This is a genomic window from Aquabacterium sp. A3 (assembly GCF_038069945.1).
In the GTDB taxonomy this organism is placed as follows: Bacteria; Pseudomonadota; Gammaproteobacteria; order Burkholderiales; family Burkholderiaceae_C; genus Aquabacterium.
Genome location: NZ_JBBPEV010000001.1, coordinates 1,877,261 through 1,934,931, shown reverse-complemented (window position 1 = coordinate 1,934,931; position 57,671 = coordinate 1,877,261). Strand labels below are relative to the sequence as shown.

The window sequence follows — 57,671 nt, the reverse complement described above, 5'->3', positions numbered from 1 at the left end:
ATGGCCATGCGCCCGTGGAACGTGTTCCTAGCGCAGATTCTGCAGTTCCAGTGCCAGCTCAGCCGCGGCCTGGGCGGCGATGTGGACCTGGGCGCGCCGGTGGACCCTTGCGACGACTTGCGCGAGGCCCTGGAGCGCACGCGCCGCGAGATCCGTGCGCTCAACAAGCACTACGCCGACAGCGCACGGGCCATGGCCGAGCGCCTGGGCGGGCGCGTCACCAAATCGGACGCCACCTGGATGGTGAACGAGGCCAAGGCCTCGGCCGCCAACCTGCAGGCCATCGAGTCGGCCCTGTCGAAGTTGAACCTCAACAGCGGCCAGCAAACCCCGGCGCGCTGGCTGCTGGCCAAGGGCTTTGGCGACTTGCCGCCGGCGGGCTACCTGCCGATTGCGGCCACCCAGTCGGTGCCTGAGCAACTGGCCCGCTGGTTTGGCGAAGGTGTGCGCGTGCACCTGCGCGCCGCGCCGTTCGATGCCCTGCCGCACCTGCTGGAAGAAGCCCAGCACATGAACCGCATCTCGCTGACCAAGGGCATCGAGAACCCGCAGGCGCTGGAAGAGGTGGAGGTGTTCGTGCCCGATGGCGCCGTGGGCTCGGTGGCCGCAGCGCCGCAAGGCACCTGGTGGCAGACCCAGCTCAACGTGCCCATGGCCGGCGTGCTGGTGCTGGCCGCGGCGGCCAAGGGCAAGGGCGATGATGAGGCCCCGGTCGCCGAAGAGATCAACACCGTGGAGGTGGCGGCAGACAGCACGGGCACGCCCTCACAGCCCGCCCCCACGGCGATGCGCATGATGCGCGCCGAGCAGCCCATGAACATGGTGGTCGGCACCACGCTGGGTGGCACCATGAAGGGCGCTGCCCCGGAGGGCTTGAGCCGCACCGACCTGGACCCGACCGCCGGACACCGGCTGACCGTGGTGCTGGGCGGACGCAACGAGGACGATGCCCCCGTGGAAGAAGCTTCCGTGGATGAGGCCTCCGCAGAGGAGACCCCCTTGAGGGAGACCAGTGGCACCCACACCGCCAAGCTCAGCACCACCGGCCGCACTGGCCGCAACGGTGTGGAGGCCGCCTACCTGGCCGGCGATGTGCGCGACGACCCCTTGAGCCTCACCGTGGGCCAGAGCACCCCCATCGCCATGGAGGTGGCCCTGTTGATCGCCGCCAAGGCCGGCGTGCTGATGGCGCTGAAGTCGCAAGGCACGGTCACGGTGCTCAGCCGCAGCACGCAGGCGCAACGCACCGTGGCCCGCGTGCAGCTCGACCTCGACCAGCAGTCGGTGGTGGTGGCGGCCGGGCAGTCCCAAACCAAGCGCAGCACCATGCGCCGCACCCTCACCCTGAGCCGCCGGGGCACGGCGCGCGAGGGCCTGCTGCAGATCGACGATGCCGCGCAAAACCCCAAGACCCCGCCCATCGACGTGGTGTGGGACGACCTGCCCCGCCAGGCCGTCGTGGGCATGGACTGGCAAAGCCTGGTCGACCAGGCCGCCGACGAGGCCACCGCCCAGGCCATCGCCGCCGCCATGGGCCGCCTGGATGCCACCCCGGCCGACGGGCGCCTGGAGTTGGCCACGCTCAATGCCTTGTCGGGCATGCCCGCAGCATCGTCGGGCCTGGCCACGCGGGCGCTCAACGCCATCACGCAATTGTCAGAGGCCATGGACGACGCGGCCTTCTTCCACCGCGCCCGCCAACGCCTGTTGCCCACCGCGCAGGCCAGCGACACCGTCGCCGTCAAGGCCGTGCACGACTGGGTGATGTTCCGCCGGGCCCGTCCGCATTTCTGCGACCCAGTGTGCACCGCACCCGTGCCCGAGTCGCTGACGGAGGCCTTCCAGGTCTGGCACCTGCGTTTGAAGTCGGTCGATCAGATGATCGCGTTCAAGGAGGCGGTGAAGACCGCGGGCGATGCGGTGTGGACGCAGTTCGCGCCCAAGCGCGTGGGCGTGCTGCGCTACCTGGACGACAACACCACGCCTGAAGAAACCGCAGGCGATGTGCGCGCCATGTGGGCCGCCTCCAACCCGGGCAACACGGTGGTGCTGGGCCGTGCGTGGGAGCGCACGCCCCAAACCGGCCAGGGCTGGCAAAACCGGGCCCGCCTCAACGACATGGTGCGCACCCTGCAGGGCATGGTGCAGCTGCCTGCTGCGGGCGGCAGCGTGCTGGGCACCCTGAACAAGGCGCCGACCGCGCTGGACGACGCCAGCCTGGACGGCGGCATGCTGCTCGTGACGCTGGACGTGATGGAGGTGGCCTCCATCACTCATCGCCTTGTGGTGCTTGATGAAAAAAGCCATTTGAGCGTGACACAGGCCCTGCGCCGCAGTCCGCAGGAAGGATGGCAAAGGATGGAGCGCTTGCTCGCCCAGGCCGAAGAAGCCCGCGCTGCAGGGCGTGACCCCGGTGTGCCAGACCATGTGTTCACGGTGCAGGGCGAGGCGCTGTCCACCGGAGCGCTGGCCGAGCTTCAGACCCTGGCGCAGCGGGCCCTGAGCTCGACGGCGGAGGGTCCCCTGCGTGCCAGCGCCGTGTGGTTGCAGTCTGCGTCGGCCGGTGATTTGGCGCAGGCCACCAGGCAGGTCGAGCAGTTGCGCGCGCCCTTTGCTGCCACCCTGGAGGGCACCTACCAGGTTGGTGTGAGCAACTTCGGCCGTGCTGCGCAACACCTGGTGGTGGTGGGCGTTGCACCGGTGCGCCCTGCCTGATTGACGATCGTACGTCCATGGCCACGTCGTCGTCCACCAAGCCTGACACCGCCAAAAGTGGCGGTCGTCAGGCTGCAACACCTGCAAAATCGCAGGGCGATAAGGCCACGTCTGCGGCCGGGGCCCAGGACGCCAGCAAGGACGCTTCGACAGCGAAGGGCGCCGCCAAGGATAAGGATGTCGGCAAAGCGTCCAGCGCCGGCCCGGGCACCCAGGCCAACAAGGACGCCTTTGCGCGCCTGGCGGCTCGTCCCAAGCTGGCCGTCACGCAACCGGGCGATGCGGTGGAGCGTCAAGCCGATGCCATGGCCGATGCCGTCATGCGTCAGCCTGCGGCCGCACCGGCCACCCCAGTGGCATCCGGCGCGCCGAAGGCGGGTGCGTCGAACGCGGCAGGGCCCACGGGCCAGCCACCGGTGCAACGCAAGGCCACGGGCCCTGAGGCCCCAGCGCCTGATCGCGCCGACCCCTCGGGCTCCAAGCAACCCGACAGCCCCGAGGCCCTCAAGGGCCGTCTGGGGCCCGGCGAGCCCATGGACGCTCAGGCACGGGCTTTCTTCGAGCCCCGATTCGGGCGCGATCTGTCGCACGTGCGCGTGCACAACGACGCGGCGGCGGCCGACGCAGCCCGCAGCCTGCACGCCCGCGCCTTCACCTTCGGGCAGCACATCGTGTTCGCGGCGGGCGAGCACCAACCTGGCAGCGAGCAAGGGCGCGCGCTCATGGCGCACGAGTTGGCCCACGTCATGCAAAACGACGACATGGACCTGGGGGCCGTGGTGGCGCGCAAGCCCAAGCCGCCGGCCGCGCCCGACCCGGCCTACGCCAACCCCAACGACGTCAGCCAGTCGGCCATCGACCCCGCCAAAGACAAGAAGGCCCGCAAGGACCTCGAAACCCTGAACCTGCCCGACCTCAAGGCCCGGCACTTCCATCTCTACAAGAAACGCGCGGGCAAGTCGCTCAAGCGCCCGGCGGGCTACAACCGCAAAGACCCCACGTTCGCCACCGACCAGATCAAGAAGTGGGACGAGAAGGTGGACCTCACGGCCCACTACGACAAGATCGGTTTTGACCCGGCGGCTGGCAGCCAGACGCTGCAGTTCCGTGGGGCGCCGCCCAAGCCGCTCACGGGCACGCCCGCTGTGCTGCGCGACCAGCTCAAGCGCCCACAGTGGACGCCGGATGGCGCCTGGCAAAGCGGTGCCTTGCAGGTGGACCACATCGTCGAGGCGCAGGTGGGCGGCGAAGACGCCTTCGAGAACTACGAGCTCTACACGGGCAAGCACAACATCACCGCCGGCCCCTTGCTGCAAACGTCCATCAACAAGAACGTCAGCGCCTACCTGGCGGCGGTGGACAAAAACGCCACCAAGAAGTTGGTCGGTGACTACCTGCAGGCCAACGACATCAACTTCAAGGATGTGAAGGGTGGCGGGGGCAGCGCCAAGAACCCCGAGAAAACCTCGCAGTTCTGGTCGCGCGACGAGATCGTCAAGGGCAAGCACCTGGCCTGGCTGATGCCCGACCCGGCCGAGAAGCCGTCGGATGGCACCGATGCCAAGCGCTTTGCGCTGTACTCGGGCACCGGGGCCGGTTACATCGACTCCTTCGCCTACAACAAGTCCAAGAAAACGGTGTCGGTGGCCAACAATGGCCGCCTGGCGGGCATCGACCTCACGGCCATCAAGATCACGGCCGATCTGGGCAAGGCCGGCCTGAGCGGCGACATCGGCACGCTGGAAGGCACCTGGAGCCTGCCCAAGTCCGTGAAGGTCAACGCGGGCAAGAAGTTTTCGGTGGGGCTCAAGGCCGTGGCGGGCAAGCCCTATGCGGGGGCGATGGACAACCTGCCCGCGCCCGAGATGGACGTGCCCGGCGCCAGCCCCGTGGCCTTCGAGCAGATCAGTGTGTTGCGCGGCCAGGTGTTTGCCGATGGCACGCTCACCGCCAGCCATGAGTTGTTTCAGGGGTTGAAGATCCCGGTGCGCTGGCGCGGTGATGAACTGGCCTTCGAGCACACCCTCACCGCCACCGACCTCAGCGACAAGTTCAAGCTCCCAGGCATCACCATTGACGAGGCCAGCCTCACGCTGATGTTCGGCACCAAGGGCCTGGGCGCCGAGGGCAACCTCAACTTCAGCATCAAGGGCTTCGGCGCCGGCTACCTCACGGTGGGCATGCGCAGCGGCAAAGAGTCGCCCATCCTGTACGCCAAGGGCGCGCTCATCGCCGACCGCAAGCTGTTCGATCTGGCCCAGGTGGAGCTGGGCTACAGCACGGGCGAGGGCTTCAGTGGCAAGGGCACGCTGGGCATCACCAACCCCGACAAGGTCAAGGGCATCAAGTCGGCCTCGCTCAGTGTGTCGTATGCCAACTCGGTGTTCACCGCCACGGGCGACGTCTCGCCCGACATCCCTGGCCTGGCGTCGGCCTCCTTGAGCGTCACCTACGCCAAAGAGCAGTTGCAGATCACAGGCAAGCTGGCGCTGGACGAGAAGGTGCCCATGGTCGAGGCGGCCGACATCACCGTGTCGGTCACGCAGACGGGCGACCAATGGAAGGTGGCCGCCAATGGCGAAGTCACGCCCAAGATCCCGGGCCTCACGGGCGCCAAGCTGGCCTTCGATTACAACGATGGCACCGTGCTGCTGGAAGGCAGCTTCAAGTTCGAGAAGGGGCCCTTGAGCGGCACCGTGAAGGCCGGGGTCACCAATGCGGCGGTGGATGACAAGGGCCAGCGCTCCGAGAAGGGCGAGGGCGGCACCTTCAAGGCCTTCGGCGCCGCCGACATCGACGCCAAGCTGATTCCCGACAAGCTCACCGGCACGCTCAAGCTGCGCCTGGCGCCCGATGGCACGGTGCGTGTGGGCGGAGGCCTCAAGGTCGAAGAGGTGCAGCTCTTCCCGAAGGTGCCCAAGGGCGATGCCAACTTCATCGACAAGAAGTTCGATTCGCCATCGATCCCCGTGCCCGGCCTGGGCTTCTCGGTGGGCTCGGTCTCCGTGGGCGTCACCTTGTCGGCCACGGCCACGCTCAAGGCCCATGCCTACATCGGCCCGGGCACGCTCAAGGGCGTGAACATCGAAGTCGAAGAGTTCGACCCGGCGGCGATCGACATCAACCAGCTCAAGTTCAAGGGCGGCGGCCGCTTCGAGGTGCCGGGCGATGCCGGGGTCAAGGTGGGCGCCAAGCTCAACCTGGAGTTCAGTGCCGCCGTGGCCAGCCTGGTGGGCAGCGTGGGCCTGGAGGCGGGCGTCAACATCCCTGAAGAGAAGCAGCCCATCCTGGGCGCCACCACCAAGTTCACCTACAGCGTGAACGATGGCCTGGACCTGTCCAACACCCTCAGCCTGAACATCAACCCCGCGCTCACCTTCCGCGTGTTCGGTGAGGTCTCGGCCAAGCTCAACCTGCTGCTCAAGAAGGTCACGGTGTGGAGCAAGGACTTCACCCTGGCCCAGGCCAGCTACCAGTTGCCCGTGGGCATCAACGCCACGGGCACGGTGGGCTACAACTCCAAGACGGGAAAGATCACGCCCGAGAAGATTTCGGACGCCTTCAGCATCAAGCAACCCACGCTGGATTCGAACACGCTCAGCGAGATCGCACGCGGCAAGTCTGGCCCCCCGGTGGTCGAGACCACCGACGATCAGGGCAAGGTGGTGGACGACACCGAGCTGATGAGCAGCGAGCCGGTGTGCAGCGTGATGCCCGACGAGCCCAACGCCTCATACGACCCCGGGCAGTCGCTCATGCCCGATGCCTTGCCCGAGCCCGAGCCCCATCAATCGGTGATGCCGCAGCGGGCCGAAGGCACGCCGCAGACCGGCGCGCCGCCGCCCACGGAGGTGGACGACGGCCTGCTGCAGCGTCTGGGTGCGGGCCAGTCGCTGGACCTCCGCACACGCGTGCGCATGGAGCAGCAACTGGGGGCTGATTTTTCGCAGGTGCGGGTGCACACCTCGCCCGTGGCCGAACGCGAGGCCGAGCGATTGCAGGCACGCGCCTTCACCGTGGGGCAAGACATCGCCTTTGCGCCGGGTGAGTACCAGCCCGACAGCCTCGAAGGTCAGCGCCTGCTGGCGCACGAGTTGGCGCACGTGTTGCAGCAACAGCGTGGTGTGGCCCGCCAGGTGATGCGGCTGGGTGAGGGTGAGACCGAGCCTGATGCCTCACCAGGGGCCTCACCAGCGGCATCTCCGACCGCCACGGACACCGCCGCCCCTGAGGCCACCGATGCGGCCGACGCCACCGAACCCGCCTTGGGCGACATCACCCTGCCGCAACTCAAGCTGCCTTCGTTGAAGTACACCGAGACCGACGACAACCGGCACCGACACGCGGCCTACCGGCGCGCCTTGACCGCCGGGGTGAGGCGCCCGGCGGGTTACCGTCGCGCCGACCTGGATTCGCGCCAGCAAAGCCTGTGGCGCCGGGCCACGCCGCCCGGCGCCTTGCGCACGGCCTTGCAGACCGTGGTCAGCGGCCTGGAGACCGACAAGGTCTATGTGGCTGTGCCCCGGCAGCGCACCCTGGCCAATGCAGGCAATCACGTGATGGTGGGCCGTGTCAATGATCTGGCCTTGGCCCTGCGCCAGCCCCGCTGGACCCGCGACGGCGAGCCCCAAGACCACCCCTTCGAGGTGGACCACATCGTCGAGCTGCAGATCGGCGGCATCGGCTACGACCGCATCGACAACCTCGAACTGCTGGAGCGCAGCGCCAATGGCGCCTCGGGCCGCGCCATCGACCGCTACATGGACGAGGCCTTTGCCGCTTATGCCCGCTCGGACGCGGCGGCCACCTTGCCGGCCGAGCAGCGCCAGGCCGAGGTGCTCAAGCGCCGTTTCAACGTGCGTTACGGGGGCTTTCTGGCCGAGGGTGATCCCAGCACCGGCCACCGCTACACGCTGGACAACGTCCTGGCCGCGCAACCGGCCGAAGGCTTGCGCATCCACGACCCCAGCAACCTCACGGGTACGCCCAGCGACGGCCATGCCGTGCAGCCCTGGCCCGCGGGCGTGGACGCCGCACGCTACACCGGCTCACCCAATCTGCTGGTGCTCTACCCCACCAGGCGCGGCGGCCAGCCCAAGGAAGTGCCTTTGCGCGAGGGGCAACCCGTCGATGCCGACCGCGTGTTGCGCGACTGGGTGCCCGGCCTCACCACCACCGGCCTGAGCCTCACGCTGAGCGAATCCGCCACCGGCCCCATGGGGCATGTGCGCGGCAGCCTGGTGCACGCCCAACTGGCCGAAGGCGCGCGCGCCGACGTGGACATCGCCATCCAGCGCCTGCCGCGCCTCACCAACGCCGGCGTGCTGGACACCGACGCGCTTGAAGATCGCTTCCGGGGCATCCTGCGCGCAGCGGGCGTCACCGCGCTCAGCCCCGTGGTGCTCAGCGACATCGACATCGTGCCCGGCATCGGCCTGACGGTGCACGGCCATGTTGAGCCCAGCATCGCCTTGCTGCGTGGCACGCGGCTCGATTTCCGCATCCTGGGCGACGACCTGCAGGTTTACAAAACCTTCAGCGGCGGCGAACTGGCCCTGGGCGGGCCCTTCCGCATCGATGGGTGTGATCTCACCGTGGCCCTGGGCACGCGCAGCGGCCTCACCGTCGATGGCGGCGTGGCCTACAGCGTCAGCCGCCTGGGCCAGGGCAACCTGCGCGGGGCCGCCAGCCGCGAGGGCTTCCGCCTCACGGGCGATTTCCAGTTCGACCGCACCTTGTTCGATGGCGAAGCCAGCGTGCGCCTGGCCTACGAGCGCACGCCCGACGCGCCCGAGGGCAAGCTCTCGGGCGGCGGGCGCCTGGCCATCGGCCCTGGCAAGGTGCGCGGCATCCAACGTGCCTCGGTGGACGCCAGCTTCGACGGTGAGCAGCGCAGCATCCAGGGCACGGCCGACCTGTCCATCCCCGGTGTCGAGTCGGCCACCCTGGGCGTGACCTTCGACCCCGAGCGTGGCACGGTGATCGGCGGCGCGGCGCGCTTCCGCGATCGGCCCGGCCTGCGCAACGGCCGCATCGAGGCCTCGCTCAGCCAGGCCAGTGGTGCTGATGAGTGGTCGCTGGCGGCCACCGGCTCGGCCGAGGCCACGTTCGCGGGCATCACCGCCACGCTGGAGGCCAGCTACCGCAACGGCCTGTTCATGTTCGCGGCCGATGCCCCCTTCGAGGTGGGTGAGCGGGTGCGCGGTCGCGTGCGCGTGGGCCTGACCAACGGCGATGTGGACGACGAAGGCCGCCTGCTGGACGCGCCGCCCGCCGAGGGCACCGCCGGCGGTGGGGGCGAGTTGCGCCCCTTTGGCAACGGCACCGTCACCGTGCGCCTGACCGACTGGCTGGAAGGCGGCGTGGGCCTGAAAGTGCGCCCCAGCGGCGAGCTGCTCATCAGCGGGCGCATCGGCATCCCCGAGCCCATCACGGTGTTCGATCAATACCCCTCGCCCGAACGCGCCCGCCGCGAGCTGTTCCGCATGCCCACCGTGTCGGTGCCGCTGGTGGGGTTGTCGGTGGGCGGCACGGTGGTGGGGGTGGCGCTCACCATCAACGGGCGCGTCACGGGCCATGCCCACGTGGGCCCGGGGCGGCTGACCCGCACCGAGGTCGAGGTGCACGACTTCAACCCCGCCCAGCCCGACAGCCTGCACGTCACCGGCGGGGCCACCTTCGACCTGCCGGCCGAGGCCGGCGTGGCCGCCTCGCTGGACGCCGGTGTGTCGCTGGGCGCGGCCGTCATCCGCGCCACCGCCGGCCTGAGCGTCAGCGCCGAGGCCGCGCTCACCGCCCGCGTGACCCCGGCCGTGGACATCGACTGGCGCCCCAACACGGGCCTGCACCTGCACGCCGGGCTGGACGCCTCGCTCACGCCCCGCCTGGCCTTCAACCTCAATGGCTACGCCGAGGTGGTGGCCGATGCCTTCGTGACCAGCTTCACCCTGTGGCGCAAAGACTGGAACCTGGCCCGCCGCGAAATTGGCAGCAACCTGGCCCTGCGCCTGGCCGTGCCGGTGGACTATTACAGCGATGGCCGTGGCGTGGTGTTCGACCCGCAGGCCGTGCGCTTTGACGTGCCCAGCCTGAATGGCGACACGCTGGACCAGCTGCTCAATGCGCCTGATTCTGGGGCAGAACGCACGGAGCGCCGAGACGACCGCGGGGCAGGGGAGCGTGCAGCGAGGGGCTGATCGCGCTACCATGGCTCCATCGGGTGCATGACGTTTGAAAGCGCGGGCGATGGGATTCGAGCAAGTGTTGGCGGTGCTGGTGGCGGCGGTGTGCGTGGCCTTGCTGGTGCGCCTGGCTGTGGGCCCGCAACGGCGAGCCCGCCTGGACCGCGTTTTTTGGCGGGTCTGGGGCCGCGTCGAGGCCCATGCCAAGCAGTTGTGGCAACAATTGCGCTACGGACGCTCGTCACGCCGACAAGCCCAGCAGATGTTCGATGAACTGCGCCAGCGCAGCCGCGATGGTGCTGCCACCCCGCCACGCGCCGGGGTCAAACGCGAGGGCAATGTCTACACGCCAGAGCGGTTCAAGGGTTCTGCCAAGTCACCCGACAAAAATTGATTTTTACGTCAAGATATTTCTCATCTGTGGGAATTCTTGATATAAATGTCAAATGCAAACCCTCCAAGAACTGGGTGAAGCCGTTGCCGAGCGCCGCAAGGCGCTGAACCTGCGTCAGCAGGTGGTGGCCAAACAGGCGGGCATCACCCCTGAATCCCTGTCTCGCTTCGAGCGCGGGCGCGGTGCCGAGTTCGGCGCCCGCAAGCTGCTGGCCGTGCTGGCTGTGCTGGACATGGAGTTGGACATCGTGCCCACGCAGCCCGGCGGGATGCTGGATGATTTGCGTCGTGAGCGGAGCCAGGCATGACGCCTTCGGTTGGTAACGTAATTTGAACGAGCCGTATGGTGGCTACAGGCACAAATCGGAGGGGAAAGTGGCGACAGCGACGATCAAGCTATTTTTGGTTCATGGCGATCCAAAGCGCCTACGAACGGCAGAGCTTTCTAATTGGACAGGAAAAGCAGTATCCGGGCCACGTACCGAGTTTGAAGGGCTGCTGTCCCGAGATGAATCCGAAAAATCGGGCATCTATTTGCTCACTGGCGATGACCCAGAAACGGGTCGACCTGCGATCTACATTGGTGAAGCCGAGTGCATCCGAGACAGGATCAAGCATCACAACGACAAAGACTTCTGGAATCAGGTTACCTTTTTTGTCAGCAAAGATGAAAACCTGACCAAGGCTCATATTCGCTACTTGGAAGGCAAGTTGCTTGAGGCCGCCAAAGTAGCAGGTCGAGCAGTCGTGACAAATAGCCAAAGCAGCGGCTCAAAGCTGCCCGAGTCAGATCGATGGGAAATGGAAGTTTTCCTAGAGAAGGTCAACCAACTCCTGCCGGTGCTGGGCATCGACCTGCTTGTTCCGGTGACGGGGGCGACAACGCCTGATGCCGCTGTAAGCCCGCCACTATTTTGCGAGATCAAAGGTGTCAAAGCCACCGGCCAAAGAACAGCTGCGGGGTTTTTGGTGAAAAAGGGCTCTGAGGCTGTGCTAACCGAGCGCCCCTCTTCAGAGAAGTGGCCTTGGACCCGAAATCTTCGCCAGAAACTCAAAGACGAAGGTGCGCTGATTGAGAGCTCCGATCACTTGGCCTTTGTCAAGGACGTCGAGTTCGCCAGTCCGAGTGCTGCAGCGGCAGTCATTCATGGAGGTCATGCCAACGGACTTACCGCATGGAAAGACGCCAACGGAACGACTCTCAAAGAGTTAGAGGCTGTTACCTGACAGACGGCCCGTTTGATGACTTCTCCCCTTCGTACACCTCAGTGCGCCAGGAGAAGATCCCAAAGCCACAAGAGATGAGCATGCGCGCTGTTGAAATCGAAATGAAGGGCAGCGGCATCGCGCCCCTGGCCTTTTTGAGTCGAGCACTACTGGCGGTCCTTAGTCTGGGAGGATACTGGCATGTCTGGTGATTTGACTCCGGTGCCAGGCGAGTTTCTGCTCTACGAGTCCGAGGACGGCCGAACCCGCGTGGAATGCCGGCTCGTGGATGACACTCTCTGGCTGTCTCAAGCCGGCATGGCTGAGTTGTTCCAGACGACGCCACAGAACATCACGCTGCATCTCAAGGCGCTTTATGCCGAGGGCGAGATCACGGTGGAGGCAACCTGTAAGGATGGCTTACAGGTTCGATCTGAGGGCGGCAGGCAAGTGCGGCGCCTGGTCAAGTGCTACAACCTCGACGCCATCCTGGCCGTGGGCTACCGCGTCCGCTCCTCACGCGGCACCCAGTTCCGCCGCTGGGCCACCGAGCGCCTGCGCGAATACCTGGTGAAGGGCTTCACGCTGGATGACGAGCGCCTGAAGAATCCTCCTGTGGCGGGCTCGGCTGTGCCGGATCGGTTCGACGAACTGTTGGAGCGCATCCGCGACATCCGCGCCAGCGAGCGCCGGATGTACCTGCGCGTGCGCGAGATCTTTGCGATGGCGGCCGACTACTCGCCGTCGCTGCCTGAGACCACCCAATTCTTCCAGGTCATCCAGAACAAGCTGCATTTCACCGTCACAGGCAAGACCGCTGCAGAGCTGATTGCGCAGCGTGCCAACAGCGCATCACCCAACATGGGGCTGACCACCTGGAAGTCGGGCAGCGTGCAGAAGGCCGACGTGACGGTGGCCAAGAACTATTTGAACGAGCACGAGGTGAGCGAGCTCAATCGCATCGTGACGATGTGGCTGGACTTTGCAGAAGACCAGGCGCGCCGTCGCAAAGAGGTGTTCTTGAAAGACTGGGCTGACAAGCTCGATGCATTCTTGAAGTTCAACGAACGCGATGTGCTGGAGGGTGCAGGCAAGGTGTCCAAGAAGCAGGCCGATGCCCACGCTGAAGCGCAATACGAAGAGTTCGCGGCCCAACGCAGGGCGCTGTTGGAGGCCGAAGGCGAAGCGTCAAGCATGCGGGCGTTGGAAGAGGCCGCGAAGGCCTTGCCCAAGCCCAAGCGGCGTTGAACGACGGGTACTTGTCGCGCTCATGCCGTCTTGGCTTTGGGCGCGCTGGCCATGCTCACGCGGCCGCCCACCCACGTCGCCGACAAGATCGCCAACACCAGCGCCCCCGCCGCGCCGCCAAAGATCCACGCCGGCTGGCCATGGTCCATCCAGTGTCCGAACATGGGGGCTGACACGGCAAAGCCCAGGTCCAGCCCCGAATACACCAGGCCATAGACGCGGCCCGTGGCGCCGGCGGGTGTGGCGCGTTTGATGAGCATGTCGCGCGAGGGGCCGGCCAGGCCGGTGCCAAAACCCGCCAGGGCCACGCCGGCGGCGGCCAGCAGCGGGGGCAGGGCGCCCGTGGCGGTCAGCACCATCACCCCGGCCGAGGCCGCCATGGCCGCGCCGATGGTGCGCTCCAGCCGCTGCACCCTCGCCACCAGAAAGCCGCCCAGCACCATGCCGGCCGCGCCGGCCAGCATGAAGCCGGTCACCACAAAGGCCGTCAGCCCGGCGGGCAGGCCATAGAGCTGCTGCAGCGCGGGGCTGGCAAAGCTTTGCACCGCGCTCAAGGCGGCGGTGGACCAGAAGAAAAACGAGAAGCACAGCCACACCGTGGGCATGGCCAGCAGGGCGCCCAGGCGCAAGGGGGGCTGGCCGGTGGCGTGGTCGGGCTGGCCGCGGTGGGTGGCTTGCGGTGCCGTGGCCGCTTCGGCGCGGTCGTCCAGCGCAGCGCGCCGCGACCACAGCACAGCCATCACCACCAGCGTCATCCCGGCGGCGGCCAGGCAGGCCACGCGCCAGCTGCCCGTCAGGCCTTGCAGCCCGATCAGGAATACCGGTGCCAGCGCCCAGCCCAGGTTGCCGCTGATGCCGTGGATGGAAAACGCATGCCCCAGCCGGGGCAAGGACACACGGTGGTTCAGGATGGTGAAATCCACCGGGTGGAAGGGCGCATTGCCCACCCCGGCCAGCACGGCCGCCAGCACCAGGCCGGCGTAAGGGCTGCCGATCAGCCCGGCACTGGCCGTGCACACGCCAGCGGCCACGAAGCACGCCAGGGCGGCAAACAGCACAGGCCGCGCGCCCAGCCGGTCCACCACAAAACCGGACACGGTCTGGCCGATGCCCGAGACGGCAAAAAACACCGTCATCAGCAGGCCCAGTTCGGCAAAGCTCAGCCCGAACTCGTGGGCAAACACCGGGAACAGCGTGGGCAGCAGCAGGTGGTGAAAGTGCGAGATCCCGTGCGCCAGGCCCACCAGGCCAATGGTCTGGGCATCGCCAGGCGAGGGGGCGTCGTGGGGCGCGGGGGCCGCAGTGGCCTGGTTCACGGGGGACATCCCCCGATGTTACAATGCCGGGTTCCGTCCGGCAGGACGGCCGGCCTGACAGCACCGCTTTCATTCCTGCGTGACCCCATGGTGCTGGGCCCCACTGGAGAGACCATGGCGAAGGAAGAACTCATTGAAATGCAAGGCGTGGTGGACGAAGTCCTGCCGGACTCGCGGTTCCGCGTCACGCTCGAAAACGGCCACCAGCTCGTGGCCTACACCTCGGGCAAGATGAAAAAGCACCACATCCGCATCCTGGCGGGTGACAAGGTGTCGCTGGAGATGTCGCCCTACGACCTGAGCAAGGGCCGCATCACCTTCCGTCACCTCGAGCGCACCGGCTACACCCCGCCGCCGCGCCGCAACTGACGCCCATCCTGCGGCGTCATTCGCTGTGCAGCCAGGCGTCCATGAACGCCTGCGCGAACGCGTCGGTGCCCGTCACCGACAGGCTCAGGGTGTGCCATGCGCCCTCGGTCTGCCAATGCAGGTCTTCGTCCCAGGGGTGGCCGTCCTCCAGCGGCCCGGGCCCCTGCGCAAACGCCATGCGGCACCACCGCCGCACCACCTCGGCTTCGGCCGCCAGGGCCATCCGCTGATCCGCCTGCACCGACGCCAGCGCGTCGAAGGTGTGCACGCCATCGGTGCCCTCACTGACGTCGAACACCAGGAACTGCAGGGGCGCGGGCTGTGCGGCGGGCGATGGTGGGCTCATGCCCCCGATTGTCGCTGGCCGATGGCACAGTGTTTGCACTATCCTGGGTCATGAGCACACCGACCCCTCACCGCACCGGCGGTCTGAACCGCCCCCCTGTCGTCCTGTTGCCCTCGTGCCAGCGCGAGCTGGAGCGCCTGCCCTTTCAGGTGGTCAGCCGCAAGTACGTGGAGGCTGTGCGCCTGGCCGGCGCCGTGCCGCTGGTGGTGCCTGCTGCCTTGGTGGACGAACTGGGCACCCTGCTGGACGTGGCCGATGGCGTGCTGCTGACGGGCTCGCCCTCCAACGTGCACCCCAGTCACTTTGGCGAAGGCGTGCACGACCCCTCGCTGCCGCTGGACCCCGACCGCGACGCCTGGACCCTGCCCCTGATCCGCGAGGCGCTGGCGCGAGGCATTCCCCTGATGGGCATTTGCCGGGGGTTCCAGGAGGTGAACGTGGCCCTGGGGGGCTCGCTGCACCAGGCGGTGCACGAGCAGCCTGGCCTGATGGACCACCGCAGCGATGAGACCTTGCCGGTGGACGAAGAGTTTGGCCTGGCGCACCCCGTCACGCCGGTGCCCGGGGGCCTGTTGGCGCAGATCCTGGAGGGGCTGCCGCCCGAGGTGCTGGACGCCGGGCGTGGCTGTGGCGGGGTGATGGTCAACAGCCTGCATGGCCAGGGGGTGCGCGATCTGGCCCCGGGCCTGCGTGTGGAGGCCCGCGCCCCGGACGGCGTGGTGGAGGCCTTCACCGCGCCCGACGCCCCGGGCTTCAACCTGTGCGTGCAGTGGCATCCCGAGTGGCGTGCCGAGCACAACCCGGTGTCGCGTCGCCTGTTTGAGGCCTTTGGGCGCGCCTGCGTCAGCCACCGGGCCAGCCGACGCTGACATCCGCCTGGCCGTCTCCACCCTCAAGCAGGTGATGGCCCGGGTGCCCATCCGGGGCCTGGCTGGCTTACAGTGTCGGGCCACGAGCATTGGCACTGAACACAAAGCAGAGAGGTTTCCGTCGTGCGATCGATCCCCCGTCGCCGCTTCACGCGCCTGGGCCTGGGCTTCGGCCTGCTGGCCTGCCTGTGGAGTGCGCTGCCATCCCTGGCGCAGGCCGAAGAAGAGAAGGTGCTGCACATCTACAACTGGTCGAACTACATCGCGCCAGACACGATCGCCAACTTCGAACGCGAGACCGGCATCAAGGTTCGCTACGACAACTTCGACAGCAACGAAATCGTGCACGCCAAGATGGTGGCGGGCAAAACGGGTTATGACATCGTGGTGCCCACGTCCTATTGGGCGCGCATGCAGCTCGATGGCGGCCTGCTGCAAAAGATCGACAAGGCCAAGCTGCCCAACCTGAGGCACCTTGACCCGGCCGTGCAGGCCCAGATGGCCGAGCTCGACCCGGGCAACCAGTACATGGTGAACTGGCTGTGGGGCTACACCACCATCGGCATCAACGTGGACAAGGTCAAGGCCGCGCTGGGTGATCTGCCCATGCCCGACAACGCCTGGGACCTGCTGTTCAAACCCGAGTACATCAGCCGCCTGCGCCGTTGCGGCGTGTCGGTGCTCGACTCGGCCACCGAGGTGGTGCCCGCGGCCCTGCATTACCTGGGCAAGCCCGCCTTCAGCCGGCAGATGGCCGACTACCAGGCCGTGCCCGAGCTGCTCAAGACCATCCGGCCCTACGTGACCGTGTTCAGCTCGTCAGGCTACATCAACGACCTGGCCAATGGCTCGCTGTGCATGGCCTTTGGCTATTCGGGCGATTTCAACATCGCGCGTTTTCGCGCCGAGCAGGGCAAAACCGGGCAGCGCATCGAAACCCTCATTCCCCGCAATGGTGGCGTGCTGTTCATGGACGTCATGGTCATCCCGGCCGATGCGGCGCACCCGAACAACGCCCACCGATGGATCAACTACATCCTGCGGCCCGATGTGCACGCCTCGCTGACCAACAAGGTGTTTTTTGCGAACCCCAATGTGGCCGCGCGCGCGCTGGTGCGGCCCGAGGTGATCAGCGACCCCACGGTGTACCCGCCCGAGGAAGTCATGCAAAAGATGGCGCGCCCCGTGGTGGTCAACAACGACATTCGCCGCCGCATGACACGCATCTTCACCACCTTCAAGACCGGCATGTGAGATGTCTGAGCTCGCGCCGCCATACCTGAGCATCGAGGGCCTGACGCGGCGTTTGCCGGGGCCTGAGGGGGCGTCGGTGACGGTGGTCGACGATGTCTCGCTGCGCTTGCGCCAGGGCGAAGTCTTTGCCTTGCTGGGGCCATCGGGCTGTGGCAAGACCTCGCTGCTGCGCCTGTTGGCGGGTCTGGACGCCCCCGACGCTGGCCGCGTGGTGCTGGGTGGGCAAGACCTCGCCGGTCTGGCGCCCCATGAGCGACCGGTCAACATGATGTTCCAGTCGTATGCGCTGTTTCCGCACCTGACGGTGTGGGACAACATCGCCTTTGGTTTGCGCCGCGCCGGCCAGCCCCGGGCCGAGGTGGCCGAGCGCGTGAGCAGTTTGTTGCGTCTGGTGCAGCTGGAGCCCCTGGCGCGGCGCAAACCTTCGCAGTTGTCTGGCGGGCAGCAACAGCGGGTGGCCCTGGCCCGCAGCCTGGCGCGCGAGCCCCGGCTGTTGCTGCTGGACGAGCCCCTGGGCGCCCTGGACCGCCCCCTGCGCGAGGCCACCCAGGCCGAGTTGCTGGCCATCATCCGCGCGGTGGGGGTGACTTGTTTGATGGTCACCCACGATCAGCAAGAGGCCATGGCCATGGCCGATCGCGTCGGCGTGATGCACCAGGGCCGATTGCTGCAGGTGGGCAGCCCGCGCGAGGTCTACGAGCGCCCCACCTCGCGTTTCGTGGCCGGTTTCATCGGTGAGGTCAACCTCATGGAAGGGCGCGTGCGCGCAGACGAGTCGGGCGCGTTGGCGGTGGATTGCGGGGTGCTGCAGCACCGCCTGGACGCCTCGGCGGGCTCGCCACCCGGCGTGGCGCTGACGCCGGGGGCGCGGGTGGATGTGCTGGTCAGGCCCGAGCACATCCACCTGGCCCGACAGGTGCCTGCCGCCTGCGCCGAGGCCCAGGTCTACCGGGTGCACGGCACGGTGCGAGAGAGTGTCTACATGGGGCGCAGCACCCGCTATGTGCTGGCCCTGGACGATGGCCGTCAGCTGCAGATCCGGCAGGGGGCGAGTCTGGCCGCCGGCCAGGAGGCGCTGCAACCGGGTGAGCCGGCCCATGCCTGGTGGCCGGTGCTCGCCTCCACCGTGCTGCCGCAGGCCTGAGGGGGGGCACGCATGTTGCGCCTGTTCGTCCGCTTGCCCCTGTTGTGGTTGGTGATCTTCGGCCTGCTGCCCTTGCTCATCCTGGCGCGCATCAGCCTGTCGTCTGTCGAGGCGGGCTTGCCGGGGTGGGATGCGATCGGCGCCTGGCAATGGCGGCACTACACCACCTTGTGGCAAGACCCGCTGTACCTTCGCACGCTGTGGCACAGCCTGTGTTACGCGGCGCTCACCACCTTGGTGTGCCTGGTGCTGGCTTACCCCTGTGCCTGGGGCATGGCGCGCACCGACCGCCGGTGGCAGCCCTTGCTGGTGATGACCGTGCTGGCCCCGTTCTGGACCTCGGTGCTGCTGCGCGTGTACGCCTGGAAGGGGCTGCTCAACGATGGGGGTTGGCTGGCCCAGGCCCTCAACGCGTGGCGGGTGGACGAGGCCATGCTCTGGCTGGGCTGGATCCCCATGCCCGGGCAGTACCTGTACACGCCGTTCTCGCTGGTGCTGGGGCTGGTCTACACCTACCTGCCGTTCATGGTGCTGCCCCTGTATGCCAGCCTCGTGCGTCAGGAGCGTCGGCTGCTGGAGGCCGCGGCCGACCTGGGGGCCACGCCCTGGCAGGCCTTCATGCTGGTCACCTGGCCGCTGTCGCGCCCGGGTGTGCTGGCCGGCGGCGTCCTGGTGTTCGTGCCCTGTGTGGGCGAGTTCGTCATCCCCAGCCTGCTGGGCGGCCCTGAAACCCACCTCATTGGCCGCCTGTTGTGGGATGACTTCTTTGCCAACAACGACTGGCCGATGGCCGCCAGTGCCGCCATGGCCTTGCTGGCCCTGGCGCTGGTGCCGCTGGCGTGGTTCAGTCGCCGCGGGCTGGTCAGCGTGCTGACCGGATGGCGACACGCGCGGAGGTGGGCATGAGCATGCCGTGGGGCGTACGCCTGTGGATGGCCTTGGTGCTGGCCTTTCTGTACCTGCCGGTGGCCGCCCTGGTGCTGGCCGCCGTCAATGACACCACCTTGCCCGGGCAGTGGGGCGGCTTCACCTGGCGCTGGTTCAAGCTGCTGGCCCACGACCACGAACTGCTGGGGGCGCTGGTGGTGTCACTGGGCATCGCCTTGTGCACCGCCACCGGGGCCACGCTGCTGGGCACCCTGGCGGCCCTGGCCCTGGTGCGCCATCCTCAACTGGCTGGCCACACCCTGCTGTTGGGCTTGCTGAGCGCGCCGCTGATGCTGCCCCGCCTGGTGTTGGGCCTGTCGATGCTGTTGATGCTGGTGTCGGTGCAGCACCTGAGCGGCTGGCCCGAACGTGGCTGGATGACGATCTGGCTGGGGCACCTGCTGGTGGGCATGGCCTACGCCACGGTGCTCATCCAGGCCCGCCTGCGCACGCTGGACCCCGGCCTGGAAGAAGCCGCGCTGGACCTCGGTGCCAGGCCCTGGCAGGCGTTCCGGCTGGTGACCTTGCCCCAGTTGTGGCCCTCGGTGTTGTCATCCTGGCTGCTGACCTTCACCCTGTCCATGGACGATGTCGTGCTGGCCGCCTTCCTGGCCGGTCCCGGCGCCACCACCTTGCCGCTGGTGGTGTTTGCACGCGCACGCCAGGGCCTGGACCCCAGCGTCAATGCCCTGGCCACCGTGGTGCTGGCCGTGGTGGCGGTGGGTGTGGTGCTGGCGGCGTACTGGCTGGCACGACAAGACGCTCGACGGAGGCCTGTTTGATCCCCACGACCCCCATCCTTCCCGCCTTGCGCGCCCTGGCCTGTGCGGCCGCCCTGTGCGCATGCGCGGCACCCACGGCCTCCGCGGCCGGCGCGGCCCCGCCAGATGCCTCGTCAGATGCCCCACAAGAGGGCGTGCAGCCGCAGGCCCTCTTGCATGAGTTGCGCGCGCTCAAGGCCCGGGTGGCCGAGCTGGAGCGCTTGCTTGAAGCCCAGCTCCAGCGCGAGGCCGACGCCCAGCGCGAGTTCAACCGCATCGCCGTCAAGACCGAGGCCCTGGAAGACACCCGCGAAATGATGGGCTTTCGGGGGCTGAAGGTCAGTGGCTGGGCCGACCCCACCTGGATCGCCAACCAGCGCCGCCATCAGGCCGGTTTTCTCTTCCTGGACCCGGTCTCGGCCAGCGGCTACACCTACGACGATTCCTACCTGGGCATGGCCGCCCTGGAGATCCACAAAGAGATGGACAGCGGCACCCGCTGGCGCCTGACCCTGGCGCCTCAGCGCAGCCTCATGGCCGTGGCCGAAGGCAGCAGCTCACCCGTGCACGAGGCCTGGGTGTCGCTGCCCATCACCGACTTGCAGACCCGCCTCATCGCGGGCATGGTGCCCGACTGGTCGGGCTACGAGTACCTGCAGCCCCACCTCAACAAGCTCATCACCCACAACCTGCTGTTCGACCTGACCTTGCCCACCTATTACACCGGCGTGGGGCTGGACATCACCCGGGGCAAGTGGTGGTCGAGGGCGATGCTGGCCAACATGAACGCCAGCCGACGCGGCGATGGCGAGCAGGCCCCGGTGCTGGCCTACCGCGTGGACTATGCCCGGGGCGAGTTCCAGGGCTTTGGCCTGGCCGGCGTGCACGGCATGGCCGTCAACCCGCACCCCGACGCCCAGGGTGACAGCCGCGTCGACCTGTTTGAAGTGGACGCGTACTTCATCCGTGGCGATTGGGCCCTGCAAGGGCAGTTCAGCATCGGCCGCCAGAAAGACGCCGCCATCGGCGGCAGCGCCGGCGACCTGCGCGACGCCTACTGGCAGGGCCTGTCGGCCTTGCTGGCCCACAAATTCACCCCCCGGCTGGAAGGTGTGGTGCGGCTGGACCACCTCTGGAACCGCAAAAACGGGGGTGGCCTGCTGGGCTATGCCGAGCAAGACCCCTTCAACGGCATTGGCCGGCCCGCCCTGGCTTACCTCTTGAACGATGGCGCTTATGAGGTGGCGGCGCCGCTGCCCGGGACGCGTGGCCAGCGCGGTGTCAACCGCACGGCCCTGTCACTGGGCCTGAACTTCGGCTGGGACCTCAACACCCTCATCAAGCTGGAGTACCGGCTGGACTGGGCCACCGACCCCATCTTCGTGGACACCCGCACGGGTCAGGGCCACGACCGCAATCAGGTGCTGGGCACCGCCGTGGTCGTGAGCTTCTGACCCCCCTCAATCCAAGGTCAAACGGGCGACACACCAGGGCGGGCTTGGCCTAACATCAGACCATGGGGCGTGCGCCGTGCGGGCCTCTTCACCCAAGGTAGTCCAACATGCTGGAGGGCATCTCCAAAGCAGACATCGAGTCGCTGCTGCGCCACCGGCGTTGGCTGGAGCCTGTGCCGGGCGCGCTGCGGGCGCACCACGCGGCCCAGCGCGAACGCGAATTTGCCCGGCTGGTGCTGGTGTGGTGGCCAGCACTGCTCATGGCCTTCGCGGGCTTCATTTCTTTCACTTGGTGGAACTACCACGCTGCCTTCACGCCCCATGACGCGTGGGTGTTCTGGCTGACCGAACTGGTGTGCTTCGGCCTGTGTATGTTGGGCTTGCGTTGGGGCTTTCGGCCCAGCGGACAGGCCCACTTCGAGCGCTGGGTGTTGTCCTTGTTTGGCTGCATCTTGGCGGCACGGCTGGGCAGTAGCCTGTTGATGCATCACGAGGCGCTCGCTGTCAATGCGGTGCACATGGCCCTGCTGGTGTGTGTGGTGGGTTCGCTGGGCCTGCACCTGGGCCTGCGCGCGGCCACCTGGGGCTGCGCGCTGGGGTGTCTGGCGTTGGTGGTGCTGCCCTGGGCCGTGCGGCCGCAGGATGCCTTGCTGGTGACGGGTCACTACCTCCTGACGGTGGTGGTGTGCCTGTTCGTGGCAGCCATCCGGCAAGACAAGGACCGCATGGCCTTCTACCAGTCGGTGCTGCTGGAGCTGGAGCGCCAGGAAGTGCAGCGCCTGAATGAGGCCTTGGCCGACCAGGCCCGCCGCGACAGCCTCACCGGCCTGGCCAACCGCCGGGCCTTCGACGAAGCGCTGGCCCGCGAATGGGACCGCGCTCGCCGCACCCAGGCGACGGTGGCCCTGCTGATGATCGACGTGGACCACTTCAAGGCCTACAACGACCACCTGGGGCACCCGGCAGGCGATGCCTGCCTGGCCCGCCTGGCCGGTGCGCTGGCCAGTGTGGTGCGCCGTCCCGCCGACCTCGTGGCCCGCTACGGCGGCGAAGAGTTCGTGATGCTGTTGCCCGACACCGACGAGCCAGGCGCACGGGCCATGGCCGCCCGCATGCTCCAGGCCGTGGACGACCTGACCATGCCGCACCCGGCCTCGAACGTCGCGGCCCATGTCACCGTGAGCATCGGTGTGGCCGTGTGCCGCCCCGATGGCCACCTGGCCCGTCGCACCTTGCTGGACCAGGCCGACGCCGCCTTGTACGAAGCCAAGCGCGGTGGACGCCATCGCGTGCACCTGGGCGCCTCTCCGTGCGGACTGCTGCGGGTGGTGTGAGCCTCAGGCGTCCAGCCAGGCCGTGTTCGCGGCCTCGTTCTTGGCTCAGCGGTCCGGGTCTTGCGCGGCTTGGGCCTCGGCATTGACGGGTGTCAGCACCACCGCCCGGATGTCGCGCACCGAGACGCCCAATTCGAGCTTGGCCACGGTCAGGCCCATGGCCGACACCGCGTCATCGGGCAGCACGGCGGCTTCAGGCGGCACACTGATCGCCAAGGTGCCATCGGCCAGCACCGCCACCTGCAAGGTCGCCGACAGGCCATTGCCCACCGGGATGGTGGACTGTCCAGACCTGGTCACTGCCTGGCTCATGTCCGGCCGCATGGGGGAGGCGCTGCCTGCGGGGGCCAGCACCAGACTGTCGCCGGCGTCGGTCACCAGGTATTGCCCCACGCTTTGCACGTTGGCGCCACTGGCGCCACTGCTGCGGAACACCGGCATCGGGCTGGAGACGGGTGGCTGGCTGGCCTGACCCACGAGCGTCAGGCTGACGGTGCCTTGGCTGCTGAGCACCGAGCCCAGGTCCAGTGCCATGGCGGTGCTGGTGCCGCGGCCGCCCTCCAGGCCGGTGGAGGCACCGCCCCCTGGCTGTGTGGTGCTGCCGGTGCCCGCCCCGGCGCTGGCCACCTCGATGGGCAGTGCGCTGGACTGGGTGGTGCCACGGACCGCATTGCCGGCCTCATTGCCACCCGCGCCGCCGGTGGACGGCGTGGTGGCTGTGCCATTGGAGCCACTGGCGTCGCTGGTCAAGGCGGTCACACCCGGTGAGTTGGGGGCCGCGTTGATGTCTGCACGCCCGTCGGCGCTGGCACTGGCCAAGGCGTAGTTGTTGGCATCCACGCCCGAGAGGGTGATGCTGCTGACCAGCACCAGCTTGTCACGCCCCACGGTGAGGTTGGCGAACTCGCCTTGCCCGCCAGCCTGGACGGTGTCGCCCTCGACCACGCCGTCCAGACCGATGCCCGTGACCTGCGCTGAGCGCGTGCCGTCAAAGGTCTTGCTGGCGATGGTGGTGCTGCCGACGGTCAGCGTCTTGCGGCCGATGTCGGCCTGGCCGGTGCTCAAGGTGGTCGACAGGGTGTAGTTGCCTGCATCGCCACCGGTGAGCGTGACACCGCTGACGGTGACGGTCTTGCCCGTGCCGGCGTTTTTGTTGTCGAACGTACCGCTGGCGCTGGTGCCCACGTCGTCGCCGCTGACCACCCCGGTCAGGGCCACGCCGGTGACGCTAGCCGTGGTGTTGCCGTCGTAGACCTTGTTGGCCACGGTGGCGCCGCCCACGGTGAGGTTCTTGGGCGTGATGTTGGCTGTGCCGCTGGACGAGGCGGTGGACACGGTGTAGTTGCCCGCATCGCCCCCGGTGAGGGTGACACCACTGACGGTGACGGTCTTGCCCGTGCCCACGTTCTTGGTGTCGAACGTGCCGCTGGCGCTGGTGCCCACGTCGTCGCCGCTGACCACCCCGGTCAGGTCCACGCCGGTGACGCTGGCCGTGGTGTTGCCGTCGTAGACCTTGTTGGCCACGGTGGCGCCGCCCACCGTCAGTTGCTTGGGCGTGATGTTGGCCGTGCCACTGGAGGAGGTGGTGGACACGGTGTAGTTGCCGGCATCGCCCCCCGTGAGCGTGACACCGCTGACGCTGACGGTCTTGCCCGTACCGGCGTTTTTGTTGTCGAAGGTGCCGCTGGCAGTGGTGCCCACGTCGTCGCCGCCGACCACGCCGGTCAAGGCCACGCCGCTGACGCTGGCGGTGGTGTTGCCGTCGTAGACCTTGTTGGCCACGGTGGCGCTGCCCACCGTCAGTTGCTTGGGCGTGATGTTGGCGCTGAGGGTGCCGCTGGTGGCTGCGAGTTCGTAGTTGCCGGCGTCGCCACCGGCCAGGCTCAGACTCGTCACGGTGACGGTCTTGCCCGTGCCCACATGCTTGGTGTCGAACTGCCCGCTGCCAGACAGCGTGACGGTGTCGCTGCCCAGGACGGCGTTGCCCAGACCCAGGCTGGCCGTGGTGTTGCCGTCATAGACCTTGTTGCTCGCGCTCAGATCACCCACGGCGATGCTGCGCCGGGTGATGCTGCCAATGGCCCCATTGGCGCTGGTGCTGGCCAGCTGGTAGCCATACACGGTGGTGGCGCCATTGCTGGCGGCGTCCAGGGCCAGGCCGGTGGCCGTGACGGTTTTGCCCGTGCCCACGTTCTTGGTGTCGTAGGTGGCACCCATGCCGGCCAGGTCGAGGTCCACCGTGTCGCCGTCGATGGCGCCGCTGAGAGTGAAATTGCCGGCCACCAGGCTGGCGGTGGTGGTGGCGTCGTAGGTCTTGCTGGTGCTGCCGGTCAGGCCTGCCGTCAGCGTGGGCGCCACGCTGTAGAGCATGCCGTCACCCGTGCCCAGCACGGTGCTGGCCGTGGTCGCGTTGTACTGCTTGAAGTCGGCCACGAGGCCGCCTCGCGTGTCAGATGTCGGGGAGGTCGAGTAGACGCGCCAGGCCCCGTTGCTGCTTTGAACGCCGGTGCTGCCCGCGTTGTTGATGAAGTGGCGGCTGCTGGCCAGCAGCGCGCCCACTTCGGCCTGGCTGCTGTTGCCGGCGCTCACCGCCTGGTTGAGGGTGATGTCGCTGCTGGCGCCGCTGGTGCGCACATCCACCGTGTCGGTGGCCACCACGCCCTGCAGGCTGTCGACCGTGTCCACCGTGAGTGCGCGGCCATTGCGCAGGCTCAAACTGCCCACTTGGGCGGCCAGGGTGCTCACCTGGTGGGTGCTGTCATCCAGATCGGCGGTGCCGCTGGTGCGCAGGGCCACCTGGTTGGCGGTCAGGGTGCCACTGCCCGAGATGCCGCTGCCGTCGCCCTCGGTCAGGATCAGGGTGCCCGCAGCGGTCACGTTGGCATTCAGGGCCAAACCACCCGTGGCGGCCTCGACCTTCATCGAGCCGGCCGTGGTGGCCAGGGTGTTGCTGCCACTGATGCCGGTCACGGTCTGGCCTTGCAGCGTGAGGCGGTTGCCCACCGCCACGCTGACGTTGCCCACCACCTCCAGGGCGCGGCTGGTGTCGCCCACGATGATCTGGCTCACGTTGTTGAAGCGGGCCAGCGAGGCTTGCTGGATGGCCCCGGCGGTGCCGCCCACCGTGAGGGTGCCGACGCTGGCGCGGTCCAGGGTCACGGTGGCCAGCGCCTGGTTGCTGACCGTGGCGCTGGCGGCCGCGATGGTGTTGGCCCGCAGGTTCAGCGTGGTGGCCGTGTTGTTGAAGTTGATCGGCGCGTTCAGCGTCAGGGTGTCGCTGGCCGTCAGGGTGGCAGCGCCGGTGGCACCGCTTTGGCGCGTCAGGCCCGATACGCCATCCACCGTGCCCAGCCCCCAGCTGGCGCTGCTGCTGGTGATGCTGCTGTCGGTGCTGCCGCCCAGGCTGGCCGCCAGGGTGGTGAAGTCGAAGGCGCTGTCGCTGATGGTGGCCCCGCCGCCGGCGGTCACCGCCAGGTTGGCGGCCGAGACCCCGCCATTGACCCCCTCCACCCGCTGACCGCTCAGCAGGTGCACCGAGGTGGCCGTGGTGGTGATGTCGCTGTCAAAGACCAGGTTGCCGCCATCGGCTCGGCCAACGGCCAGGGTGGAGGCGTTGATCTGCCCGACCGAGCTGTTGCTCAGGCCGCTGCCCAGGCGCAATTCGTTGGCGGCGGTTTGCTGCCGCAACGTGACCTTGCCGGCCCCCCCATTGGCCGTCACGGCCTGCACCACGTTGATGTTGTCGCTGGTGATGGTGATGTTACCCGTGGTGTTGACCAGGGTGGCCGCGCTGTTGCCCACCGTGCCGATGGTCACGGTGTTGTTCACCAGCTCCAGCGTGCCGCTGGCGTCGAAAGAGAAGCCGCCGGTGGGCACGGAGATCGTGCCGGTGCCGTCGGTGCGGCCGATGGTCAGGTTGAGGATGCCGGGCAGCGCGGCCAGCGTGCTGGCCGAGGCAAAGCCGCTGGCATCACCCAGCACCATGTTCACGCTGGCATCTGCCGGCTCCAGCCGGATGGAGGCCGTGCTCAGGTTCTGCAGCGTGGCGCCCGTGAAGTCGATGGACGAGCCGCGCAAGGTGAGCACGCCCGCCCCCGTGTTGAGGTTGACGGTGCTGGACAGGCGAATGACGCCGTCGGTCAGGATGCTGGCCCCGGCGTTCATCTGGAAGTTGGTGTCCACATCCACATCGCCGCTGGCGCGAAGCGTGCCGCCCAGAACCTTGGTGCCCGAGGTGTGGCTGCCATCGGCACGGAAGAAGATGCGGCCGGTGCCCAGCGTCATGTCGCTGTTGAGGTTGACCGGGCTGGTGCCGGTGGACAGGTACAGGTTGCCGCCATTGGTGATGATGGGCGATGACAGCGTCAAGCCACCGCCGCTGGCGTTGTCGGAGTCGCCCCACAGGCGCACATAGCCCCCGTTGGTGGTGATGGCGCCACCGATCGTCAGGCCATCTGCGCCGAAGAGCGTCACCGAGCCAGCCCCTGGTGTACCGCTGCCCACCGAGGTGACGTTGTGGGTGGGCAAGGTGCCTGGGTTGGTGCCGCTGCCGTGGGCGATCAGGTTGGCCACGTTGTTGATCTGGCCGCTGCCCGTGCTGCCGGCCACCATCATGATGCTGCCGGTGCCGAACACCTCGATGGTGTTGTTGATGTTCTGAAAGTTGATGCTGCCGCTGCCGGACGTGCCTGCCTCCACGCGCAGGCTGACGTTGTTGGCCATGCTCAGCCGTCCATCACCTCCATTGAGCGACAGGTCGCCAAACGTGATGGTGCCTGTGGCCTGCAGCAGCACGTTGGCGTTCTGTGCCTCCAGGTCGGCCACGGTCACCGTGTCGCCCGAGATGTCGCCGGTGGCGCTGCCCACCTGGATGGAGATGGTGGCCGGGTCCAGCAGCAGATCACCCGTGCGGCCCTGCGCCGCCGTGGCGTCGGTGCGCCCCTGGTAAGACAGGTGCTTCAGGCCCGACACCTCGGCCAGGCCCCCGTTGCCGCCCTGGTCGCCGCCACGGATGTCGATCTGGCCGGCAAAGCGTGTGCGGTCGTCCGACCAGAACACCACCTGGCCGCCGTCACCCACGCCTGTGGCCCGGGCATCGGCCCGCACCCCAGCGGCCACGTCCACCGTGGTGGCGTTGGCGTAGCGGGCGTCGCGCCCCTGGTAGCCACCGCCCACATGGATCTGTCCGCCGCCATCACGCCCCGAGGCGTTCAAGACCGTGCCATCCCCCTCCAGACGGATGTGTCGACCCGTGATGGCGATGTCGCCGCCCACGCCCTGGGCGGCCGATGCGTCCAATCGGCCGCTGACGCGCACTATGCCCTCCTCGGGCCCACCGTCCAGCACAATGCGCCCGCCGTGGGCGCTCAGCCCCCGGGCCTCGATCACGCCGCTGGTGTTGATGACCTCGTTCATCAGGGCCTGCGCCCCGCGTGCACTCAAGGTGACCACACCGCCATCGGCCAGGATGCTGCCGCTGTGCTGCACCAGGGCGTTCACGGCGGCCTGGTCCACCCGCACGCCGATCAGGTCATCGGCGCCCAGGCTCAGGGTGATGCCGTTGCCGGCGGCCAGGGCGGTGTGGCCCTGGGGGGTCTGGATGGTGCCCGTGTTGTGCACCTGGGTGCCCAGCAAGGCGATGTAGCCGCCATCGGCCGTCAGGCGGCCGTGGTTTTCGACGCGACCGCTCGTGGCGCCACTGAACTGGTGACGCCCAGCCAGGAAGTCAGCGTTGCTCAGCGAGAGGGTGGAGGCCACCAGCCCGCCCACATCCACCTGGGCGCTGTGCCCGAACACGATGCCCGCCGGGTTCAGCAGCCACACCTGTCCGTTGCCGCTGAGCTGGCCCAGGATGGTCGAAACCCCGCCGCCCGTGACCCGGTTCAAGGCCACGCTGTCGCGGCCCGGTTGCACGAACTGCACCCGCGCATCCGCGCCGATGTTGAAGCTGCCCCAGTTGATCAGCAGGCGCGAGCTGTCTTGCCGGATGGTGGTTTGCTGAGCCCCGGACTGGATCTGGCCTTGTCCGCCCACGATCTGGCCCTGGGTGGGCAAGGCGCCTGCGGGCGGGGCCTGCTGGGCGTGGGCACCCGCCAACGCACCCAGGCTCAGCACCACGGCGGCCACCGCCCCGCGTCGGCTGCGCTTGCCGCGGCCCCGGGTGTGCTCGCTCACGGCCACAAAGGATTGGGACACCTCATTCCACACGAGGCGATAGACGTGGTTCAGGGAAGCAGCGGTCATGTCTGTACTCGCAGAAAATAAGGCTCAATCGAAAACGCGGGAGGCTTGCAGCCAGGCGCGGACATCGCTGTCACGGCCATCGGCGTTTTGCCCATCCAGCGAGCGACCGGGGTTGTCGCCCAGGGTGGCGGCCACGGCGCTTTGCACGGCCCATTTGTCCTTGGACAGGTTCAGGCCCACGCCCCAGCCCTTGAGGCTGTAGCGGTTGCTGCCGGTGGCGGTGTTGACCGCGCCCACCCAGGGTTCGTTGTTCAGCTTGATGTGCCCGAAGTCGACGAACAGCAGCACTTGCGCTTGATCGACCCACGGCATGGGCAGCTTGCGGCGCAGCTCCAGCGTGGCCAGGAAGCCGCTGTCGCCGGCGGCCTCGCCCACCGGGTAGGCGCGCACGCCATTGGGGCCGCCCAGGATGAACTTCTCGGCCGAGTCCAGGTTGCCGCTGCTCCACTGGCCCGACAGGCCGAGGAAGGCGATCCAGTCCTCGCTGATACCCAGGTTCTGGAAGCGGTTCAGGTTGACGGCCAGCTTGCTGAAGCTGCCCTGGGTGCGGGCGCTGTTGGTGTCGCCGAGCTGGTTGGCCGCGTTGCCGTCCAGATTGACGTGTCCGATGGTCAAGGCGGTGCTGCCCGTGCTGACACCGCCGCCCAGCACGTCGTCCGAGACGTTGCCACTCAGTCCCACGCTGGCGTTGGAGAGCCGACGGTCACGGATGTTTTGCCCCAGCGCGTCATCGAGCAGTTGTTTGTGCTCCAGCAACCCTTGCACATACAGGTTGCGTTCGCGGCTGCGCACGATCGGATAACTCAAGCCCAGAGCCGCAGTGGTGGCGCTGCCTTCGAGTTTCAGGGGCTCCAGGGCGCCGCCCACCTCATACACCAGGTGCGTGGCCGACACCATCGCCTGCAGGCCCTGTGGCGTGAGGGGCAGGCTGTAGGCCGCCGCCAGCGTTTGCGCGCCTTCGCTCAGCGTGGTGGAGAAGGTCAGCGTGTCGCCGCGCCCGCTGGGGTCCAGCAGCCGCAGTGTGCCGGTGACCCGCTCGGTGCCGGTGCTGCGACCACCAAAGTTGTCCAGGCCCATGGTCACCTGCGTCACGGGTGCCTGGGTGGCGCTGATGGCCACCCGGCTGCTGCCAGGTTCAGCGCCTCGCTCGATCACGGCGCGCGCGCGCACCCCGGGCTGGTCATTGAGCAGCAGCATGGCACGCTCCAGATCGGCCTGACGCAGGGCTTGCTGAGCTGGCAGCGCGTGCTCGGCTATGGCCCGCAAGCGCTGTGGGTCCATGCGCGTCTCGGCTTTCAAGACGATGCGTTCGGGCCCCGACTGCAGGCGCCCATCCAGCACCTCGATCGTGAGCACGCCGTCGCTCAGGTCCTGGCGTGGCAGGAAGGCCCGTGCCACCACCCAGCCCGCTTGACGCAGCCGCTCGGTCACCTGCTGGGCCAGTTGCTGGAGCTGCGCATGGCTGTGTTCGCGGTTGAGCGCGGGCTGCACCACCGCTTGCAACTCCGAGGGCGGCAGCAGATGGTCTGCGCCGACAAAGCGCACCTCGCGGATCATGGCGCTCAAGGTGCTGGCCGCGGTGGCCCCGGTCTGCGCGTCGCCATGGCGCTGGTCATCGACCGCTGGCGCCGATTCGGTCGCCGGCGCCAGTGGTGTGCTGCCCGCGCGTTGTTGCTGGTTCAGCAATTGCCCGGCATTGGGCACCGCTGGATCGGCCTGTGCCATGTGGGGCAGGGTGGCCAGCAGGCAGCCCAAGGTGGCCAGATGACGGGCCAGGGGCTGCAAACGAAGGGAGTGGGGCGAAGGCATGGGGACGCGATCCTGTGTTCGAACAACACAGAATCTAGAGACCCCGGATCACGCAAAACTCGCAAATCCTCGCAGAAAATGGAAGTGCTGCACGACTTGCCCGCTTATCCGACGATGCCTGCGCCGCGGCGTGATCGAGTTCACAAGTAGAACAAGCGCACTGCGTCAAAAAGACGTCAGTCCGGCGGCCGATTCAGGCGATGCTGAGCTTCAGCAGCAGTTGGTAGCCTCGCCCCCACAGCACCTTGATGCAGGGGGCGTCACCTGCCAAGGGCGTGAGTTTGTGGCGCAGGCGGCTGATGGAGGACTCCAGGCCGCGCTTGCTGCTGATGTCCAGGCGCTCGATTTCAGCCGAGTCCAGCACGCGCTCGGGCGCCATGGCCATGGCCTGTAGCAGGGCCACCTCGCCCCCGGTGAGGGACACGCTCTGGCCCTGTGGGTTGCGAAGCACCTGGCGCTCCACATCCAGGTGCCAGCTGGCGTCTTCATGGCGCGGCAGCCGCCGCCCCAGGCTCTGGATGGCCGCCGACAGTTCGTCGGGCGAGGCCGGCTTGGCCAGGTAGATGTCCACCCCGTCCGCATAGGCCTCGGCTTTTTGCTCGCTGCGGATGCGCCCTGACAGCGCGATGATGCCCAGATCGGGCAGGGCGGCCCGCAGCCGTCGCGCCACAGACAGGCCATCCTCGAAAGGCAGGTTCAGGTCCAGCACCACCAATTCAATGGGTTCGTGGACGATCAGCCGGTCGATTTCCAGGGGCGATTCCAGCCCGATCACGGTGTGCCCGCCGGCCCGCAGGTGCTCGACCAGTTCTTCACGCAGTGGCGCATGGTCTTCCACGACCAGCACGTTCAGCCGACGAGTCACGGAGGTGTCGTCAAGGGCAGGCACAGTTTGAACTCCACATGGTCATTCACCGTTTGCACGCTGAGCGTGCCGCCCAGGCGTTGCGCCAGATTGTGCCCCAGCCACAGGCCCAGGCCAGCCCCCGGCCGCCCTTTGACCTCCTCGGCGCGGTGGTACTTGCGGAACACCTGCTCGGGGTCGGGCGCGCCAGCGCTGCCCACGGCGTTGCGCACCTGCAGGCACCACTGGCGCGCATGGAGGGACACCCGGGCCGTGACCGGGCTGTGGGGCGGCGAGTACTTGCATGCGTTGTCCAGCAGGTTGCTCACGATGACCCGCAAGAGCTCAGCGTCGGTTTGCACGCGCAGGTCCATGGCGCCATGGCAGCGCAAGCGATCGGGCTCGGCCATGGCGGCATGGGCAACCCTCACCACATCACCCACCACCAGGCTCTGAAGATTCAGCGGCAGGGTGGTGTCACCCAGCCGATTGGCCTCCATCACCCGCTCCAGCACCTGCTCCATGCTGGCGGCTGAGGCGTCGATGCGCTGCAGCCGCTGGGCGATCTGGGGGTCGGCCTCCGGTTGCAGTCGTTGCAGTGCGTGCTGGGCCAGACGGATGGTCATCAGGGGGGTCTTGAGCTCGTGGCCCAGCATGTCCAGGAACTGCTGCTGGTCGGCCTGCTGTTGTTGCACCAGTTGCAGGCGCTGAGACACCATGTCCAGGTGCAAGCGGTCGCGACGCGCCACGTGACGCACGCGCCGCGAGCGCAGCATCAGCACCACCAGCATCAGCATGGCACTGCTCATGCCGAAGAACAGCGAGGCCTGAAGGTTGAGGTGTGTCGCTGATCGCCAGCCCAGCAGCGGCAGCAAGGCCAGCACCGTCAAGGCCAACTGGGCCAGGGAAACCGCCCACCAGATGCGACGACTCAGCAGGCCATTCTGTGCGGACGAGGCCACCATCCACAGCAGCAAGGGCATGGCGATCACGGTGGCCACCAGGGCGTTGCTCTCAACGGCAAGACGGGTGTCACCCAGCAGGATGAGCGCCAGCTGCACGGGGCACAGCGCCATGGCCCAGGACACCACACGGCGAGACCACACCGACGGCTGGTTTTCGGCCAGGGCCGCCCGGTAGAAGCCCAGGTGCAGCATGGTGGACAGGCAGACCGTCACGCTGGTGAGATCGTGGCCCACGGCGGACAGCCCCGAGGGCAGCAGCACGGCCATGTAGCCCAGCACCGACAGGGCAAACAACACGGCGTTGGTCTGGGTGGCCATGAACCACCAGTTCAGCGGGTGAGGTTGCTGGACGTGGTCAAAGAGGCCCCACAGGCCCATCGCCAGCATCACGCTGAGGTAGGTGATCAGGAAGAGATCCAGTTGGTGATCCAGGCGCTGGGCATCGCGTGGACTCAACACCTGGACGGCGATCATCTGCGAACTGGTCGTGCGCACCTGCAGGTACACCGTCTGCAGGCCCGCCTGGCCAGGTTGCCAGACCACGGCCAGCGCCGCCGAGGCCCGGTCACGGGTGTCGGCAGGCAGGGTGTCTCCTGTCTCACGCGCCAGCCATGCCCCAGGGCGAGCCGGATCCGGCAGGTACACCGTCACCCGATCCAGGAAGCTGGGACGCACACGCACCACCAGGGCATCGCCCGCGCGGGGCACCATCACCTGCAGTCTCAGCCACAAGGTGTCATCGGTGTAGCCACGTGAGAGGATGTCGGGCGCGCTTTGCCAGCCGTCCACGCGCCCTGACACCTGTGCCACCGTTTGCTGCCGCGTGGCGTCGACCAGCCAGGCCCGCTCGGTGACCAGATCGCCCGCCCAGACCAAGGCGGGCATGAGCATGGCCACCAGCCACACCAGACCCCAGCTCAGCCTGGGCACGGGCTCAGGCGTCCAGCCAGGCCGTGATCGCGGCCCATTGGGTCAGATCCTTCTCGACCCGCCCCGTTGGCACATCCCACAGGCTCAGGCCATGAGCAGCCAGGTGGGCGTAGTTCTGGGTGTCGCGCAGCATGGCCAGCGTGGGCACGCCCAGGGTTTGCAGAAACTGCCCCAGGTGCTCGGTGGCGCGGGTGTGGTCTTTCACGCGGTTGCCCACCACGGCCACGTCGGTCTTGCCGGCGCGCTTGTGCTGCAGCAACTGGTCCACAAAGGCCTTGGCCGGGTAGATGTCGAACACACTGGCCTGGATGGGGATCAACACCTTGTCGGCCAGTTTCATCACGGCCTCCAGCCCCTTGCCATGCAGGCCCGCGGGCGTGTCCAGCACCACGTGGGTGGTGCCCTTGGGCGGCCGCGCCAGCTGGTCCTTGCTGATGTCCCAGCTCTGGATCGGGGGCAGCTCGGCCGGGCGCAACGCCAGCCACAGCCGCGAGGACTGCTGGCGGTCGATGTCACCCAGCATCACCTGGTGCCCCCGGCTGGCGAAGTAGCCCGCGATGTTGCTCGACAGCGTGGACTTGCCCACGCCTCCCTTGGGGTTGGCGACCACGATCACCGGCATGCTGTGCTCCTCAGGGTGTGAAGACAGCCGACATTGTGGACCATGGGCGTGACAGCCCTCCAGGCGTTGGGAGAAGGCTCAACCCAAGGCCGTCAGTGGCTCGTCAAGCGGCAGGGGGGCGTCTGCCGGGTGAGCACGTTCAGGGCTGCGCGAGCATGGGCGGATCGGTCGGGCGTAAGCGAACGCTCTTGAGCAGCGCATCGAGCCGCGCCTTGCTCTCCTCGAACGGCGGTGGATCGGTCTTGAGCTTCTCGATCGGCGACTGCGCGGTTTCTGCCTGGGTGAAGCTGCGCATGTCCACGGCGACGAAGGGCAGGATGTGGGAATCCATCCAACCCATGTAGCCGGTGTAGACGCTGTAGTTGTCGAACTGGCGATCGCCATCCGTCAGACGCACCACCGCACCACCTTGCTCGGCGGCCAGCTCGCCAATGTGGGCACGACGTGGGCCGATGCGTTGCTTGATCAGCTTGGCCACCTCCTCGTTGGCGAAGCCCGCCAGCAGCCCTACTGAAGCGCGTGAAGTGGCGATGAACAAGGTGTTGTCCACCGGTGCTTGGCCGACCACTTGGGTGTTGATCACATACAGCACGTTGGGCCGGTCGTTGTAGCGAAAGCCCGCCACCGTGTGAAAGGGCACCGTGCCGTTATCGGGAAAGAAGCCGTAAGGCACGCACACGCCGCGCTCCTTGGGCACCTCGTAGAGCTTGCGGGGCCTGAAGCGCTTCATGACATCGATGAACCAGGCTTTGCGTTCGGCATCGCTGCGGGTGTCCCGCGAATCATTGATCATTGCAAAGCGGTAATAGACGCCGTCGCTCCAGATGAATCCAAGGAAGCTGCGCTTTCCGCCGAGTCCCTTTCTGTCGGGCAGGCCAAAGTCCATCACGTCGCTCCCCTTTTGGGCGTCAGCAAGCCGTCGTTTGAGTGAGGCAATGTCTTCGGCGCGCACGGCTGCCGCATGCCTGTAATCTTCTGGAGTTAGGCGAGGATCTGGGTTCGTACGTGCTCTTTCTTTCGCTTTTACGGCGAGTCTTTCTTCAAGCTCAATCTGTTCAGCAAGCTTCTTTGCAACGCCAATATGGGCATCCGCCTTCTCCTGGTACTCCTCCTCCATTTGCTCACGTGTGGCGCCGGGGTAGATCAGGATGGTCAGGTCACGGTTGCCGCCATAGTCCAGTGCCTCGTCGCCGCTGCGGATTTCCCACGACAGAACTGGAACATTTCCCTTATGGTCCTGTCGTGTGTTGGCACTCAACGCCCAGGTCATCAGTCCATCGACGTTGAAGACCAGGCGACCGAGGCATTCCAGATGACTTGAGGGTGACGGGCGATAGGCAGTGTTCAGCGCCTGGGCCAAGTCTTTGGCGGAAGGGTGGGGCCTGGGGGGGGCATCGTCAGCGTTGGACGTTTTGCATGCGCTCAGAAGGAGCGCCACCGAGGCGCCCAGCCCGATCAAGATACTGCGAGCCCTCATGCGGTGCTGCTTTCTGCGTTGCTTGGATGGTTGGTGGCCACCGCTTCATCCGAGGCGGTGGTTTGCCCCACCATGGTGGGAGGCGACACCTTGTCTTCAAAGGCGATCACGGTCAGGTTGAAGCCTGCGATGTTGCTCAACAGCATGGACTTGCCCACGCCTCCCCTGGGGTTGGCGACCACGATCACCGGCATGCTGTGCTCCTCAGGGTGTGAAGACAGCCGACACTGTGGACCAGCGGTGTTCAGCCTGTCGCCAGCATCGCGTCATGGGCTGGCAAGGCAGGCTCTGCCCGTGTCAGCCGCCAGTGGCTGGCGCCGGTGTAAACGCGCCTGAAGCGCAGGTAGCCGGCGCCCAACTCGAATGGCTCGCGTCCGGTGGTTTTCATCGACGGTATCTTGCCGGTTTGCTTGTACGCCCTGACCCACTCGATCTGATCCTTGCTCAATGGCGTGGGCACGTAGCCGCCTGCCAAACCCAGCGCCACGGGGTCTTTCTGAATGGCGATGTGGTTGTCGTACAGCCTCACCCATTGCTTGAGTTCCTTCTCGACATCACCTGCCTCGGTGGAGCCAGGCATGAGCTTGAACCAGGCACGCGAGTCGTGCACGAAGTGTTCGAGCAGGCGTGCGACGGCGGCGGGCATCTCTGCGTCATGCCAGAAGGCCGCGATGTCCTTCCATTCCGGCAGGCGCTCCGGGTCGATGCCAGGCAGGTTGCTGATCGTTGCCTCCATGTCGATGCAGATGCCCATTTCGGGCTTGGGGCAAGCGAGCACCGGCTTGGTGTACGTGGGCTCTTTCCTCCAGGCCTCGAAGGCGGCGATCTCTGCGACAAACTCCTGATCGGCGCTGTGGATGTCGTTTTGATCTGCGGGTGCGGCGCGCCGAACGCTGGCCGTGCTGGCCATCTTGCCGGCCAGACCTTTGCGCCACAAGATGCTCCATCGCATCTGGTCACGCATGATGGCGCGGAAGCTGCCGGTTCGCACCTTGCACGCCTCGATGTAGGCGTTGAGCGCATGGATGACGTCGGGGTGCACCGCGAAACGCTGCTTGGACACGGGCGCCGCTTTCTCCAGTTTCAAGGGTGCGCCAGACAACCGGGCTTCTCGGTACATCAAGGCCAATGCCACACGAGACAGCATGTCTGAGCCTTGCGGGTCCACGCTGCGCCCCTGCTCGCCAGGGGCATACCCGCCGCCTACGTCTGAATGCACCCCTGGCATGATGATCTCGCGGTGTCCGGCCGCCAGGGCCCCGCGCACCGAGATCGCGTCCAGCGGGAAGCACCGGCGCACCTCGTGGGCTGAGACGATGTGCAGGCATTTGACCTCGGCCGGCACACGCAATGAGCGCTCGGGATCAGCCCAAGCCCCGTGCCCGGTGCCGAGGCGGTTGGGCGCAATGCCCGCCGTACCCACAGAGGCCACCGTGTCGAACACACCCAGAAAGTCAAAGGTCACAGGGAATCCGCCCAAGGTGTAACCCGTTTGCCCGGTGAGCTGGGCATCCAGCTCGCACAGGGCCAGCAGCCAATTGGTGTAAGCGCGGGCTGCCGTCGCACCTCGCGAGAAGCCAAAGGCACTGACGTAAATGTGTTTGACGATTCCCGGATCGATCTTGGGCGGTTTGCCGGTGACCCTCTCGGGCATGTGGGCGCGAATGGCTTGGTGCCAAGATTCCAGCAGACGCTGGAGAAAGTCCTTGGCTTTGGGACCATAGAACAACACCTGCCATCGACTGGGCTGGTGTCTGAGTTGCTCGCCATCCAGTTGGATCTGATCGGCCAGCAACAGCACTTGCTGAGGTTTGACAAAGGTCTCTTTGGTCAGGTAGAGGTGCACCGCATTGATGGCTTGGCACAAGGCCCACACCAGGCGGCGCTCACCCCAACGCGCGGTGGCCGCGCCCATGGTGGCATCAAGGCCCTCGCCGGAGTCTTTGATCTCTTCGAACGGTGTGCCGACGCCAGGGGTGTAGATGCGGAGGTAGTTGGAGAACATGCCCGCATTTGGCCATGGCTCTGCCGACGCTTTTACGGTCTTTGGCGCAATGATTTCGCCAGGGAACGCGTCGAATAGTCGAGCAACGTTGGAGAACGTGTTGTTCTTGGCTTTGAAGCTGGTGGCGTAGTTGTTGCGCGTGCCGTCAAAGAAGAATCCCAGGAACAGGTTGTTCTCGCAGGACTTGCCGGGTTGGCAGAGGGGGACGGTTTCTCTAGGCTTCTGGAATTTGTCCTTTAGTACTTCTCGCTCGGCCTGGGAGAAAAAGCGCTCAAAGCTCGTCGGATCAGAGTTTGACTGCACGTCCAACGTAGAAATCAATGCTGTTTGCATGCTCATGGCTTGTGCATTTCCATTTCTGCCAACTGCTGCCGAAGCGAGATTGCGCCGTCTTTGCCTCGCTCGATCAGCATCTCTCTGAACTTGGGGTCATTTGCACCTGTAAAGCCTCCCAACTTTTCACTCTGCCGTTCTGCCATGACCTTCCAAGCATCAATCAGTTGTTGCTCACTGGGTCCCTTGGCTAGGCTGTCGTAATAAGGCAGCAAAGACGCCTCTTGGTCATAGTCCTCTTGCCAGACCTTGCGGCGGTATTCCAGCGTGGGGGTCGGGCCACCATTGATCTTTCCCGGCCACTTCTCGTGTCCGGGAGCGAAGTCGCTGGAAACGACTTCGACGCTGCCATCTTGGTAAAACAAGGCCCATAGCGTGCCAACCTGGCCATCAGGGTAGGGCGGCACCTCGAACTCTTTGGTGATGTACTGACGGGGCTTGTCGGCGCCCTGCCACCAGTCGTACTCCAGTTGAACTTTGATGCCTGGGTGCCACTTTGCGGGCAGGCTGAAGCAGCACATCTGTCCTGCTCCTTGAAACGGTCTGACTGGAACACCGCCAGCTACCTTTGTCTCGTCGCCAGGTTGTTCAAAGATGAAGCCGTTGAGCTCCTGATCGGTGTAATTGATGGCAGACACAGAAACGCCGACCGTGTCACCGGTGCGCGCGCATGCCGATGGCAGCAGCGAGGCCAGCACGATGCACAGTGAGGTGCTGGCTGCACGCGCCCAATGGCAGGCTGTCAAATGTGAGAGCGGTGGCATGTCAAACCTCTTCGTCCAGCATGTTGCGCTCAAGTGCGCTTGTCGGCCAATCGGCCTGCTGCGTCAATCTTGTCAAACGTGTCTTGGGATCACCTGACCGCACCCAGGCGTACAGGCGGGCAACGTTGGAATGCGTGAACTGTCCTGACTCTTCCGACAGCGCGTAGTTGTTGCGCGTGCCATCAAAGAAGAATCCAAGAAACAGGTTGTTCTCGCAGGACTTGCCGGGTTGGCAGAGGGGGACGGTTTCTCTAGGCTTCTGGAATTTGTCCTTTAGTACTTCTCGCTCGGCCTGGGAGAAAAAGCGCTCAAAGCTCGTCGGATCAGAGTTTGACTGCACGTCCAACGTAGAAATCAATGCTGTTTGCATGCTCATGGCTTGTGCATTTCCATTTCTGCCAACTGCTGCCGAAGCGAGATTGCGCCGTCTTTGCCTCGCTCGATCAGCATCTCTCTGAACTTGGGGTCATTTGCACCTGTAAAGCCTCCCAACTTTTCACTCTGCCGTTCTGCCATGACCTTCCAAGCATCAATCAGTTGTTGCTCACTGGGTCCCTTGGCTAGGCTGTCGTAATAAGGCAGCAAAGACGCCTCTTGGTCATAGTCCTCTTGCCAGACCTTGCGGCGGTATTCCAGCGTGGGGGTCGGGCCACCATTGATCTTTCCCGGCCACTTCTCGTGTCCGGGAGCGAAGTCGCTGGAAACGACTTCGACGCTGCCATCTTGGTAAAACAAGGCCCACAGCGTGCCAACCTGGCCATCAGGGTAGGGCGGCACCTCGAACTCTTTGTTGATGTACTGACGGGGCTTGTCTTGCCCTTGCCACCAGTCATAACGCAGGACAACTTTGATGCCCGGCTGCCATGTCGTGGGCAGGCTGATGCAGCACATCACGCCACCGCCTCCAAAGGGCCGTACCGGCTCGCCACCCGCCACTTGTTTTTTCTCGCCATCTGGTGACATGAACAGGTAGGCATTGAGCTCCTGATCGGTGTAATTGATGGCAGACACAGAAACGCCGACCGTGTCACCGGTGCGCGCGCATGCCGATGGCAGCAGCGAGGCCAGCACGATGCACAGTGAGGTGCTGGCAACACGCGCCCAGTGGCGGGCTGTCAAATGCGAGAGCAGTGGCATATCAAACCCCTTCGCGCAGCAAGTCATCCTCAAGGGCACTGGTTGGCCATTCGGCCTGCTGCATCAATGTCGTCAAACGTGTCTTTGGATCACCTGACAGCACCCAGGCGCACAGGCGCGTTCGCTCGGGCATGTCGGCGATGTTCAAGCGGTCTGCGTGGGCCAGCGCGCATGCAGTCCATTCATGGACTTGCGAGGGCAATGCGGTGGTGCGGGCAGGCGCGTCGTCTGGCAGATCCTGCCACACGGCGGCCAGCTGTTCATCGGGCTCGCTGTCGGCTAACAGGGCTGCAAACTGGGTGTCTGTCAGTTCAGGGTCTCCCCAATCGTCTGCCGCCTTGGGGTGTGTGGCGTTTGAAGGAGGGATAGTGGGCAGGTGATGCCAGCGGCCATCTCGCCCAATGTACGACCACGCATCTTCCTCAAACAGGGCGTGGCGTTGTTGGTCGGTCATGACGCCATGGATGCCAGGCAAGCGGCGTGTGTCGGGGTAGCGAAAATTGAAGTGCATGCCGTCGCAGTTCACCACCGTCCAGCGCTTCAGTCGGGCCAGCAATGTGGCGATGTTTGATGGTGAGCGAATCAGGGTGACCGCCGGCAGCCGGTCGCAGGCGGTCAGCAGTTGGCTCACCGCCGAGTCCTGGTCTGCGCAGGGTAAGAGCCAGGGTGATGCCGCCAGCGTTTCGGCGTTTCCATTGGCCCGATCGCTGAACAGTGCGTGCTGGTCCGTGATCGATGACGACCAGCCGGCCAACAAGGGCTGGATGGCCGGCAAGAAGACGCCGTCGATCAGCAGGTAGCTGGGGTGTGCCGATTCAGACACCATGCGCTGCAGTTGCTGGAGGCATTCGGGTGCAAACGGGTCGATCACGAGCTCACTCCAAACGGGTGAATGCTGGCGCCGCTTGCAATGACTTGCGCAAACACTCGACGCAGATCGTCTTGGGCATGGCTGGGAAGCTCACGGATTGGGTCGCGCCACCCACCATCGACTTCTTCCCGGCCTTGATGGTGAGCGTGCCAGGACACTGCACCGTGAGTTGCCCACCTTCGATGATGATGCTGGCGCCACCGCTGACGGCCAGCACCACCTTCTTGGCCGCCGCCAGGTTGACCACCCCGCTGGCCGTCTTCAACTCCAGCCGCTGCTTGGCCGCGATCTGCGCGGGCCCAGCCTGGGCCTGCAGGTCGATGGGGCCACCGGCGGCGACCATCGTCAGCCCCTTGCCTGCGGCCTCATTGCCCGCCTGCATGGCCCCGGCCAGCACGCCAATGGCCTGCCCCGTGTGGATGCGCGCCTGCCCGCCGATGGCCCAGTGGGTGTCTTCGCCCGTGGCCAGGGTGGAGGCATCACCGCTGCTGAGGTGGATGTCTTGCCCGGCGGTCAGGCCAATGCCCGCCTTGCCCACGAGCGCGATGTCGGGGTCGGCGGTGTGGGGCACCTTGTCTTTTGTCGTGGCCGTGTTCTTGTCCGCCGCGTCGGCCAGGGCCTTGGGCAGGCTGGTGGAGCTGACCATGCCGCTGAGGCTCTTGGTGAGCGCTGCGGCCGGGGCCAGGGTGTCGTCCAGCGTGCTTTGGCCTGCAGCGTGGCTGCCTTGGGCGGCGGCCACGGCCACCGTCTGGTGCGTGGTGGCGGCCTGGCCGAAGGTGGTGGCCAGTTGCTGCATTTGTTTGGCCAGGGCGATGCCGGCGGCGTTGTCGCCTGCGCCTTCGGGCGTTTGGCCCAGACCATTGCCCAGGCCGTTTCTGAGGCCAAAGGTGCTGAGCATGACGCCGCGCACGGCGCGCAGGCCGCCCCAGGCGTCGGTGCGCAGCTCCAGCCCCAGGCCCCGGAAGCTGCCTCGGTGGTTGTCGGCCTGGTGCAGCAGGTGGCCCATGCTCAGCCAGGTCTGGTGCTGGCTGCTGTGCAGGTGCACGCGGCCCTGGCTGGGGGTGTCGTCCAGCACCAGCTGGTTGGCACCGTGGCCGCCAAACTCTTTGCTCTTGACGCCACTGAGCGCCGCCGCGTTGGCCTGGCCGTCCTGGCCGGGCACGGCCGCCCCGGGGGCGCCGCCGTGCCAGGCGGGGCTGTGGCCGCCGGTGCCGCTGGCGATGCGGTTGCCCTGGGCGCTGGCGAGGTGGTCGGTGGAGCTGTTGAACGGGCTGGTGTCGTTGGCGGCAGGTTGGCCGCCCGGTGTGCGGGGGATGCCGCCTTCGCCCTGGCCGTTGTACAGGCTGGCCTGCACGTAGGGCAGGTCCATGTCGTGGTTGATGAAGCTCACCAGCACTTCCTGCCCGATGCGGGGGATGAACTGCTGGCCCATGCCCACACCGCTGTGGGCCTGCACCACGCGCAGCCAGCAACTGTGGTCGCTTTGCGCGCGCTGGGGTGGGGCGTAGGGGTTGGCCTGCCAATGAAAGCGCACCTTCACGCGGCCTTGGCCGTCGGTGTGCAGCTCATCGGCCCCTTGGGCAAAGGGCTGTCCGTCGGGCCCCACCACGATGGCGGTTTGCAAGCCCAGGGCGGTGGGCCGGGGGCGGGGGCGCAGGCCGGTGTCGTCCAGCCATACCGGGCGCCAGGGCACATTGCGGCGCAGGGCCTGGAAGGCGCAGGCGTAGCCGGTGGCGCGGGCCTGGCGCCACAGGGCCGCAGCCGTGGTCTGATCCGTCGCGGCGTGATCAGGGGTGGGTGTCGGGGTGGTTGTCCACTCGCCGGGGTCGTCCAGGGCGTCCACGGCGTGTGGGCCCAGCAGTTGGTCGGCGGCGGCCTGCAGGTCGGCCGGCAGGTTGTTGATGCCCACGGCCTGCACGTGGGTGAACAGGAAGCGGCGGGCGTCCGGGTCTGGGCGGTCGGTGGCCTCAGCCAGGAGGCTGTCCAGGGTGATGTCGAGCGTGGATTGCGTGACCTCGGCCCAGGTGCCCGCCCGCAGGGTGCGCACGCTGCCGCGGCCCAGCCAGCGTTTGTAGCGGGCCTCGCGGGCTTCTTGCAGCCAGGTGGCGCAGGCCTGGGGGTTGGCGCCCAGGGCGGCCAGGCTGTGGTGGGGGTCGTAGCTGCTCAGCCAGTGCTGCAGGTGGCGGGCCTCGGGGCCGCCCCACTGGTGGTGGGTGGGCACCTCGGCGTGGACGACCTGCTGGGCCTCGCTGTCCCAGCCCACCACCACGGTGCTGGTGGGGCCCAACTGGCGCACCGCGCCCAGGGCCTGGATGCTGTCTTGCACCTCCTGGCTGCTGCTGCGGTGGTAGCGGATGCCGCGCCCGCCCAGGTCGCTGGCGCTGCTGGGGTCTTCGGGCTGGGCGGCGCTGCTGGCAAACAGCACCAGGGTGTGGCCCCCGGGGGCCTGGTGGTCGTCGGCCGGGGCTTCTTCCACGCGCCAGCCGATGCCTTCTTCGGCCAGCAGGCGCTGCACAAAGGCCAGGTCGGTCTCGCGGTACTGCACGCAGTAGGGGCGCTGGCCGCCAAAGCGGGCGTACAGGCCACCACGCACGTGGGCGGGCACGTCGGCATCCCAGCGCCAGGCGGCCACGCCCTGGTGGTCGGTGAAGACGTCGTCAACGATCTCAACCACCGTGCGCTCTTGCCACACCCGGCTGGCCAGGGTGGCGTTGAGCAGGGCCGGCCAGGGCTGCACGCGCAGGTGGTAGCGGGCCAGGCCGCCATCGGCGTCCAGCGCGCTGGCGCGGGCGATGTGGCCGCTGCGGTGGCTGCGCTGGCCGTCGGCCAGGGTGATGCCCAATCGCACAGCGCGGCCGTGCAGGGCCTTCAGGGGCAGATCGGCCCGCAGTGACAGCACCTGCAACTCCAGCACGAAGGGCTCTGACAGGGCCTCGTGCAGCACAAAGCGTTCGACCATCAGGTCGCCCAGTGCATCCTGGAAGGACTCATCCGAGGCTCCGGAGCCCACCGCCTCCAGCTGGTACAGGCGTGTCTGGCTGTGCCAAAGCCGCCATTGCGGCAGCCACGCCGACAGGGCGTTGCTCAACGACATGGATCCCCCAAGCTGCTTGAATCGTGATGCGCCGAGTCTATCGACGTGCACACAAGGGGCTTTTCGCCTCCATGGGGGGAAATTGCTACAGGGTGCAACTGCGCCGGCGCCGGGCGGCACTGCGTATTGCTGCCAAAATCCGCCCATGTCCACCTCTGCCGTTCTCGACATCGTCTGCCTGTGTGCCGCCTGGTGCGGCACGTGCCGCGAGTACCAGGTCACGTTCGAGGCCTTGCAGGGGGCTGCGCCAATGCACCGTTATCGCTGGATCGACATCGAGGACGAGGCCGCGTTGGTGGGCGACATCGATGTGGAAACGTTTCCCACCCTGGTGCTGGCCTGTGGAGGGCAGGTGCTGTTTGCCGGGCCGGTGTTGCCCAGGCTCAATGACGCGCAGCGGCTGGTGAGCGTGCATGCGGCCCAGGCCGAGGCGGTGCTGGCCGGCCAAGGGCACTGGCCATCGGCTGCATCGCTGGGTCTGGCGCCTGACCAGGCCGAGGCCGTGGAGGCGCTGGCGCGGGCCTTGTGAACCCTTGGTGAGCCCTTGGTAAGCCCTGCTGGCTCAGGTCAGGGCGGCGAAGGCGGTGCCCAGCTCTTCCTGGTCGGTGTCGGGGGCGTGCCACTGGCTCAGCCAGGGCATGAAGTCGGGGGCCGGCATGGGTTTGGCAATGAAGTAGCCCTGGGCCTCGTCGCAGCCCAGCTTGGCCAGCAGCTTCCAGTGCTTGGCGGCCTCCACGCCTTCGGCCACCACGCTCAGCCCCAGGTTGTGGGCCAGCTCCACCGTCGAATGCACGATCTTGGCGTCTTGCAGATCGGTCTCCATGTTCATGACGAACGAGCGGTCGATCTTGAGCTCGTCCACCGGCAAACGTTTGAGGTAGGCCAGCGAAGAGTAGCCGGTGCCGAAGTCGTCGATGGACAGCTTCAGGCCCAGGCTGTGCAGGCGGTTGAGCGTTTGCAGGGCGCGCTGCGGGTCGTCCATGATGGCGCTTTCGGTGATCTCCAGCACGATCAGGGTGGGGTCGACCTGCTGGCGTTGCAGCAGGGCTTCGATCTTGACGGGCAGCTCCTGGTCCATGAGGTCGCGGGTGGACAGGTTCACGGCGATCTTCAGCCTCAGCCCCTGGTCGGCCAGACGGCGGGCCATGGCCGCCACTTCGCCCAGCATCCACATGGTCAAGGCGCGGATGAAGCCGGTTTGTTCCGCAAACGGGATGAAGCGCATGGGCGGCACCATGCCCCGCGTGGGGTGCTCCCAGCGCACCAGGGCTTCGGCGCCGATGACCTGGCCGCTGCGCAGGCACACCTTGGGCTGCAGGAACAGGCGCAGCTGGTCGTGCTCGACGGCCTGGCGCAACTCGCTGAGCAGGGTGAGCGATTCTTCGCTGCTGGTGTCCAGTCCGGCGTGGTAGATCACGGTGCCGGCCTGCCGCTCTTTGGCCACGTACATCGCCACTTCGGCGCGGGCCAGCAGCTGGTCGGCGTCGGTGCCGTGCTCTGGGCACACGGTCACGCCGATGCCGGCACTGAGGTCCACCGTGTGGTCGTCCAGCACGAACGGACGCTCCAGCACCCGGTGGATGCGTTGGGCGACCGGCGTGGCCACATTGGCGTCGGCGTTGGTCAGCAGCACGGCGAATTCGTCGCCGCTGAGGCGGGCCAGCACGGCGCGCTGGTCGTCGAAGGCCTCTTCGCGCAATCGCCCTGCGACGGCGCGCAACAGCCGGTCGCCGAACCGGTGGCCCAGCACGTCGTTGACGTGCTTGAAGCGGTCCATGTCCATCAACAGCACGGCGCAGGGCGTGCCCGAGGCGGCGTTGTGGCCGATGGCCTTGCGCAGGTCGGTGCGGAACTGCTCTCGGTTGGGCAGGTCGGTCAGTGCATCCTGGAAGGCCAGGCGGCGGATCTCGACCTCGCGATGCTGGATGGCCTGCCGCATGGATTCGAGCGATTGCGCGAGTTCGCCAATTTCGCCGCGGGCCGAGGTGCTCAGGCTGACGCCGTATTCGCCACTGCCCAGTCGGCGCGCGGCGTTCGACAGCCGGCGCAGGGGTCTGGCGATGCGCTGGGCCGTGAGCACCGAGCCGATGCTGAAGGCCAGGATGCCCAGACCTGTCAGGATCAGCAAGGTGGTCTGCAGCCGCCGGTAGGTGGCCATGGCCTGGTCCACCGAGCGCAGCAAGACCACGGTGACATCGCTTTGGCCGCCAGCGCCGGGCAGCGGCATGGCCACGGCGGCGTACACCCCTTGTTCGGTTTGAAGGTCCACCACCTGGCCGTTTTGCGGTGCGCTGGCCTTGTGGCCCACGGCAGCCATGGCCTTGTCGGGCAAGAGTGCGGGCCACAGCCCTTGGGGCAGTGTGGCCATGGCCACCTGCGAACCTTTGCCGGCACCCCCATGCAACAAAGCCACCTCCAGCCCCGAGAGCTGCTGCATGTCCAGCAGCAGGCCGGCGTCCATTTTGAATGCCATGCCTACCCAGCCGATCAAGGCGGGCGCCCGCACGGGCACGGCCACGATCTGGTAGGGCTGGCCGTCGATGAGCTCCACCTGGTGGCGCAGGCCCTGGTCGTCACTGCCGGCCTTGGCGTGTTGCTTGACGGCGCTGAGGAAGCGGTTGGGCTGCTCGCCGGTGGCGGCTTTCAGTTTGAAGTTGGCGTCGGCGAACAAGGCCATGCTGGCCTGGATGCGCTCACCGTGGTTTTCCAGCGCCGACTGCATGGTGTCGCCATCGTTGCTGGCGATGGCCGCCCTAAAGCCGTAATCGGCCGCCAGCACGCGGGTGGCCTGGTTGAGCTGGTCGTGGTTCTGCTCCAGCAGGCGTTTGAACACCCGCTCGCCGGTGACGAGTTCGGCGCGGATCACGCTGCGGGCGTTGTCTTCCACACTGTGCTGCACGAACCAGTAGCTCACCGCCTGGATGAGCAGCAGCAGCCCCAGGAAGGTCCCGACGATGCGGGTCTGGAGGCGGTGGGGATTCAGAAAGCCCAGCAGCATGCGTGGATCATGGCAGGTTGCCGGTCAGTGATCACTGGCGGTTTGCGAGGGGGCGCCCTGCGTGCCGGCGTCATCCAGCCAGACGGCCAGCGCCAGGTCCAGCCAGTGGGCGTGAGAATGGTCGGCCGTCCCGGGGGTGGGGGTGGTGTCCGTTGGCGCGGTGTGGTCGTCGGCAGCGGGCGTCACCTGCGCCGACAGGGGGCGCGGCGCGCAGGGGAGGCTGGCTACTGGTGTGGGCGTGGCGATCATGGGCGCAGTCCGAAGGTGTCACAACATCTGACATCTTGTTGTCGGCCATGATGGCGGTCTGGTGAAGGTCTGTGGCCTCCAAGAGCGCCCGGAAAACCGGGCTTTTCGTGCAGGGCATCACACGCGGTGCGTCACACACCACCCGTGCGGCTCAGGGTTGGGCGCCCAGCTCGATCAGCGATGTCACCTGCTGATCGAGGTTGTCCATGAACCGCTCGACCGCTTCCACCGGGTGGTCGTTTCGGGGATGGCACACTGAAAACAACTGGCGATCATTCAAGGTGAGTGCAGCGATCAGCAGACCGGTGCTGTTGGTGATCGGCCACATCTCGGCGAGCCTGCGCTCAGCCCCTTCGGGGTTGATGAATTCTGCCGACCCCAGGTTGGTGAAGTGAATACTCACTTGCTCAAGAGAGCCCTTGCGCTTGGCCTGCAGCAGGATCTTGCTGTACAGCGTGCGACCGATCAAGGGCAGCCATTCGTACAGCAACAGGGGCAGGGCCTGTTCGCGTCGCTCGAGGCGGGCCAGCCCGGCCTTGACCTGGGCGTCCAGCGAGGCAATTTGCTGCGCCAGGCTGGGCTGGTGGGTGGCACGCACCACGAAGGTGGCCACGTGGTTGCCGAATTGGGGCGCCTGGCCTTCAGGGAAGTACCGGCGCAGGTCGACCGAGATGCGGATGGCCGCGACCGCCTGGGGGTCGTTGGGTGCCATGGCCAGAAAGGTCTGGGCAATGAGGGCCGTCAGCAGGGTGTTGCTGGTGGTGTTGAGTGATTTGGACAGCTCGCGCAGCCCCTTGGCCGAGGTGCCCAGTGTTTTGTAGTGCACGGTGGTGGGCGCAAACTCGGTGGCACGGTGGGTGGCCAGGCTGAGCACGCGTTGCCCGCGTGCGGCTTGTTTGTCGGCCTGCAAGGTCCGCCACCAGGCGCTGATGCTGGCCGGCCATTCTGGCCAGCGCTTGGGCAGCACCGCGGGCAGCATCGAGGGCGACTCCAGCGGGCAGGGGGTGATGGGCCGTCCATTGAGGCCGGCCATGATGGCGCACATCAACTGCACCATCGAGCGGCCATCGCCCATGATGTGGTGCATCGAGAACATCAGGGCCGGCTGGGTGGGGTGCGGGAAGAACCGCGCCCGCCAGGGCAGGCCCCGCTCCAGGGGCATGGCCTCGTTCAGGAAGGGGCCATGAAAGGCCTGCAGTGCGGCCGTGTCGGTGGGGTCAATGCCGGGCTGGATGCGATAGGCGTCGTCGAACAGCAGGTCGGCATGGGCATCGTCGGGCAGGATGCGCAGGTGGTAGCGCACGATGCCGGGGTTGATGACGCCCCGCATGCGGGGAAAGGCCGTCAGCATGGTGCGCAAGGTGCGACGCACCAGGGCTTCGTCTACCGGGCCATCAAAGCGCAGCATGTAGGGCTGGTTCATGGGCCCGAACAGGCCTTCGCCAGCCCAGTACAGGTGTTCGGATCGGTTCAGTGGGAGGCAGGCGGAGGCGGGCACAACTCAGGGCTTCCGTGGTCATCACGCTCGGCATCGAACGTGGGTCATTGGGGCAACCCCGACTATAGACAGGGTTGCACCGGTGTCGCTTGGGGGCTTTCCTGCACTTGTGTCAGGCCGCCGCCCGCCCCAGTTGCACCGCCAGGCGGCGGATGGCCTCCCAGGGATCGGCGGGCCACTGCGGGTGACGCAGGCCCTTGACCACGCCATCGACCGCCGCCGCCGAGGCCAGCAGCCGGCTGACCATGGCGGGCTTGATGCGCGGCAGGATGCGTTCGAAGTGACGCTCACGGGGGCCCCAGACCCGCAACTCGCGCAGCACCATCGGCACAGGCTTGCCGGCGTCCATGGCCTTGCGGGCACGTTGCAGGGTGAGGATGTCTTCGCTCAGCGTCCAGTGCACGAGCACGGCGGCCTCACCTTCAGCTTCCAGCCCGTCCAGCATGCGCAGGGTGCGGTCGATCTGACCGGACAGCACGGTCTCGCTGAGTTTGAACACGTTGAAGCGGGCCACGTCCACCACCGCGGCTTCAATGTGCTCGGCCGTGAGGGTGCCAGGGCCATGCAGCAGGCCCAGCTTGATGATTTCCTGGTGGGCGGCCAGCAGATTGCCCTCTACCCGGTCGGCAAAAAAAGCGAGGGTGCGCTGACCCAGCTCGCCAGGTTCGACCTGCTGTCCTTGGGTCGCCAGGCGCTGAGCGATCCACCCGGGCAGGGCCTGGCGCTCGATGGGGTCGCAGCGCAGGCTCAGGCCCACGCCGTCCAACGCGGTGAACCAGGCGCTGGATTGCTGCTGCTTGTCCAGCCGGGGCAGGGTGATCAGCGTGAGCAGCCCGTCGTTGCCAGCGGCAGCCTGCGCGTACTGTTGCAGGGCCTGGGAACCGTCTTTGCCCGGCTTGCCCGACGGGATGCGGATCTCGATGAGCTGGCGGTCGCCAAACAGCGACATTTCGCTGGCCGCGCCCAGCAGACTGCTCCAGTCGAAATGCGCCCCGGTGACCGTGTGCACCTGCCGTTCGGTGTAGCCGGCCTGTCGGGCCGCCGCACGCACCGCATCACCCGCTTCCTGCTGCAGCAGGGCCTCGTCGCCGTGCAGGGTGTAGACCGGCTTGAGGGGGCCTTTGCTCAGGTGCGCGCCGAGCTGATCCAGACGCCATTGCATGGTGGCGGCGCAGGCTCAGCGTTCGCCGGCGGGCGTGGGCAGCTGCTCGGGCCGGATGGCCTGAAGCCGCCGCAGCACCTGCTGCACGATGTCGGTTTGCATGGCGCGGTTGAGCGCGGCCGATTCGTCTTGTTTGGCCAGCGCATCCTGCTCGTTGTAGCTCAGGTCGCGGTCCAGGCCGATCTCGACAGGCTGCATCAGCAGGCTGCCGTCGGCGCGGCGCACCTGAAAGCGCAGGCGGTTGCGGGCGGTCATGCTGCGCACCTGGCCGAAGGCGGTCTTGGTGGCCACGGCCAGCTCTTGCGAATCGCGCAGCGCCTCGAACACCAGGTGCTGCGCCGGGCTGCTGGTGGTGCCGGCCAGCTGGGCGGCCTGGGCCACACTGTCCACCACCGACACGCCACTGGCCTCCAGGTTGCGCGCCAGCTCGGCGGCCAGGGGCGACGAGGCCTCAAAGCCCTTGAGCTGGATGGACTGGAAGGCCATGGGCCGGGCACGGCGCAGCTGGAAGCCGCAGCCGCTCAGGCCGGTGACCCATGGCAGGGACGCCGCGGCACCCAGCAGGCTCAAGAGTTGGCGACGTTGCATGGTCATGACCTTAACACCTGCGCTGGGCTTCATCGATCAGACCACCAGGTTGACCAGGCGGCCCGGCACGATGATGACCTTCTTGGGCGCCTTGCCTTCGCTGAATTTGGCGAAGTCTTCGCTGGCCAGGGCAGCGGCCTCGATGGCGGCCTTGTCGGCCTGCGGGCTGACCTTGATCGAGCCGCGCAGCTTGCCATTGACCTGCAGCATCAGCTCGATCTCGTCTTGCACCAGGGCGGCCGGGTCGACCTTGGGCCAGGGCGCGTCCAGCAAATCACCCAACTGACCGGCATACCCCAGCTCGCTCCACAGCGCGTGGGCCAGGTGAGGCGTGGCCGGGTAGAGGCTGCGCAGCAAGATGCCAAAGCCCTCGATCAGGGCGATCTGGCCGTCGGCCGTGTCGGTGGCCTTGAAGCCTTCCAGCGCGTTGAGCATTTTCATGGCGCCCGACACCACCGTGTTGTACTGCATGCGCTGGTAGTCGTAGTCCACCTGCTTGAGCACGGTGTGCATCTCCAGGCGCAGGGCCTTGGCCTCTTTGCCAAAGGCCACGTCGGCCAGCGACGCTGCGCCCTGGGCCAGGCCCGCCGCGCCGGCTTCGCCCAGGCCTTGCAGCTTCATGCCGAAGTTCCACACCCGGCGCAAGAAGCGGTAACTGCCTTCCACGGCGGCGTCGTTCCACTCCAGCGTGAGCTCGGGCGGGGCGGTGAACATGGTGTACAGGCGGGCCGTGTCGGCGCCGTACTTCTCGATCAGCTCTTGCGGGTCGATGCCGTTGTTCTTCGACTTCGACATGGTGCCCACGCCTTCGTAGTCGATGGCGGTGCCCACGGGTAGCTGGCCGTCGGCGCTGTCGACGGCGTTGATGAGCTTGGCACCGATGACCTTGCCGGCCTCGTCCATCACGTGCTCGACATCGTGCGGCCAGAAGTACTCTTTGCCACCCTTGGCCGTGCGACGGCTGTAGATGTGGTTGAGCACCATGCCTTGCGTGAGCAGCTTCTTGAAGGGCTCATCGACCTTGACCAGGCCGAGGTCGCGCATGACCTTGGTCCAGAAGCGCGCGTACAGCAGGTGCAGGATGGCGTGTTCGATGCCGCCGATGTACTGGTCCATGCCACCCGGGCCGGAGGCGTGGTTGCCGCCCATCCAGTAGTTGGTGCGTTCATCGACCATCGCGCCGTGGTTGTCGGCGCAGGTGTAGCGCAGGAAGTACCAGCTCGAATCCACGAAGGTGTCCATCGTGTCGGTTTCGCGCTGGGCGGGCTTGCCGCACTTGGGGCAGCCCACGTTCAGGAAGTCGGGGCGCGACTTGAGCGGGTTGCCGCTGCCATCGGGCACCACGTCTTCGGGCAGGCGCACGGGCAGGTCTTTTTCGGGCACCGGCACCGGGCCGCAGTCGGCGCAGTGGATGATGGGGATGGGGGTGCCCCAGTAGCGCTGGCGGCTGATGCCCCAGTCGCGCAGGCGCCAGGTGGTTTTTTTCTCGCCGATGCCTTTGGCGATGAGCAGTTCGGCCACCTTGTTGACGGCGTCCTTGTGGCACAGGCCATTCAGCGCATCGCTGTTGACGCACACGCCCTTTTGCTTGTCGCCATACCACTCAGCCCAGGCATCGGTGCTGAAAGCTTCGCCTTCCACGGCAATGACCTGCTTGATGGCGATGCCGTACTTCTTGGCGAACGCAAAGTCGCGTTCATCGTGCGCGGGCACGCCCATCACGGCGCCATCGCCGTAGCTCATCAGCACGTAGTTGCCGACCCAGACTTCCACCTTTTCACCAGTGAGGGGGTGCGTGACGAACAGGCCCGTGGGCACGCCCTTCTTCTCTTGGGTGGCCAGTTCGGCTTCGGTGGTGCCGCCGGTTTTGCATTCATCGATGAAGGCTTGCACTTCGGGCTTGCTGGCCGCGGCATGCAGGGCCAGCGGGTGCTCGGCCGCCACGGCGCAGAAGGTCACGCCCATGATGGTGTCGGCGCGGGTGGTGAAGACCCACAGCTGACCGTTGTTGATCAAGGCACCGTCAGCACCCTTGATGTCATGCGCAAACGCAAAGCGCACGCCTTCAGACTTGCCGATCCAGTTTTCCTGCATCAGGCGCACGCGCTCGGGCCAGCCGCTGAGGTAATTCTTGTCCTCAGGGTTGGCCACGGCCGAAAGCAGCTCGTCAGCGTACTTGGTGATGTTCAGGTAGTAGCCCGGGATCTCGCGCTTCTCCACCGGCGCGCCCGAGCGCCAGCCCTTGCCGTCGATCACCTGCTCGTTGGCCAGCACGGTCTGGTCCACCGGGTCCCAGTTCACGGTTTGCGTGCGGCGCTCGCAGATGCCGGCTTCCAGCATCTTGATGAACAGCCACTGGTTCCATTGGTAGTACTCGGGCTGGCAGGTGGCAATTTCGCGGCTCCAGTCAATGGCCAGGCCCATCGCCTTCATCTGCTTCTTCATGTAGGCGATGTTGTCGTACGTCCAGGCGGCGGGCGGCACCTTGTTCTTGAGCGCGGCATTCTCGGCCGGCAGGCCGAAGGCGTCCCAGCCCATGGGCATCAGCACGTTGTGACCGTTCATGCGCAGGTAGCGCGTGAGCATGTCGTTGATCGTGTAGTTGCGCACGTGGCCCATGTGCAGCTTGCCCGAGGGGTAAGGCAGCATCGAGCAGGCGTAAAACGCCGGCTTGCTGGCGTCCTCGGTCACCCGGTAGGCGTCCGCGTCGGCCCAATGTTGCTGGGCGCGGGCTTCAACGGCACGCGGGTCGTAGGTCTGGGTATCGGTGGGGGCGCTCATGGGGCAGCTTGGGCTCTGGGAAGGTGAGACCGCAATTATAGGAAGGCGGTGCGCTGGGGCATGTCGCGCGGCCAACCGCACGCCTTGGCGCTTCGGGTTCTAATGTGTTGGTACCAATTGGAAATGGAGGAGACCATGCGCGTGTTGACTGTGGCGATCTTGGTGGTGCTGGCCCTGGTGGTGGCGCTGGTGGGTTTGAACTGGGCCGCCATGACGGCCCCTGTGGGCCTGTCGGTGGGCCCCACCACGCTGGAGTTGCCCCTGGGCCTGACCCTGCTGGTGTTGATGAGCGTGCTGGTGGCCTTGGTGGCCGCGTATGCCGTGTACCTGCAGGGCTCGGCCCTGATGGAGGCCCGCCGCATGAGCAAAGAGATGCTCGCCAGCCGCGACCTGGCCGACAAGGCCGAGGCCTCGCGCTTCACCGAGCTGCGCCATTTTCTGGAGCAGCTGGAGGCGCGTCAGCGCACCGTGATCGAGCAGGCCAGCAACTCGCTGGCCGCCAGCGTGGGTGAGCTGGAAGACAAGGTGGAGCGGGCGTTGGGGGTGCCTCGGGGGTGAGGTAGAGCGGAAGGCGGTTCAGGGCCACGATGTGTGGCCTGAATGCCTTAATGCCAAGCGGAGTTGGTTACCAGCACCGACTTGAATTCGGTCGTGGTGTAAGTGTTGCTGTACGTAATGAACAGGAACGGCCCCAAATACGACCAGTTGCTGTTGCGCGGCGTCAGGTTGCCTTGGGTGAAGGTTTGCCCACTGTGCGTCACCGTGACGCTCCATCGGGCGCCAGCCATGATGGGCGATGTGATCGCCACCTTGGCCCATTGCCCATGCGGTACCGAGGTCACTCGTATATCGTTGGCCAGCACATCCACAGCAGCACCGTTCGATACAAAGCGGACCACCGGGCCGCTCACAGCGCCGCTGTCGTCAGCCCGCCATTCGTGCGTCAGGTTCGTATCGGGTCCAAATCGGGCTTCAAACTCGATGGTGGTGGTACCGCTGCCATGTTTCATCCAGCTCTGGATGTAGGGCTCATAACTTCGCTGCTCGGCTCTAGGGGTATCCACCAGTGCAAGCACTGGCGTTCCATCTGCTGATTGGCGGATGGTCAGCGGTTTGTTCTGATCATTGGAGTCCAGCAAGAAGTTGCTGTCGCTGATCACCTGCCAGCCTTGAACTTGTTCAGTCGGTAGCGGCCACTGCGATGCCCTGAAGTCCATGATGCGCGGCGGGATGGCGGCCAGGCTGGTCGACCACATCCGCGAGGCCGAGACCACATTGGCCAAGCTTGCGGTATCCCACGAGCGTGCGACGTTTACGCCGGGGTTCAAGACTTTACCTGTCACGCTGGGCACCCGCAGCGGTCCAGTATCCGTTACGGCCAAACTGGCCGAGGCGCTACAGCCTGTGCACAGCGATGTCGGGATCTGCAGTGCGGTACCGCTTGGCAGATACTGCGCCGACACGGTATTCGAAGCCATCACAGGTACTGGGTCCAGCCAGTACGGTACTTCGCCATGTGGTCGGGCCATCAGCGTGCCATCGTTTGACAATGCCACGAAGTCATTGCGATTAGGCAATAGCGAATTGCTTGTCAGACGCAAAGGCACTGCGGAAGACACGATTTCATTGCCTATAGCGCGCTTTCCGATCCCAAAGCTATAGCGCGTGTTGGCGAACACATTGTCTTCAACCCGGTTCTCTTCACCATAGTGTAGGGAGAAGCCACTGGAATCGGTGCCAAGCACGATGTTGCCAGTCACCAGTAACTCAGACGAGCCCTCATCGGCATAGATACCGTTACTGCCGCCTGTGTAGCCTTCGTATGAGCGTACTTCTTTAATCACATTGCCAGACACCACGGTGCCTGGTGCACGCCCCAGCAAGTACACCCCGCCCATGTCAGACAGCGCACCTTGCCCGATGTTGTAGAGGAAGTTGTTGCGTATCTGGTTGCCATGGGCCAGCGAGTTGGCCGTATCCCACCGCCAGCCGACCGAGATGCCCGTGTAAGTGGTGTCTCTGATCAGGTTGTCAGTGACCGTATTGCCAGAACTGCGCCCGATCCAGACGCCCACCGCACCCGGGTAGTCATGCCCGGTGCGATAAATACGGTTGCCTGTCAGCGTGATCGCGCCAGTGGTCAGGGGATTGGCAGCATCTTCTATGTCATGGGAATCAACAAAGGGGCTGCGGGCCTTGCCCACTTTCACCCCGCCTGCACCCAGGTCATACATTTCGGAGCCTTCCACGCGGACATCACGAACCCGATCATTCATCCAAAGCGCGTAGCCCCCTGTGCGAGACACTTCGATATTTGAAAACTCTATGTGCCGGGCATGGTTCAGCTCAATCGCGGCTCCTACATACACGTCGGCCTGTGTGTCGACATAACCGTAGTTCACATGATTGCGTTGTGCATGGTTGGGCGCTTCGCCCTTCGCGTATCTGAACTTCAAACCCTTAAACTGGACATACTGCACCCATTGGTTGTTAGCTGCATTGCCCTCCATCACCAGCAACTTGGATACCACGGGCACTTCAAACCGAAGTTTGGCTTGGTCCCTCACACTGGCTGATGGGATGTAGTGCAGTGTATTGCCGTTGCGTTGCAGGAACCACTCGCCTGACGCATCCAGAGCAGACAGCGTGTTCTCAATGAAGTAGCGCTGGCCGTGGCCATGCTGACCAACAGGCCAGTAGGTGGCGGGGCTGAAGCGCACGCGTTGACCGTCCTGATCAAACTCCGTCATGCGGTGTTTGGTTGTTTGCCAACTGTCCATCAACTGCAGAACGGCATCAGTGTCTGTCTGCTGAACAATCTGTGACAGCAGGGCCAAGCTATTGGGGTCAGCCTGGAAAGCCTGCTTGCTCACCTCGATCAACTCATCGGTGGTCGGGGCGTCTTTCATCCGTGCCACCACCGTGGGGTCGCTGGGGCTGGTGGGCCAGCCTAAGGCAGGGCCTTTCACCCAGAAGAAGCTCCCAGCGTTGGGCGTGCGAGCGCGAATTGCGCGGGTAGGTTGTCCTGCGACCTCCTCCACCCACAATTGATCAAATTGCAGGCCCTCTGAACTCAGAGCTACTTTGCGGTTGGCGGTTCGGTAGGTCGCCGCCAACTGACGCGAACCCATGATCAGCACATCGCCACTGGCAGCCTTTTCCAGTACCACCTGGCGACTGGCGTCCTTGCCGGATGCGGTGGCTGGCCATACCCAGCCTTGTTGCATACGGTATACGCCGTCTTCGAACTTGATACGCAGACTACCCGAGGCGCCGGCACTCTTGGTCCAACTGTGGTTTGCTACGTAGGTGGGCAGGTCATCCAAATTAATGGTGGTTGGAAACCAGCTGTAGCGGGACGTGCGGATCAGGAGGCGCGTGGCATCCCACATACTGGGCGCAACCCAAAGCACCACGTCATCGGAGGTTTCGGGGGCAATGGCTGCGGGGGCTGCGCGACTGTTGGTGGAGTCGTCATTGATGGACGTGGATGCATCGCCACCGCCACCACATGCAGTCAGCAAAAAAGTCGCCAAACAGGCACCCAGGGCGCTGCGTATACCGTGTTTCATCGGATCACCTGCGTTTAATTGAATAGGTAAAGATCCTAAACAGGGTACGCTGCGGTCCACCATCCTGGCGACGTGTTTTGATCCGCAGTTGCTATGTGTTACCGCCCTGGTTTGCAGTGCTCAGCCTTGAGATTGCGGTTACACCATCACTCCGGCGTGATCTGCCCCTCGGCCGGCGGGAAGTCGCCCAGCGGCCCCAAGGCCTTGTCGTCGCGCTCAAACAGCGGCGGGCTGAGCATGTAGGCGGCCAGCAGGCGGCCCAGCGAGATGAGTGATTCTTCGTGCGTGCGCTCGTAGCCGTGCGAGGCATCGCAGGCAAAGCACAGCAAGGCGGTGCGGATGTCGTTGCCCGCCTCCACGGCCGAGGCCGCGTCGCTGCGGTAGTAGCGAAACACATCGCGCGCGTGCTCGATGGCGTGGTTGCGGCACAGTTGCAGCAGGTGGCGCGTGAGGTGCCAGTCGAAGGGGCCGCTGCTGTCCATCATCGAGATGGTCACGCCGTACTCCGAGGTGTTCTGGCCTTCGGCCACGGTGCCGTTGTCCACCGAGATCAGCTCGGACACATCGCCCCCATGCAGCACGTGCGAGGCGCCCACGCCCACCTCTTCCGAGATGGTGAACAGCAGCAGCACGTCCAGCGGCAGCGGTTGCCCGTGGCGCAGGATGGCTTCGGCGGCGGCCAGCACGCTGGCCACACCGGCCTTGTCGTCCAGGTAACGCGAGTTGATGAAGCCGTTGGGCCCGAACTCGGTGCGGGTGTCGAAGGCCACCGTGTCGCCCACGCGCACGCCCAGGCGCATGAGTTCGCTCACGTTGCTGACGCGCTCGTCCAGGCGCACCTCCAGCTGTGACCAGTCCACCGGCTGGGTGTCGATCTCTTTGTTGAAGGTGTGGCCTGAGGCCTTCAGGGGCAGCACGGTGCCACGGATGTTGCCAAAGTCGGAGTAGATGGTGACGCGCTCGCTCTCCGCGAAGCGCGAGGTCCAGAAACCGATGGGCGCCAGCGAGACACGGCCATTGGGCTTGAGCGCCTTGACCATGGCCCCCAGGGTGTCGAGGTGGCTGGCCACGGCACGCTTGGGGCTGGGCCGGCTGCCCGGGATGATGGCGCGGATGGCACCTCGGCGCGTGAGCTGGTAGCTGATGCCCAGTTCATCAAGCATGTCGCACACCAGGCGCACCACGGCGTCGGTCATGCCCGAGGGGCTGGGC

General features: G+C 66.3%; 39 protein-coding genes (2 of these 39 running past the window's edge). 16 read left to right on the top strand and 23 right to left on the bottom strand.

Annotated elements, in window-relative coordinates:
• The 6 genes from WNB94_RS08420 to WNB94_RS08395 all read left to right on the top strand — a co-directional run.
• Positions 1 to 2,715 carry the 3' portion of a hypothetical protein gene (locus tag WNB94_RS08420; RefSeq protein ID WP_341389660.1) on the top strand. It extends 846 nt beyond the left edge of the window, so only the last 2,715 of its 3,561 coding nucleotides appear in the window; its start codon lies beyond the left edge, outside the window; its stop codon occupies positions 2,713 to 2,715.
• 17 nt (positions 2,716 to 2,732) lie between these two features.
• Positions 2,733 to 9,911 (top strand): eCIS core domain-containing protein, encoded by a 7,179-nt coding sequence (locus tag WNB94_RS08415; protein WP_341389658.1) that lies wholly within the window; start codon positions 2,733 to 2,735, stop codon positions 9,909 to 9,911.
• Positions 9,912 to 9,960: 49 nt separating this feature from the next.
• On the top strand, positions 9,961 to 10,290 hold the full coding sequence (locus WNB94_RS08410) for a hypothetical protein (protein ID WP_341389656.1): 330 nt from the start codon (positions 9,961 to 9,963) through the stop codon (positions 10,288 to 10,290).
• A 52-nt stretch (positions 10,291 to 10,342) separates the two neighbouring features.
• Positions 10,343 to 10,597, top strand: a complete 255-nt coding sequence (locus WNB94_RS08405; RefSeq protein WP_341389654.1) for a helix-turn-helix domain-containing protein — start codon at positions 10,343 to 10,345, stop codon at positions 10,595 to 10,597.
• Positions 10,598 to 10,619: 22 nt separating this feature from the next.
• Positions 10,620 to 11,516, top strand: a complete 897-nt coding sequence (locus tag WNB94_RS08400) for a GIY-YIG nuclease family protein (protein WP_341389652.1) — start codon at positions 10,620 to 10,622, stop codon at positions 11,514 to 11,516.
• A 180-nt stretch (positions 11,517 to 11,696) separates the two neighbouring features.
• Positions 11,697 to 12,743 carry a virulence RhuM family protein gene (locus WNB94_RS08395; RefSeq protein WP_341389649.1) on the top strand — a complete coding sequence of 349 codons (1,047 nt, stop codon included), beginning with the start codon at positions 11,697 to 11,699 and terminating at the stop codon, positions 12,741 to 12,743.
• Positions 12,744 to 12,763: 20 nt separating this feature from the next.
• Here the strand turns inward: WNB94_RS08395 and WNB94_RS08390 are convergent, their stop codons facing one another.
• On the bottom strand, positions 12,764 to 14,068 hold the full coding sequence (locus WNB94_RS08390) for an MFS transporter (protein WP_341389647.1): 1,305 nt from the start codon (positions 14,066 to 14,068) through the stop codon (positions 12,764 to 12,766).
• A 105-nt stretch (positions 14,069 to 14,173) separates the two neighbouring features.
• Between WNB94_RS08390 and infA the strand changes: the two genes are divergently transcribed.
• The gene (infA, locus tag WNB94_RS08385; protein ID WP_341389646.1) at positions 14,174 to 14,428 is read left to right on the top strand and encodes a translation initiation factor IF-1; all 255 of its coding nucleotides are present in this window, start codon (positions 14,174 to 14,176) and stop codon (positions 14,426 to 14,428) included.
• A gap of 16 nt (positions 14,429 to 14,444) precedes the next feature.
• Here the strand turns inward: infA and WNB94_RS08380 are convergent, their stop codons facing one another.
• On the bottom strand, positions 14,445 to 14,774 hold the full coding sequence (locus WNB94_RS08380) for a hypothetical protein (protein ID WP_341389644.1): 330 nt from the start codon (positions 14,772 to 14,774) through the stop codon (positions 14,445 to 14,447).
• Positions 14,775 to 14,824: 50 nt separating this feature from the next.
• Here WNB94_RS08380 and WNB94_RS08375 point away from each other — a divergent pair, with 50 nt between their 5' ends.
• The 7 genes from WNB94_RS08375 (at position 14,825) to WNB94_RS08345 (ending at position 22,517) form a co-directional block, all read left to right on the top strand.
• Positions 14,825 to 15,643 (top strand): gamma-glutamyl-gamma-aminobutyrate hydrolase family protein, encoded by an 819-nt coding sequence (locus WNB94_RS08375; protein WP_341389643.1) that lies wholly within the window; start codon positions 14,825 to 14,827, stop codon positions 15,641 to 15,643.
• Between the two features lie 177 nt (positions 15,644 to 15,820).
• The gene (locus WNB94_RS08370) at positions 15,821 to 16,897 is read left to right on the top strand and encodes a polyamine ABC transporter substrate-binding protein (RefSeq protein WP_445819048.1); all 1,077 of its coding nucleotides are present in this window, start codon (positions 15,821 to 15,823) and stop codon (positions 16,895 to 16,897) included.
• Between the two features lies 1 nt (position 16,898).
• Positions 16,899 to 18,041: an ABC transporter ATP-binding protein gene (locus WNB94_RS08365; protein ID WP_341389641.1), complete on the top strand. Its 1,143-nt coding sequence runs from the start codon at positions 16,899 to 16,901 to the stop codon at positions 18,039 to 18,041.
• Between the two features lie 12 nt (positions 18,042 to 18,053).
• Complete coding sequence (locus WNB94_RS08360; RefSeq protein ID WP_341389639.1) at positions 18,054 to 18,947, top strand: ABC transporter permease; 894 nt, start codon at positions 18,054 to 18,056, stop codon at positions 18,945 to 18,947.
• Positions 18,944 to 19,750 (top strand): ABC transporter permease, encoded by an 807-nt coding sequence (locus tag WNB94_RS08355; protein ID WP_341389637.1) that lies wholly within the window; start codon positions 18,944 to 18,946, stop codon positions 19,748 to 19,750. The genes WNB94_RS08360 and WNB94_RS08355 overlap by 4 nt, the downstream gene beginning before the upstream one ends.
• Positions 19,747 to 21,183: a DUF3138 family protein gene (locus WNB94_RS08350; protein WP_341389636.1), complete on the top strand. Its 1,437-nt coding sequence runs from the start codon at positions 19,747 to 19,749 to the stop codon at positions 21,181 to 21,183. The genes WNB94_RS08355 and WNB94_RS08350 overlap by 4 nt, the downstream gene beginning before the upstream one ends.
• A 107-nt stretch (positions 21,184 to 21,290) precedes the next feature.
• On the top strand, positions 21,291 to 22,517 hold the full coding sequence (locus WNB94_RS08345) for a GGDEF domain-containing protein (protein ID WP_341389635.1): 1,227 nt from the start codon (positions 21,291 to 21,293) through the stop codon (positions 22,515 to 22,517).
• 45 nt (positions 22,518 to 22,562) lie between these two features.
• Here the strand turns inward: WNB94_RS08345 and WNB94_RS08340 are convergent, their stop codons facing one another.
• The 13 genes from WNB94_RS08340 to WNB94_RS08280 all read right to left on the bottom strand — a co-directional run bounded on the left by WNB94_RS08340 (position 22,563) and on the right by WNB94_RS08280 (position 43,611).
• On the bottom strand, positions 22,563 to 28,760 hold the full coding sequence (locus WNB94_RS08340; protein WP_341389634.1) for a YDG domain-containing protein: 6,198 nt from the start codon (positions 28,758 to 28,760) through the stop codon (positions 22,563 to 22,565).
• Positions 28,761 to 28,784: 24 nt separating this feature from the next.
• Positions 28,785 to 30,569, bottom strand: a complete 1,785-nt coding sequence (locus tag WNB94_RS08335; RefSeq protein WP_341389633.1) for a ShlB/FhaC/HecB family hemolysin secretion/activation protein — start codon at positions 30,567 to 30,569, stop codon at positions 28,785 to 28,787.
• A 193-nt stretch (positions 30,570 to 30,762) separates the two neighbouring features.
• Positions 30,763 to 31,434 (bottom strand): response regulator transcription factor, encoded by a 672-nt coding sequence (locus WNB94_RS08330; protein ID WP_341389631.1) that lies wholly within the window; start codon positions 31,432 to 31,434, stop codon positions 30,763 to 30,765.
• A complete protein-coding gene (locus tag WNB94_RS08325; RefSeq protein ID WP_341389630.1) occupies positions 31,431 to 33,308 on the bottom strand; it encodes a sensor histidine kinase in 1,878 nt (625 codons plus the stop codon). The genes WNB94_RS08330 and WNB94_RS08325 overlap by 4 nt, the downstream gene beginning before the upstream one ends.
• A 4-nt stretch (positions 33,309 to 33,312) precedes the next feature.
• Entirely contained in the window at positions 33,313 to 33,930 is a 618-nt protein-coding gene (locus WNB94_RS08320) for a nucleotide-binding protein (RefSeq protein WP_341389629.1), read from the bottom strand.
• A gap of 139 nt (positions 33,931 to 34,069) precedes the next feature.
• Entirely contained in the window at positions 34,070 to 35,407 is a 1,338-nt protein-coding gene (locus tag WNB94_RS08315; protein ID WP_341389628.1) for a T6SS immunity protein Tli4 family protein, read from the bottom strand.
• Positions 35,404 to 35,601: a hypothetical protein gene (locus WNB94_RS08310; protein WP_341389627.1), complete on the bottom strand. Its 198-nt coding sequence runs from the start codon at positions 35,599 to 35,601 to the stop codon at positions 35,404 to 35,406. Before WNB94_RS08310 ends, WNB94_RS08315 begins: the two co-directional genes overlap by 4 nt.
• A 50-nt stretch (positions 35,602 to 35,651) precedes the next feature.
• Positions 35,652 to 37,751, bottom strand: coding sequence for a Tle1 family T6SS lipase effector (locus WNB94_RS08305; RefSeq protein ID WP_341389625.1), 2,100 nt, complete (start codon positions 37,749 to 37,751; stop codon positions 35,652 to 35,654).
• Complete coding sequence (locus WNB94_RS08300; RefSeq protein ID WP_341389623.1) at positions 37,748 to 38,509, bottom strand: DUF3304 domain-containing protein; 762 nt, start codon at positions 38,507 to 38,509, stop codon at positions 37,748 to 37,750. Before WNB94_RS08300 ends, WNB94_RS08305 begins: the two co-directional genes overlap by 4 nt.
• A 1-nt stretch (position 38,510) precedes the next feature.
• Positions 38,511 to 38,885 (bottom strand): hypothetical protein, encoded by a 375-nt coding sequence (locus WNB94_RS08295; RefSeq protein WP_341389622.1) that lies wholly within the window; start codon positions 38,883 to 38,885, stop codon positions 38,511 to 38,513.
• The gene (locus tag WNB94_RS08290) at positions 38,882 to 39,646 is read right to left on the bottom strand and encodes a DUF3304 domain-containing protein (protein WP_341389621.1); all 765 of its coding nucleotides are present in this window, start codon (positions 39,644 to 39,646) and stop codon (positions 38,882 to 38,884) included. The genes WNB94_RS08295 and WNB94_RS08290 overlap by 4 nt, the downstream gene beginning before the upstream one ends.
• Before the next feature lies 1 nt (position 39,647).
• On the bottom strand, positions 39,648 to 40,517 hold the full coding sequence (locus WNB94_RS08285; RefSeq protein ID WP_341389620.1) for a DUF4123 domain-containing protein: 870 nt from the start codon (positions 40,515 to 40,517) through the stop codon (positions 39,648 to 39,650).
• Positions 40,518 to 40,521: 4 nt separating this feature from the next.
• Positions 40,522 to 43,611: a type VI secretion system Vgr family protein gene (locus WNB94_RS08280; protein ID WP_341389618.1), complete on the bottom strand. Its 3,090-nt coding sequence runs from the start codon at positions 43,609 to 43,611 to the stop codon at positions 40,522 to 40,524.
• A gap of 145 nt (positions 43,612 to 43,756) precedes the next feature.
• On the opposite strand from WNB94_RS08280, the gene WNB94_RS08275 reads away from it, so the two are divergent.
• Entirely contained in the window at positions 43,757 to 44,140 is a 384-nt protein-coding gene (locus WNB94_RS08275; RefSeq protein WP_341389617.1) for a thioredoxin family protein, read from the top strand.
• Positions 44,141 to 44,173: 33 nt separating this feature from the next.
• Here the strand turns inward: WNB94_RS08275 and WNB94_RS08270 are convergent, their stop codons facing one another.
• From WNB94_RS08270 to leuS, 6 genes are all read right to left on the bottom strand, one after another.
• Positions 44,174 to 46,609 carry a putative bifunctional diguanylate cyclase/phosphodiesterase gene (locus WNB94_RS08270; RefSeq protein WP_341389616.1) on the bottom strand — a complete coding sequence of 812 codons (2,436 nt, stop codon included), beginning with the start codon at positions 46,607 to 46,609 and terminating at the stop codon, positions 44,174 to 44,176.
• Positions 46,610 to 46,633: 24 nt separating this feature from the next.
• A complete protein-coding gene (locus tag WNB94_RS08265) occupies positions 46,634 to 46,858 on the bottom strand; it encodes a hypothetical protein (RefSeq protein ID WP_341389615.1) in 225 nt (74 codons plus the stop codon).
• Positions 46,859 to 47,009: 151 nt separating this feature from the next.
• Entirely contained in the window at positions 47,010 to 48,281 is a 1,272-nt protein-coding gene (locus WNB94_RS08260; RefSeq protein ID WP_341389612.1) for a condensation domain-containing protein, read from the bottom strand.
• A gap of 187 nt (positions 48,282 to 48,468) precedes the next feature.
• Positions 48,469 to 49,518, bottom strand: a complete 1,050-nt coding sequence (gene holA / locus WNB94_RS08255) for a DNA polymerase III subunit delta (protein WP_341389611.1) — start codon at positions 49,516 to 49,518, stop codon at positions 48,469 to 48,471.
• Between the two features lie 15 nt (positions 49,519 to 49,533).
• Positions 49,534 to 50,112, bottom strand: a complete 579-nt coding sequence (locus WNB94_RS08250) for an LPS-assembly lipoprotein LptE (protein ID WP_341389610.1) — start codon at positions 50,110 to 50,112, stop codon at positions 49,534 to 49,536.
• Between the two features lie 30 nt (positions 50,113 to 50,142).
• Complete coding sequence (gene leuS / locus WNB94_RS08245) at positions 50,143 to 52,887, bottom strand: leucine--tRNA ligase (RefSeq protein WP_341389608.1); 2,745 nt, start codon at positions 52,885 to 52,887, stop codon at positions 50,143 to 50,145.
• A 135-nt stretch (positions 52,888 to 53,022) separates the two neighbouring features.
• Here leuS and WNB94_RS08240 point away from each other — a divergent pair, with 135 nt between their 5' ends.
• Positions 53,023 to 53,445 carry a LapA family protein gene (locus WNB94_RS08240; RefSeq protein WP_341389607.1) on the top strand — a complete coding sequence of 141 codons (423 nt, stop codon included), beginning with the start codon at positions 53,023 to 53,025 and terminating at the stop codon, positions 53,443 to 53,445.
• A 47-nt stretch (positions 53,446 to 53,492) separates the two neighbouring features.
• On the opposite strand, the gene WNB94_RS08235 is transcribed toward WNB94_RS08240, so the two are convergent.
• Together WNB94_RS08235 and WNB94_RS08230 are read right to left on the bottom strand one after the other, a co-directional pair.
• Positions 53,493 to 56,459, bottom strand: coding sequence for a right-handed parallel beta-helix repeat-containing protein (locus WNB94_RS08235; RefSeq protein WP_341389606.1), 2,967 nt, complete (start codon positions 56,457 to 56,459; stop codon positions 53,493 to 53,495).
• A gap of 146 nt (positions 56,460 to 56,605) precedes the next feature.
• Positions 56,606 to 57,671, bottom strand: partial view of an osmoprotectant NAGGN system M42 family peptidase gene (locus WNB94_RS08230; RefSeq protein ID WP_341389605.1) — the 3' portion only. It continues 62 nt past the right edge of the window; only the last 1,066 of its 1,128 coding nucleotides appear in the window; the start codon falls outside the window, past its right edge — the gene reads right to left on this strand; the stop codon is at positions 56,606 to 56,608.

Bases quoted from the DNA above. Each gene is read 5' to 3' on its own strand.
- WNB94_RS08265 (WP_341389615.1), bottom strand. From the start codon at position 46,858: ATGATCGCCACGCCCACACCAGTAGCCAGCCTCCCCTGCGCGCCGCGC.
- WNB94_RS08290 (WP_341389621.1), bottom strand. From the start codon at position 39,646: ATGCCACTGCTCTCGCATTTGACAGCCCGCCACTGGGCGCGTGTTGCC.
- WNB94_RS08250 (WP_341389610.1), bottom strand. From the start codon at position 50,112: ATGACCATGCAACGTCGCCAACTCTTGAGCCTGCTGGGTGCCGCGGCG.
- WNB94_RS08310 (WP_341389627.1), bottom strand. From the start codon at position 35,601: ATGCCGGTGATCGTGGTCGCCAACCCCAGGGGAGGCGTGGGCAAGTCC.
- WNB94_RS08320 (WP_341389629.1), bottom strand. From the start codon at position 33,930: ATGCCGGTGATCGTGGTCGCCAACCCCAAGGGAGGCGTGGGCAAGTCC.
- WNB94_RS08235 (WP_341389606.1), bottom strand. From the start codon at position 56,459: ATGAAACACGGTATACGCAGCGCCCTGGGTGCCTGTTTGGCGACTTTT.
- WNB94_RS08260 (WP_341389612.1), bottom strand. From the start codon at position 48,281: ATGAACCAGCCCTACATGCTGCGCTTTGATGGCCCGGTAGACGAAGCC.
- WNB94_RS08395 (WP_341389649.1), top strand. From the start codon at position 11,697: ATGTCTGGTGATTTGACTCCGGTGCCAGGCGAGTTTCTGCTCTACGAG.
- WNB94_RS08300 (WP_341389623.1), bottom strand. From the start codon at position 38,509: ATGCCACCGCTCTCACATTTGACAGCCTGCCATTGGGCGCGTGCAGCC.
- WNB94_RS08380 (WP_341389644.1), bottom strand. From the start codon at position 14,774: ATGAGCCCACCATCGCCCGCCGCACAGCCCGCGCCCCTGCAGTTCCTG.
- WNB94_RS08335 (WP_341389633.1), bottom strand. From the start codon at position 30,569: ATGCCTTCGCCCCACTCCCTTCGTTTGCAGCCCCTGGCCCGTCATCTG.
- WNB94_RS08390 (WP_341389647.1), bottom strand. From the start codon at position 14,068: ATGTCCCCCGTGAACCAGGCCACTGCGGCCCCCGCGCCCCACGACGCC.
- WNB94_RS08295 (WP_341389622.1), bottom strand. From the start codon at position 38,885: ATGAGCATGCAAACAGCATTGATTTCTACGTTGGACGTGCAGTCAAAC.
- WNB94_RS08340 (WP_341389634.1), bottom strand. From the start codon at position 28,760: ATGACCGCTGCTTCCCTGAACCACGTCTATCGCCTCGTGTGGAATGAG.
- WNB94_RS08240 (WP_341389607.1), top strand. From the start codon at position 53,023: ATGCGCGTGTTGACTGTGGCGATCTTGGTGGTGCTGGCCCTGGTGGTG.
- WNB94_RS08365 (WP_341389641.1), top strand. From the start codon at position 16,899: ATGTCTGAGCTCGCGCCGCCATACCTGAGCATCGAGGGCCTGACGCGG.
- WNB94_RS08355 (WP_341389637.1), top strand. From the start codon at position 18,944: ATGAGCATGCCGTGGGGCGTACGCCTGTGGATGGCCTTGGTGCTGGCC.
- WNB94_RS08315 (WP_341389628.1), bottom strand. From the start codon at position 35,407: ATGAGGGCTCGCAGTATCTTGATCGGGCTGGGCGCCTCGGTGGCGCTC.
- WNB94_RS08270 (WP_341389616.1), bottom strand. From the start codon at position 46,609: ATGCTGCTGGGCTTTCTGAATCCCCACCGCCTCCAGACCCGCATCGTC.
- WNB94_RS08405 (WP_341389654.1), top strand. From the start codon at position 10,343: ATGCAAACCCTCCAAGAACTGGGTGAAGCCGTTGCCGAGCGCCGCAAG.
- WNB94_RS08410 (WP_341389656.1), top strand. From the start codon at position 9,961: ATGGGATTCGAGCAAGTGTTGGCGGTGCTGGTGGCGGCGGTGTGCGTG.
- WNB94_RS08275 (WP_341389617.1), top strand. From the start codon at position 43,757: ATGTCCACCTCTGCCGTTCTCGACATCGTCTGCCTGTGTGCCGCCTGG.
- WNB94_RS08375 (WP_341389643.1), top strand. From the start codon at position 14,825: ATGAGCACACCGACCCCTCACCGCACCGGCGGTCTGAACCGCCCCCCT.
- WNB94_RS08360 (WP_341389639.1), top strand. From the start codon at position 18,054: ATGTTGCGCCTGTTCGTCCGCTTGCCCCTGTTGTGGTTGGTGATCTTC.
- holA (WP_341389611.1), bottom strand. From the start codon at position 49,518: ATGCAATGGCGTCTGGATCAGCTCGGCGCGCACCTGAGCAAAGGCCCC.
- WNB94_RS08345 (WP_341389635.1), top strand. From the start codon at position 21,291: ATGCTGGAGGGCATCTCCAAAGCAGACATCGAGTCGCTGCTGCGCCAC.
- leuS (WP_341389608.1), bottom strand. From the start codon at position 52,887: ATGAGCGCCCCCACCGATACCCAGACCTACGACCCGCGTGCCGTTGAA.
- infA (WP_341389646.1), top strand. From the start codon at position 14,174: ATGGCGAAGGAAGAACTCATTGAAATGCAAGGCGTGGTGGACGAAGTC.
- WNB94_RS08415 (WP_341389658.1), top strand. From the start codon at position 2,733: ATGGCCACGTCGTCGTCCACCAAGCCTGACACCGCCAAAAGTGGCGGT.
- WNB94_RS08305 (WP_341389625.1), bottom strand. From the start codon at position 37,751: ATGAGCATGCAAACAGCATTGATTTCTACGTTGGACGTGCAGTCAAAC.
- WNB94_RS08280 (WP_341389618.1), bottom strand. From the start codon at position 43,611: ATGTCGTTGAGCAACGCCCTGTCGGCGTGGCTGCCGCAATGGCGGCTT.